Below are 56531 nucleotides of genomic sequence, written 5' to 3' on the forward strand. Positions count from 1 at the left end.
CGCGTCATCGGGCGCGGCGGCCGCACGGCCAAGGCTCTTCGCACCGTGATCTCGGCGCTCGCCGACGGACGGCGCGTGCGCGTCGACGTGGCGGACGACTGATGGCCGACCGGTCCGGCTCCGCGAAGAACCAGCTGCGCGTCGGGCGCATCCTCAAGGCCCACGGCCTCAAGGGCGCCCTCAAGCTCGAGCTGTACACCGACGACCCCGACGGACGATTCGTCCCGGGAGCCTCGTTCGCCCTCCAGGTGCCCGAGCAGTCGAAGTGGCACGGCCGCTCCGTCACGGTCCGCGAGTTCCGCTGGATGAACTCCGCCCCCGTCGTGTTCTTCGAGGGCGTCGACGACCGCGACGAGGCGGAGAGCCTCGTCCGCGCCATCCTCTGGATCGACCAGGACGACGACGCCGAGCAGCCCGAGCCGGACGCGTGGTACGACCACCAGCTCGTGGGCCTCGACGTCGTCCGCGACGGCGCCTCGGTCGGGCGCGTGGCGCGCGTCGACCACCTCCCCGCACAGGATCTCCTCATCGTGAAGTCCGGCGAGCGCGAGGTGATGGTCCCGTTCGTCTCGGCCATCGTCCCCGAGGTCGACATCGCCGCGGGGCGCATCGCGATCACGCCGCCCGCAGGGCTCTTCGAGGACCTCGCCGACGACGACGCCTCGACGGAGAGCGCGCCCGCGTCGGAGTGACCTGAGGCGCGCCGCGCGCGGCGCCTCACAATCGGCCTGCGCCGCCCGTGCGGCGAACGTCACGACGGGGAAACGGCGCGGGAAAGGGAGCGGAACCTCCCTCCCGCATCATCGGTGCATGCCCTCACGCACCGTCTGCTCCTACTGCGGCGTGGGCTGCGGCATCGTCGTCGAGACGCGACCCGACGCGTCGGGCCGCGCGGCGGTCGCGACCGTGTCGGGCGACCGTGCGCACCCGACGAACCGCGGCCGTCTCTGCACGAAGGGCGCCACGCACGCCGAGCTGATGGCGGCGCCCGGGCGCATGACGACGGCCCTGCTGCGGCCCTCGCGCGGCGCCGACGCGGTGCCCGTGCCACGGGACACCGCGATCGAGGAGGCGGGACGACGCCTGCGCGCGATCATCGACGAGCACGGGCCCGACGCGGTCGCGGTCTACGTCTCGGGCCAGATGTCGATGGAGGCGCAGTACCTCTCCAACAAGCTCGTCAAGGGGTGGATCCGCGGGATCCACATCGAGTCGAACTCGCGGCTGTGCATGGCCTCCGCCGGGACCGGCTACAAGCAGTCCCTCGGCGCGGACGGGCCTCCCGGCTCGTACGAGGACATCGACCGCGCCGACCTCTTCCTCGTGATCGGATCGAACACGGCCGACTGCCATCCGATCCTCTTCCTCCGGATGGCCGACCGCCTGAAGGCGGGCGCGCGCCTCATCGTCGTCGACCCGCGCCGCACGGCCACCGCCGACCGGGCCGACCTGTTCCTCCAGATCGCGCCGGGGACCGACTTGGCCCTGCTCAACGGCCTGCTGCACCTGCTCGTCGCGGAGGGCGCGATCGACGAGCGGTTCATCGCCGAGCACACCGAGGGGTGGGAGGCGATGGCGCCCCTCCTGGCCGACTACCCGCCCGACGCGGTGGCGCGCATCACGGGCCTCGCCGAGGAGGACATCCGCATGGCCGCCCGCTGGATCGCGGAGGCGGGCGAGTGGATGACGCTCTGGACGATGGGGCTCAACCAGTCGACGCACGGCACGTGGAGCACGAACGCCATCTGCAACCTCCACCTCGCTACGGGCGCGATCTGCCGTCCCGGCAGCGGCCCGTTCTCCCTCACGGGCCAGCCGAACGCCATGGGCGGGCGCGAGATGGGCTACATGGGGCCGGGTCTCCCCGGACAGCGTGCGGTCTTCAGCGCAGAGGACCGCGCGTTCGCGGAGGGGATCTGGGGGCTCGAGGCGGGCGCGATCCGCGCGGAGTCGGGCACGGGCACGATCGACATGTACCGCGACATGGCGGATGGCCGGATCAAGGCCGCGTGGATCATCTGCACGAATCCGGTCGCATCCGTCGCGAACCGCGACACGGTCATCCGCGCACTCGAGACCGCCGAGCTCGTGATCGTGCAGGACGTGTTCGCGCAGACCGCGACCGCCGCGTACGCCGACATCCTCCTGCCGGCGACGCTGTGGGTCGAGTCGGAGGGCGTGACGGTGAACTCCGACCGGACGCTGACGCTCGTCCAGGCGGTCGCGGACGCGCCGGGCGATGCCCGGCCCGACTGGCAGACGATCTGCGACGTCGCACGCGCGATGGGGTACGAGCGGGGGTTCGCGTTCGCGTCGGCGGAAGAGGTCTTCGACGAGATCCGGCGGTTCTGGAACCCGCAGACGGGGTGGGATGTGCGCGGCATCGACTACGCGCGGCTCCGCGGCGGGCCCGTGCAGTGGCCGTGCCCTCCCGAGGACGCCGCCGACCGCCATCCGATCCGCTACCTGAACGACGGCGTGAGCCAGCGCCCGCACACGGCGTCCGACGGCACCACGCCGCGCCTGGCGTTCCCGACGCCGTCGCGGCGCGCGCAGTTCCTGCCGCGGCCGCATGTCGCGCCCGCCGAGATGCCCGACGACGCGTTCCCCTTCGTGCTCAACACCGGACGCCTCCAGCACCAGTGGCACACGATGACGAAGACCGGGCGGATCGCGAAGCTGAACCGGCTGAATCCGGGCCCGTTCGTGGAGATCCACCCCGCGGATGCCGAGGACCTCGGGATCGGCGACGGCGACGAGCTCGAGGTCGCGTCGCGGCGCGGGCGCTTCGTCGCGCCCGCGGTCGTCACCGACCGCGTGCGCCCCGGCGGCCTGTTCGCGCCGTTCCACTGGAACGACGAGCACGGCGAGGACCGCACCGTGAACGCCGTGACGAGCGACGCGGTCGACGCCGACTCCCGCCAGCCCGAGTTCAAGATCGCCGCGGTCTCGGTGCGCCGGATCGCGCCGGCCGCGTCCGCCGCTCCCGCGGCGCCGGAGGCGACCGCGGCGCCGGAGGCGACCGCGGCGCCGGGCCTGCCGGCCTTCGCGGTCGCGGCGCCCGAGCCAGCGCCCGCCGAGCAGGTCTACCTCGCCGGCTTCCTCTCGGGGCTGGCCTCGACCCCGCCGCCGGCCGGGCTCGTGCCGGTGCTGCCCGCGACGGCTCCGCTCTCCGACGACGTGCGCGCATGGTTCGACGGGGTGCTCGCGGGCGTCTACTCGCGCGTCCCGGCGGCGCGCGCCGAGCCGACGGGACCCGAGGTGACCGTGCTGTGGGCGTCGCAGACGGGCAACGCCGAGGAGTTCGCGCACGCGTGCGTCGCGGCCGTCGCCGAGCGCGGCATGCGCGGGCGGCTCGTCGGGATGGACGCGTTCCGCGCCGCGGACCTGGCCGATGTCGAGCGCCTCCTCGTCGTGACTTCGACCTTCGGCACCGGGGGGCCGCCGGACAACGGCTCCGCCTTCTGGGATGAGCTGCGCGGAGAGGACGCGCCCCGGCTGGACGGCCTGCCGTACGCCGTGCTCGCGATGGGCGACTCGACCTACGACGACTTCTGCGGGCACGGGCGCAGCATCGACCAGCGCCTGCGCGAGCTGGGCGCGGTCGCGCTCGTCGAGCGCGTGGACTGCGAGCCGTTCGACGATCTCCCCGCGGCGCAGTGGCTCGAGCGGGCGCTCTCCGCGATCGCGGGAGCCGAGGCGCCGCCGGCGGCGGCACCCGCTGCGCCCGCACCCGCTCCCGCGGCGCCGTTCACGCGACGCAACCCGCTCGGCGCGCCCCTCGCGCTCAACGTCCTGCTGAGCGGAGACGGCTCGCAGAAGGAGGTCCGGCGCATCGGGTTCGACCTCGCCGAGGCGGGCGTCTCGTACGAGGCCGGCGACGCGCTCGGCGTGGTGTGCGACAACGCCCCCGAGGTCGTCGCCGACTGGCTCGACGCCGCCGGACTCGACCCGGCGGCCGTGGTGCACGTCGACGGGCAGGACCAGCTCTTCGAGCACGTGCTCCGCACGCGGTTCGACATCACCCGGATCGGGCCGGACCTCCTCGCCTTCGTGTCCGAGCGCAATCGCGACACGACGCTCGCCGCGCTCCTGCGCCGCGACAGCCGGCACCGCCTCGAGCAGCACCTGTGGGGCATGCACGCGGCCGACCTGCTGCGGGAGTTTCCTGTGACGGCCGCTCCCGAGGAGTGGGTCGAGGTGCTCGGGCGGCTCGCGCCGCGGCAGTACTCGATCTCGTCGAGCCCGAAGGAGGGGCACGGCCGCGTCGAGCTGACGGTGTCGGTGGTTCGCTTCCGCACGGACGACGACCGCGCGCGCGGCGGCGTGTGCTCGACCTTCCTCGCCGACCGGGCGCATGAGGGCGCCGTGCCGATCTACCTGCAGCGCTCGGCCCACTTCCGGCCCCCGGCCGACCCCGCCGCTCCCATGATCATGATCGGCCCTGGCACGGGCATCGCGCCCTTCCGGGGCTTCCTCCACGACCGACGCGCCGACGGGCACACGGGGCGCAACTGGCTGTTCTTCGGCGAGCAGCACGAGGCGACGGACTTCTACTACCGCGACGAGCTCGTCGGCATGCACGAGGACGGCTTCCTCACCCGGCTCGACACCGCGTTCTCGCGCGATCAGCGTCAGAAGATCTACGTGCAGGACCGCATGCGCGAGCACGGCGCCGAGCTGTGGCGCTGGCTCCAGGAGGGCGCGAGCGTCTTCGTCTGCGGCGACGCCGAGCGGATGGCCAAGGACGTCGACCACGCGCTGCTGGAGATCGCGCGGGTGCACGGCGGCCTGGGCGAGGACGACGCCCTGCAGTTCAAGAAGGAGCTGACGGCGGACCGCCGGTACGTGCGCGACGTCTACTGAGCGCGGATACGACGATGGCCCGGTCTCGAGACCGGGCCATCGTCGTGTCCGCGCGGAGCTCAGATGCGGTGACGCGCGAGCGACGCGCGCGGCACGGCGTACACGAGCGCCGTGATCGCGAGCAGCGCGGCATAGAGGGCGATGAAGCCCCAGAAGGCGAGCGTGTAGCCGCCCGTCGCGGCCTGCGAGGCGTTGAGCACCTGAGGGATGACGAAGCCGCCGTAGGCGCCGATCGCCGAGATGAGCCCGAGCGCCGCCGAGGCCTTGCGCTGGGTGCCGACCGAGTGCGCCTCTCCGGCCGTGGCCGCGCCGCGCGCGGCGAAGATGCTCGGGATCATCCGGTACGTCGCGCCGTTGCCGATGCCCGTCGCGAGGAACAGCACGAGGAAGCACGCGAGGAAGATCCAGAAGCTCCCGAGGGGGAGGGTGAGGATGAGCGCGAGCGTGGCGGCGATCATGAGCGCGAACGCGGCGATGGTCATCCGCGCGCCGCCGATGCGGTCGGCGAGCCGGCCGCCGTACGGGCGGGCGACCGATCCGACGAGCGCTCCGAGGAAGGCGAGCGTGAGCGACGCCGAGCCGACCTGGAAGGTCGAGAACGCGGGGAACTGATCGGCGATGAGCTTGGGGAACACGCTCGCGAAGCCGATGAACGAGCCGAACGTGCCGATGTAGAGGAGGGCCATGAGCCACAGGTGCGGCTCGCGGAGCGCGGCGGCCGCGCCCGCGACGTCGGCCTTCGCCGTCGAGAGGTTGTCCATGAAGCGCCATGCGCCCCACATCGCGACGAGGATGAGCGGAACCCACATCCATCCGGCGAGCTGGATGTTCAGCGTGCCGGCCGCGCCGAGCGTCACGACGATCGGGACGAGCAGCTGCGCGACCGACGTGCCGATGTTTCCGCCCGCGGCGTTCAGGCCGAGCGCCCAGCCCTTCTCCCGCTGGGGGAAGAAGTAGGTGATGTTCGCCATCGAGCTCGCGAAATTGCCGCCGCCGACGCCCGCGAGCGCGGCGACGAGGAGCAGCACGCCGAACGGGGTGTCCGGGTTCTGGACGACGATCCCGAGCAGGATCGTCGGGACGAGCAGGAGCCCCGCCGACACGATCGTCCAGTTGCGGCCGCCGAAGCGCGCGACCGCGAAGGTGTACGGGAAGCGCAGCGTCGCGCCGACGAGGCTCGGCAGGGAGATGAGCCAGAACTGCTCGCCGCTCGCGAGCGCGAACCCGGCGCTCGGCAGCATCACGACGACGATGCTCCAGAGCTGCCAGACGATGAAGCCGAGGAACTCGGCGAAGATCGACCATCCGAGGTTGCGCCGCGCGATGCGCCGGCCGGTGCTCTGCCAGAACGCCGGATCCTCGGCGTCCCAGCCGTCGACCCAGCGGCCGGGGCGGACGACGAGAGACGAGGCGGATGAGGGGAGGGTGGTGCTCTCGGGGGTGGTGCTCGTTGGCGTGGCCATGGCGTCTCCTGATGAGAGGTCCGACAGCGGAAAGGGATGCGCCTCCGACGCTAGGGGGCGCATGTTTCCGCGTGCGGGGGAGGCGGTGACGGACGCATCACCGTCCCGTCACGCGCCGCGCCCGGCCGCGATGACCGTCGTGTGACATGCCGGAAACACGGCTCCGGCGCTCCTAGACTGGGGGGATGCGCATCGACATCGTCACGATCTTCCCGGCGTTCTTCGATGTGCTCGACGTCTCCCTCATCGGCAAGGCGCGCGATCGCGGGCTGCTCGACCTGCGCGTCCACGATCTGCGCGATGCGACGCACGACCGGCACCGCACGGTCGACGACACGCCGTACGGCGGCGGGGCCGGCATGGTCATGAAGCCCGAGCCGTGGGGCGAGATGCTCGACGACGTGCTCGGCGACGACGCGGTGCTCATCGTCCCGTCGCCCGCGGGGGAGCGGTTCACGCAGGCCGTCGCGCGCGAGCTCGCCGACGAGCGCCAGCTCGTCTTCGCGTGCGGGCGCTACGAGGGGATCGACCAGCGGGTCATCGACCACTACGCCGAGCGCGGTCGCGTGCGGCTCGTGAGCCTCGGCGACTACGTCCTCAACGGGGGCGAGGTCGCCGCGATGGCGATGATCGAGGCCGTCGCGCGGCTCGTGCCGGGGGTCGTCGGCAACCCGGAGAGCCTCGTGGAGGAGTCGCACGAGATCGGCCTGCTCGAGTACCCGATCTACACGAAGCCCGCCGTCTGGCGCGGCCTCGAGGTGCCGCCCGTGCTGCTGAGCGGGAACCACGGTGCGGTCGACGCCTGGCGCAGGGAGCAGAGCATCGAGCGGACGCGCCGCGTCCGCCCCGACCTCCTGCCGGACGAGCTCCGCGCGGGCGAGTAGCGCCGCGAGGCGGCCCTACCGAGCCGCGCCGTCGCGCCACTGCGCGGCGAGAGCCGCGACGAGGCGCACGGCAGCCTCCGCCTCGTCGGCGGATCCGCCGCGCCGTCCTGCCGCGAGGCCCGCGAGGAAGGCGCTCACGGGCGCGGCCGGCCGCGCGACGTCGTGGGCCACATCGCGCGCGAGGTCGAGGACGAGCGCGATCGAGACCTCCTCGCGCGGCAGGTCGAGCCGCTCGCACACGGCGTCGACCCAGGTGTCGAGTGCCTCCGGAGGGAGGGTCCGGTCAGTGGTCTCGGTCATGGTGCCGCCCTTCGCCGCGTGCCCGCTCCAGATCCTGCCAGGTGTCGACGTCGGCGACCACTCCCTCATTCGCGCGGACGACCGAGATCGAGAGCTCGGCGATGAGCTCGCGGAACGACGCACCGGCGACGGGGATGCGCTTGGCGCGCTCGCGCAGCGCGCGCGTGCGGTAGCGGCCCACGAGCCACTGCGGACGCCCGCTCTCGTCGGCGAGGCACACGCCGTCGCCCGGGGGCAGGAGCGCCGCCGCGTCGTCGAGCACTCGGACCGCCTCCTCGACGCGAGGGAGGTCGGTGGCGAGCACGAGCACGCTCTCGGCGTCGACATGCGGCAGCGCGGCGGCCACCGCGGCGACGGGGCCGCCGTACTCCGGCTCCTCGCGCACCCAGAGGACGCCCTCGACTCCCGGACGCGGAGGGCCCACGACGACGACCGGGGCGCAGCCCGCGGCGGCGTCGAGCGCGCGGGCGAGGAGGGAGCGCCCATCGACCTCGAGCAGGGGCTTGTCGACGCCGCCGAGCCGGGACGCCCGCCCGCCCGCGAGGAGGATGGCCGCGGTCATGCCGCGGGCAGGAGCGCGAGCGCGTCGCGGTACCGCTCCGCCACGATGGCCGCGACGCGGCGGTCCGCGCCGAGCGGCGCGGTCACGACGTCGGCGCCGGCCTGGCGCACGAGGTTCGCGAAGAAGCCGGGCGCGAGGACGTAGCTCGCCGCGATGACGCGCGCTGCACCGGCCGCGCGGGCGGCCTCGACGGCGTCGGGGATGCGCGGATCGGCCCCCGCCGCGTACCCGATCGTCACGGGGACGGGCAGCACGCGACGCAGGCGCGCGGCGACCCCCTCGACATCGGCGACCGAAGCCGGGTTGGTCGATCCCGCCGCCGCGAGCACGACGTGATCGCCGTCGCGTCGGCCGGCCTCTGGCGCGTCGGCCTCGTCGAGTCGGGCCTCGAGGACGAGCGCGAGCAGGTCGTGGGGCCCGAGCGCCGGGGCCTTGACCACGTGCGGGAACGGCGCCACGGCGCGCGCGATGTCGACCTCGGTGTGGAACCCGGTCGAGAGGAGGAGCGGGACGACGACGGCGGGCCCGTCGGCTGCCACCCGGGCGACGACGTCGCCGACCTCGGGCTCCTCGACGTCGACGAACGCCTGCTCGACGCGCACATCCGGCAGGAGCGTGCGCACCTCGTCGACGAGCGCCCGCACGGCCTCGCGGCCCTCCTCGAAGCGGGTGCCGTGCGAGCACGCGATGAGCGTCGTCATTCCTGGTCCTCCACGTTGAGACGATAGCCGCGCTTGACCACCGTCTTGATGACATCCGGCACCCCGAGCGCCTCGCGCAGGCGCGCCACGGCCATCTCGACCGCATGCGAGTTCTGGCTCGAGCGCGGGAGGGCGTGCTGCAGCTCGGCGCGCGTGACAACCGCGCCGCGCGCGCGGAACAGCATGTCGAGCACGTCGATGCCCGTGCGCGAGAGCGGCACGAAGCGCCCCTCGATCACGGCGCCGCCGCTGCGCAGCTCGAAGCGGCCGGCGCTCGTCTGCGCGTGCGGGGCACCGCCCGCGCCGAAGTAGGCGACGACCGTGCGCACGAGGGAGCCGAGCCGACCCCGCTCGGCGACGACGGGGTGGAGCCGCGCGTCCTGCAGGGGGCCGGCCGTGATCGGTCCCACGGCGGCGAGGAGGAGCCGGCCCTGGGCTGCGCGGTCGCGGATGTCCTCGAGCGCGTGCGCCGCGGAGGCCGCGGCGACCCACTCGGCCGCGCCCGGCGCGGACGTGAAGAGCACGGCGTCGACCTCGCCGTCGCCGGCCTGGATGACCGACCGCAGCACGACCTGGGGGTCGGGCGGCGGGCCCCATCGGTACACGGTGAGGCTCACGACGTCGGCGCCGTGGCTCTCGAACAGCTCGTCGAGGCCGTCGGCGCCCGATCCATGGTGCTGCACGGCGATCCTGCGCCCCTCGACGCCCTGCGTCACGAGGTACTCGCCGAGCTCCGCGGACGTCTCGGACTCCGCGACCCAATCCGCGGTGAAGCCCGCCTGCTGGACCGCGCCGCGCGCCTTCGGGCCGCGCGCGACGATCTGCGCGCGTGAGAGGGCGGCCGCGAGCTCGTCGGCGAGATCCGCCTCGAAGGCGGCCTCCATCCAGCCGCGGAAGCCGACTCCGGTCGTGGCGACGACGATGTCGGGCGGGTTGGCGATGAGCGCGCGCGTCGCGTCGACGAGCGCCTCGTCGTCGATGTGGGAGACGATCGTCACCGCGGGCGCCTGGCGCACCTGCGCTCCGTGGCGCTCGAGCGCGGCGGCGAGCTCGCCCGCGCGACGGTCGACGGCGATGACGACGGTGCAGCCGTCGAGGGCTGCGGAGAGGGGAGGACGTGCGGTCACGTGGTGGTGTCACCTGCCAGCTCGGGTTCGGGGAGGAGGAGGGATGCGCGCGCGACGTCTCCGATGACGATCACGGCCGGGTTGCGGACCCCCGCGGCGCGTGCATCGGCGACCGCGGCGGCAAGGGTCGTGCGTGTCGTGCGCTGCTGCGGGGTGTGCCCGCTCTCGACGATCGCCACCGGGCGGTCCTCCGGCACGCCGTGCGCGAGCGCCGCCGCGACGATGCGCGGGAGCGCCGCGACGCCCATGAGGAAGACCGTCGTGACAGCGGCATCGGAGAGCGCGGCGAGCGTCGTGTCGGCGATCTCGCCCTGGCCGTTCACGATGTGCACGGACGCGGCGGTTCCGCGGTGCGTGACCGGGATGCCCGCCGCCTGCGGCACGGAGACGGCGCTCGTCGGCCCGGGGACCACCTCGACCGGCACGCCGGCCGCGAGGCAGGCGGCGAGCTCCTCGCCGCCGCGGCCGAAGACGAACGGGTCGCCGCCCTTCAGCCGGACCACGCGGCGCCCGGCCTGCGCATGCGCCACGAGGAGCCGGTTGATCTCGTCCTGCGGCACGGGATGGTGGCCGGGGCGCTTCCCCACATCGATGACGAGCACGTCGGGGTCGAGCTCGGGCAGCAGCGCATCCGCCGGGCCGAGCCGGTCGGCGACGACGACGTCGGCCTCGGCGAGGAGCCGCCGCGCCCGCACGGTCATGAGGTCGACGGGGCCCGGGCCCCCTCCGACGAGGTCGACGCGGCCGGCCGCGCCGCCGCGGCGTCGGCGCAGCGGGAGGCGTCCCGAGACGAGGAGCCGCTCGATCGCGTCGCGGAGGCGCGCCGCGCGACCCGGGTCGACCCCGGCGTCGGACATCACGCCGACGACCACGTCGCCCGAGCGCGTGTCGGCGGCGATCCGCGCGGTGCCGTGCGCGCCATCCGATGCGTTGACGCACAGGACGCGCTGCGCCTCGCAGAGCGCGGCCACGCGCAGGTCGACCTGCAGGTCGCCCGTCGCCGTGTGCACGAGCCACGCTCCGTCGAGGTCCTCGCGGCGGAACCGCCGCGGCGCCCAGGGCACGCCGTGAGCCTCCACGAGGTCGCGGACCGCGGGCGAGAGGTCGGGGGCGACGACACGCGGCAGGGCGCCATCGTCGAGGAAGCGCTGGAGCCGCCGCGCCGTGACCGCGCCGCCGCCGACGAGGAGCACGTCGCGACCGGACAGCGAGACGCCGAGCATCGTGGTCATCGGCTCACTCCCATCGGATGTAGACGTCGTCGCCCTGCTGCGACACGGGCCAGACCCGCAGCGAGCGGGGATCCTTGCCCTGCGTGTCGAGGCACGCCCCCGTCCGGAGGTCGAACACCTGCTTGTACATCGGGGACGCGACGGTGGGGGTGTCCTGCCCCGACTCGACGTCCTGTCCGGTCTCGACGAAACGCCTTGTGCCGACGATACCGCGAGACATGACGTGCGCGTCGCTGTACGGGTCCAGGTTCGACACGGCGTGGATGGCGCCGCCGGGCAGGAGGAACAGGGCGATCTGCGTGTCGCCGATGAGCGCGGCGCGGCCGCGCTCGACCTCGAGGTCGGAGACGGCGCACACGCGCACCCAGGAGCGGGCGACGGGGGCCGTCGCGGGATCGGTCTGCGTGAGCGTCATCGACGCACCTCCAGGGTCGTGCCGGCGATGAGGACGCCGCCGGCGGCGCGCTCCTCGGGGCTGGCGGGGCGGATCTGACCGCGCTCCGGCACGAACGCGATCGAGGGATCGGGGGTGTCGGGGGCGTTCACGAAGGACTGGAAGCGCTTGAGCTTCTCGGGGTCGCGGAGCGTGGCCGCCCACTCGTCCTCGTAGTTGTCGATGTGCGCCGCCATCGCCGCGTCGAGGTCGGCGCAGATGCCGAGGCTGTCCTCGAAGATGACCTCCCTGAGGCCCTCGATGCCGCCCTCGAGCTCCTCGAACCACGGCGCCGTGCGCTGCAGCCGGTCGGCCGTGCGGATGTAGTACATGAAGAAGCGGTCGATGGCCGTGAGCAGCTCGGCGTCGCTGAGGCCCTCGGCGAGGAGCTGCGCGTGGCGCGGGGTGAAGCCGCCGTTGCCGCCCACGTACATGTTCCATCCCGTCTCGGTCGCGATCACGCCGACGTCCTTGCCGCGGGCCTCTGCGCACTCGCGCGCGCATCCCGAGACGCCGAGCTTGAGCTTGTGCGGGGCGCGTAGGCCGCGGTAGCGCAGCTCGAGCTGCACCGCCATGCCGACCGAGTCGAGGACGCCGTACCGGCACCAGGTCGATCCGACGCACGACTTCACCGTGCGCAGCGACTTGCCGTAGGCGTGGCCCGACTCGAACCCGGCGTCGATCAGCCGTGCCCAGATGGCGGGCAGCTGCTCGAGCCGCGCGCCGAACATGTCCACGCGCTGCCCGCCCGTGATCTTCGTGTACAGGCCGAAGTCGCGCGCGATCTCTCCGACCGCGATGAGGCCCTCCGGCGTGACCTCGCCGCCGGGCATCCGCGGGACGACCGAGTACGTGCCGTCCTTCTGCATGTTGGCCATGACGTGGTCGTTCGTGTCCTGCAGCGTCGCGTTCTCGCCGTCGAGCACGTGGCGGCCGACGAGGACGGACAGGATGCTCGCGAGAGCGGGCTTGCAGATGTCGCAGCCGCGCCCCCGCCCGAAGCGCTCGATGACGGCGGAGAACGTGTCGAGACCCGAGACGCGGACGGCGTCGAAGAGCTGCCGCCGGGACATGTCGAAGTGCTCGCAGAGCGCGTTCGAGACGGTCTGCCCCATCTTCGCGAGCTCCTGGCCGACGATCTTCTTCACCGTGGTGAGACACGAGCCGCACGTGGCCCCCGCCTTCGTGCACGCCTTCACCTCGCCAGCGTCGGTGCAGCCGTCGTCGTGCACGGCCGAGCGGATGCGCCCCGCCGTGACGCTCGAGCACGAGCAGATGATCGCCTCGTCCGGGAGGTCGCCGCCGGGAGCCTCGACACCGCCCTCGGGCATGAGGTAGGCGACGGGGTCGGCGCCCAGCGCGCTGCCCAGAAGCGGGCGCAGCGAGCCGTATGCCGACGCGTCGCCGACGAGGATGCCGCCGAGCAGGGTCTTGGCGTCGTCCGACAGCACGAGCTTCTTGTACACGCCGGCCACCGGGTCGGCGTAGCTGACGTCGAGAGCGCCCGGCGTGCGCGCGAACGCGTCGCCGAAGCTCGCGACGTCGACCCCCGAGAGCTTGAGCTTGGTGGAGTCGTCGAAGCCGGGGAAGGTGGCGTCGCCGCCCAGCAGCCGCGTCGCCGCGACCTCGGCCATGGCGTACCCGGGTGCGACGAGGCCGATGCACTGGCCGTCGAAGCTCGCGACCTCGCCGATCGCGAGGATCGACGGGTCGGCCGTGCGGCAGCGGTCGTCGATGACGACCCCGCCGCGCGGGTCCGCGGGGAGCCCGGCGGCACGGGCGAGCTCGTCGCGCGGGCGGACGCCCACGGTGAACACGACGATGTCGGCGCCGACGTAGGAGCCGTCCTGGAACTCGAGCCCCGCGACGCTGCCCGAGCGGTCGGGGTCGAGGCGGGTCGTGCGGGCCTGGGTCAGCACCTCGATCCCGCGCGCCTCGATGAGGCGCCGCAGCGCGTTGCCGCCGGCGAGATCGAGCTGGGCCGACATGAGGCGGTCGGACGACTGCACGACCGTGCAGGCGACGTCGAGACCCTGGAGCGCTCCTGCCGCCTCGAGCCCGAGGAGCCCGCCGCCGATCACCTTGCCGACGAGCGGCCTGCCCAGCTGCGCCGACCGCGCGGCGACGAAGTCGCGCATGCGCTGCACGTCGTCGATCGTCCGGTAGACGAAGCAGCCGGGGAGGTCGGAGCCGTCGACGGCGACCTTCGCGGCGTAGGAGCCCGTCGCGAGGACGAGCGTGTCATAGGGGATGTCGCGGCGCGCGGCGGTCGTGACGGTGCGCTCAGCGCGGTTGATGCGGATGACCGGCTCTCCGGGGAGGAGCTCGACCCGATCGTCATCGAAGACGCCGGGGTCGAGCGTCAGGTCGTCGGGGGTGGCGCCCGAGAAGAACGACGTGAGGCCGACCCGGTCGTAGGGCAGCCGGCGCTCCTCGCCGAGCACGGTCACGTGCCAGGGGTCCGTCGTGCGGCTGAGGAGGCTCTCGACGAAGCGATGCGCCACCATCCCGGCGCCGACGACGACGATGCGAGAGGGGAGGGGGTCCACGGCGGTCATGGCGGCTCCTGCGTTCGAGGGTCACTTCGAGGTCGTGACACGAACGTAGGAGCGCGGTGTTTCCCGTCTGCGCGGCCGGGGGTTTCCCCGAGCGAACGTTTCGCTCACAACCGCCTGAGCGGCGGATGTGAGGACGGCGTCAGAGGTGCGAGCGGTCCGTCAGGACGATCGGGCCGTCCTCCGTGATCGCGATGGTGTGCTCGCTGTGCGCGCCGCGCGAGCCGTCCGCGCTGCGCAGCGTCCAGCCATCCGGGTCGGTGACGAGCTCGTCGGTGCTCTGCAGGAACCACGGCTCGATCGCGATGACGAGACCCGGCTTGAGCGGGAAGCCGCGCCCGGGGCGGCCGTCGTTCGGGATGTGCGGGTCGCCGTGCATGATGCGGCCCACGCCGTGGCCGCCGAAGTCGGTGTTGATCGAGAGGCCGTCGGCACGCGCGATCTGCGAGATGGCCGCGGAGATGTCGCCCACGCGATTGCCCACCGTCGCGGCGGCGATCGCCGCGTCGAGCGCGCGCTCGGTCGTGTCGATGAGGGCGAGGTCCTCGTCGCGCGGGGTGCCGACGACGAACGAGACAGCGGAGTCGGCGACCCAGCCGTCGATCGAGACCGCGAAGTCGAGCGTGACGAGGTCGCCGTCGCGCAGCGCGTAGTCGTGCGGGAGCCCGTGGAGGACCGCGTCGTTGATCGACGTGCAGATGACCTTGCCGAACGGGCTCGCGCCGAACGACGGGTGGTAGTCGATGTAGCACGACTCGGCCCCTGCCCGGCGGATGAGCTCGTGCGCGCGACGGTCGATCGCGAGGAGGTTCGTGCCGACCTTCGTCTCCTCGCGAAGGGTCGCGAGGGTCTCCGCGACGAACCGGCCAGCCGGCCGCATCTGCTCGATCTCGGCCGGGGTGCGCAGTTCGATCATGGGGGTGTCCTCTCGCTCGAACCTCCATTCTCCCCGATGCGCGGCGAGGGGCGGCACCCGCGGATCGTGGCGCGGGTCCTGGTGTGAGACAATGGGATGTCGTGCTGTGACGACCGCGCCCGTCGGCGCGGGCCGTTTCGCGCTCTGCCGCAGGGGAGCCGAGGGTCCACGGGATCCCACATGCACGTGCGATACCCCATTTTCGAAGGCGGTCGACCTGAGGCGGCCGCAGGAAGAGAACCGTCATGCACATTCTCGACGCCGTCGATGCGGCTTCGCTCCGCTCCGACGTCCCCGCGTTCGGCCCCGGTGACACCGTCAAGGTGCACGTGAACATCGTCGAGGGCAGCCGCTCGCGCATCCAGGTGTTCCAGGGCGTCGTCATCCGCCGTCAGGGCTCGGGCGTGCGCGAGACCTTCACGGTCCGCAAGATCAGCTTCCAGGTCGGCGTGGAGCGCACGTTCCCCGTGCACTCGCCGGTCATCGACCACATCGAGGTCGTCACGCGCGGTGACGTGCGTCGCGCGAAGCTGTACTACCTGCGCGAGCTGCGCGGCAAGAAGGCGAAGATCAAGGAGAAGCGCGAGAACGCCTGATTTCACGCGATCCGAGCAGACACCCCGTGCCCCGCGGCACGGGGTGTCTGCGTTCATGTGAGATTCTGGAGGAACGCCCCCGTCACCTCGGCGGCGCGGACGCGAAGGACCCCATGACGAGCGACACCACGACCGCCGAGCAGCCGGAGCAGCGCGGACGGGGCATCCTCATGTTCCTGCGCGACATCGCCGTCATCGTGGTGGTCGCGCTGGTGGTGTCGTTCCTCATCAAGACGTTCATCGTCCGGTCGTTCTTCATCCCGTCGGCGTCGATGGAGGACACCCTCCAGATCGACGACCGCATCCTCGTGGACGAGCTCACGCCGCTGTGGACGGGCTACGAGCGCGGGGACATCGTCGTGTTCGAGGATCCGGGCGGCTGGCTCGATCCGCAGCCGAAGGCGCCCGAGCAGTCGCCGTTCATGGAGGCCGTCGACGGGCTCCTGACCCTCGTGGGGCTGTCGGCCGGCGATTCGGACGACCACCTCGTGAAGCGCATCATCGGGCTGCCGGGCGATCACGTCGAGTGCTGCAACGCTCTGGGGCAGATCACCGTCAACGGGGTGCCGGTCGACGAGCTCGGCTACCTCAAGCTGCCCGAGGGCGACACCCAGGCCTCGAACGACCCGTTCGACGTCGTCGTGCCGGAGGGTGCCCTGTGGGTGCTCGGCGACAACCGCGACAACTCGCGCGATGCGCGCTTCCACACGGACCAGCCCGGCGGCGGATTCGTGCCGATCGACAACGTCGTGGGCCGGGTGTTCCTCCTCACCTGGCCGCTCGACCGTTTCGGGACGGTCGACGGGCACCACGAGGTGTTCCGGGGCATCCCCGACCGCGAGGACGAGGCCGAGGAGGAGAAGGCGAGCGCCGCGGGATGACCGTCGTCGCGCCGACCATCGCGCACGAGCGGGCGCTCCTCGCGGAGGCGCCGCTCGTCTTCGCGCTCGACGAGGTCGGGCGCGGCGCCCTCGCCGGGCCCGTGACCATCGGGGCATCCGTCGTGGACGCGGAGGCCGTCGCCTGCACGGTTCCCGAGGGGCTGCGCGACTCGAAGCTCGTCCCCGCCGGACGCCGCGCGGACGTCGCCGACCGCGCGGCCGCGTGGGTCAGGGCCAGCGCGCTCGGCTGGGCGACGGCCGCGGAGGTCGACGAGATCGGGATCATCCGCGCCCTGGGCCTCGCGGCCGTCCGCGCGCTCGCGTCGCTCGAGGAGCAGGGCTACGCGCCCGCGGCCGGGGTCGTGCTCCTCGACGGCAACCACGACTACATCTCGCCCGTGCGCGGCGCGGGGCTCGACATCCGCACGGTGGTCAAGGGCGACCGCGACTGCGCGTCGCTCGCTGCGGCATCGGTCATCGCGAAGGTCGCGCGTGACGGCCTCATGACCGGACTCCATGACGAGCTCCCGGTCTACGAATGGGCCAGCAACAAGGGGTACGCGAGCGCGACGCACCGTGCCGCGATCCGCGAGCACGGCCTGAGTGCGCACCACCGCCGGTCGTGGGCTATCACCGACGCGCCCGCGCTGTTCTGAGCCGTCTTCGAGCGGCGCGACGCGGCATCCCGGACGCCTAGGATGGGAGGACCATGGATGACGATGTCTTCGAGGATTACGACCGCGAGCTCGAGCTGGCTCTGTTCCGCGAGTACCGCGACGTGGTCTCGCAGTTCCAGTTCGTGATCGAGACCGAGCGCCGCTTCTACCTCGCGAACGAGGTCGACGTCGTCCGTCACGACACCGAGACCGACTTCTACTTCGAGATCACGATGAAGGACGTCTGGGTCTGGGACATCTACCGCTCGGACCGCTTCGTGAAGTCGGTGCGCGTGCTCACGTTCAAGGACGTGAACATCGAGGAGCTGTCGCGCCGCGACTTCGAACTGCCCGACGAGCTCTCGCTCGACGGCAAGTAGCACCCCCGCGCGGCGACGCCGTGTGCACAGGCGCGTCCCGCGGCGCGCCGTCTCCCCACCCGGCCGTCCGCCGCCGCATCCGGTCGTCCGTCCAGGCAGTCTGCCGTCATGGCACGGAAGGACGACCTCGGTCGAGCGGGCGAGGAGCGCGCGGCGCAGTACCTCTCATCGATCGGGTACGAGATCCTCGACCGCAACTGGCGGTGCGCTGACGGGGAGATCGACATCGTCGCGTGCCGCGGCACACGGCTCGCGGTCGTCGAGGTCAAGACGCGCACGGGCACGGCCTTCGGCCATCCGCTCGAGGCCGTCGACCGGCGCAAGCTGCGTCGGCTGTGGCGGCTCGCGGCGGCGTGGACACGCGCGCACCCCGGAGCGCTGCTCGGCCGATCCCTCCGGATCGACGCGGTCGCGATCGTGGGCGCCGATCCCGGGACGGGCGCCCTCGAGCATCTCGAGGACCTCCGATGACGGTCGCGCGGACGTGGGCGGTCGCGCTCACCGGGCTCACGGGCGAGCTCGTCGAGGTGGAGGCCGACGTCACGTCGCATCAGCCGGAGATCCGGATCATCGGCCTCGCCGACCGCGCGCTCGGCGAGGCCGCGCGCCGGGTCACGAGCGCGTGCGAGAACAGCGGGCTCATGCTCCCGTACCGGCGCCTCACCGTGAACCTGTCGCCGGCGGGGCTCCCGAAGCACGGGACCGCGTTCGATCTCGCGATCGCGGTGACCGCGCTGGCGACCGACGACCGCCTGCGCCGGTCCTCGGCGGCCGAGGTCGTGCATCTCGGCGAGCTGGGGCTGGACGGGCGCCTGCGGCCCGTGCCGGGCATCCTGCCGGCCGTGCGCGCCGCGGTCGCCGCTGGCCGCACCCGGGTCGTGCTCCCCTGGGCGAACCGGGAGGAGGCCGAGCTCGTCGCGGGCGCCGAGGTGCGCGGGGCGATCTCGCTCGCTCAGGTCGCGGCGTGGCACGGCTCCGAGGTGGAGGTGCCGGACCTCCCGCCGATCCCCGGCCCGCCGGCGCCCGAGGCCGACGAGGACGACGTCGACCTCGCTGACGTCGTGGGGCAGCGCGACGCCGTCGAGGCGCTCGTCGTGGCCGCGGCGGGCGGTCACCACGTGCTCATGTCGGGCCCGCCGGGAGCGGGCAAGACCATGCTCGCCCGCCGTCTGCCCGGCATCCTCCCGCCGCTCGACGACGAGGCAGCCCTCGAGGCCGCATCGCTGCGGTCGCTCGCGGGGGAGCGGGTCGTGCGCCTCGACCGGCGGCCGCCGTTCGAGGCGCCCCACCACTCGGCGTCGACCGCCGCGCTCGTCGGCGGCGGGTCGCGCACCGTGCGGCCGGGTGCGATCGCGCGCGCGAGCCGCGGGGTGCTGTTCATCGACGAGGCGACCGAGGCGTCGTCGTCGACGCTCGACGCGCTGCGCCAGCCGCTCGAGCAGGGGCGCATCGACATCCACCGCGCGGGGTTCTCCGCGCGCTTCCCGGCGCGCTTCCAGCTCGTCCTCGCGATGAATCCCTGTCCGTGCGGGGAGTACGGCGTGCGCGGCGGGTCGTGCACGTGCTCTCCGCACATCATCCGCCGGTACGCGCAGCGCCTCTCGGGTCCGCTGCTCGACCGCATCGACATCGATCTGCGCGTCGAAAGGATCGCGAGCATCGCGCAGACGCGCGCGGGAGACGCCATGTCATCGGAGGAGGGGCGGCAGCGTGTGCTCGCGGCGCGGGATCGGGCGCGGGAGCGGCTGTCGGGAACGCCCTGGCGCATCAACGCCGAGGTCCCCGGGACGTGGCTGCGGCGCGGTCCGCGAGCGCCCGACGCCGCGGCGCTGCGGGGGCTCGACGCCGCGCTCCAGCGCGGGCTCATCACCCTGAGGGGCTACGACCGCGTGCTGCGGGTCGCCTGGACGGTCGCCGATCTGGCCGGCAGGGACCGGCCGGACGCGGCGGATGTGGGCAGGGCGCTGTTCCTGAAGAAGGGAGTCGTGGCATGACGCTGCTCGACGACGATCGCGTGCGCCGAGCGGGTGCGGCGCACAGCCGGGAGGAGCCGGCCCGTCTGGCGCGCGCGGTGTGGACCGCCATCGTCGAGCCGGGCGATGGGACCGCGGGCGCGCTCGTCGCGGCGCACGGTCCGGATGAGGCTCTGCGGATGGTCGAGGCGGGGCTGCACGACGGATCGCTCGCGGAGCTCGGGCTGGGCGCGCAGGCGCTCGCGGCCGCTCGGTCGCGGTGGCAGCCGCGGCTCGACCCCGCGCACGTCGCGCAGGCCCTCGCGCAGGGCGCTCGCGCGGGGCTGGTGCTCGTGACCCCGGAGGACGCGGGGTGGCCCGAGCAGCTGACCGACCTCGGCACGCACGCGCCGCTCGCCCTGTGGACGAGAGGCGACGTGACGGGCCTCTCGCGCATCGCACGCTCGGTCGCGATCGTGGGCGCACGCGCGGCGACGCCATACGGGGAGCACGTCGCGGCCGAGCTCGCGGGCGAGCTCGCGTCCCGCGGCATCGGCGTGATCTCGGGTGCCGCGTACGGCATCGACGGCGCTGCCCATCGCGCGACGCTCGGCGTCGGCGGGCTGACGGTCGCGGTCGTCGCCGGCGGCGCCGACCGCGTGTATCCCGCCGGGCACGCTCGCCTGTTCGCCGACATCGCGCGCGTCGGCGCGATCGTGAGCGAGACGGCGCCGGGCGCGACGCCGACCAAGTGGCGGTTCCTTCAGCGGAATCGGTGCATCGCCGCGCTGAGCGCCGCGACCGTCGTCGTCGAGGCCGGCGCGCGCAGCGGCACGCTGAACACGGCAGGGCACGCCGCGGCGCTCGGGCGACCGCTCGGAGCCGTCCCCGGACCCGTGACGAGTGCGACCTCGGCCGGCTGTCATCGCCTGCTGCGCGAGTTCGACGCGCAGTGCATCACGTCGGCCGCCGACGTCCTCGAGCTGATCGGCGAGGGAGCCGACGACGCGACCGCTCTGGGCGGTCCATCCGCGGAGGAGGTCCGCGTCCGCGATGCGCTCGCCTCCCGCTCCCCACGCGATGTCGATGAGATCGCACGGCGCAGCGGGATGGCCGTGGAGGCCGTTCAGGCCGCGCTCGGCCTGCTCGAGCTGGCCGGCGCGGTGCGACGCACGGACGGCGGCTGGGTGCTCGCCTGATAGCCGAGGGTTCCTGCGCTCACGACCCTCCGGCGATCGCCGCAGCCAGCCAGCGGCCGAGCTCTCCGAGACTCGGGCCGTCTCCGTCGCCCCGCGTGCGGTGGGCGCCGTCGAGAAGGGCGGCATCCGGGTGCGGGCCGCCGTTGACGATCGCGACCAGCTCGAGATAGCGGCCCTCGGTCGTGCGGTACTCCTCGTCCTCAAGGGCCTCGAGGGTGAGGCTGTCGACCGTGCGATAGCGCTCGGCGAGCCGTGCGCGGAGGTCGTCGTCGGCCGCGACGCCGAACGTCCCGGCGAGCTCGTCGACCAGCTGTGCGGCGAGGGAGGCCACGTGGGGATCGTCCGCCGCGAGACCCGCCTGGTGAGCGGCCGTGAGCCGGCGCATCAGGTCGGCGCCTGCCGAGTGGATGAAGTCCTGCACGGGAGGCGTGGACATCTCCGGACCGGGCAACTGCGCGTACGTCGCGTGCAGGTAGGAGCGGATCGCCGCGCGGAACCGATCGTCCTGCAGAAGCTCCGCGAGGCTCATCCAGGCGTCGAGCTGCTCGGGGGCCGGGTCGGGCGGCAGCACCGGCCGCACGTCGCGGATGCGCTCGGACGCCTCCTGCGGAAGGCCGGCGGCGACCTCGTCGAGGAAGTCGTCGATGAGCCGCTGACGGTCGGCATCGGGCATTGTCACGAGCCTGCGCAGGAGGTTCGCGCGCTCCGCCGTGCCCTCCTGTCGCACGAGCGCGCGGAGGACGGCGCGCTTCGCGTCCAGATCCGCGGCCCGCGTCTCGATCATGTGGAGATGCTCGGCGAGCACATCCCGCAGCGAGCTCGTTCCGGCGAGCACGCGGCGCACCTGCGGCAGACCGGTCTCGAGGTCGCGCAGCGTGCGGACGAGCTCGAGCCGGGCGATCGCGTCCACGTCGTAGAGGCGATGGCCTCCGTCGGTGGCGTCGGTCGCGTCGACGAGTCCCTCGTCGTCGTAGTAGCGGATGGCGCTGACGCTGAGTCCGGTGCGATGCGCGACCTCGCCGATGGAGGAGAGAGCGTTCTCGGAACTGTTCATGTCCTCACCCTGAGGCCTCAAGCGGCTTGAGATGCAAGCCCGATCTCCCGACAGCGGCTCCTCGCTCTCAGTGCGCGTGCCCGCCGTGCATCTCGCCGTGCGGCACCGCGTGCGTCCCGGGCTCGGTGAGCGACAGGGCAGGCGTCGTGACGGCGGCCACGAGCGTCGCGGCCACGAGCATGCCGAGGACGGCGCGCGCGGTGCCGCCGGGCGCGGCGCGGGCCCTGCGGCGCACGGCGCGCGCGGCGGCCGCCGCCACGACGAGCAGCAGCGCGATCGCGACGGCCATCGGAGCGGGACCCATCCCGCCCGCGACGCCGATCGCCGTCGTCAGGAGGGCGAGGGCGAGCGAGCCGCCGAGTGCCGCGCGCGACGCGACGATGCGCCCGGCACGCAGGGCGGCTGCGCCCCAGCCCAGCTCGGCGACTCCGGCGGCGCACAGGAGAGCCAGCAGCCACCAGGGGGACCCCGCGGCGACGGCGAGATGGGCCAGGCCCGCCCCGCACGCGGCGAGGGCGGGCCAGGTGCCGGTGAACGTCACGCGATCGACTCCCGCCCCACGGACCGCTCGGCGCCGAGCCCCACCGCGAGGAGCACGAGAGCGCTCGCGAGGTGCAGGACGTGGTCTGCGGTGTTGAGCGCGAGGATGTTCAGCGCGGTGCCGGCGAGGAAGAAGCCCGCGATCCCGAGGAGGAGGTACGCGGCGCCGACGGTCGCGTTCACGGCCCTCGCCGCACGGACCCCCGCCATCCCGGCCGCGACGAGCGCGGCGCCGATCGCGAGGTGCGCGATGTTGTGGAGCGGATTCACCTGGAAGATCCCGAGCAGCAGCCCGCCCTCCGTGGCGAGGAATCCGACGCCGCCCGTCACGGCGAAGCCGAGCAGCCCGACAAGGACGTACACGGCTCCGAAGACGGTGGCGACGATCCGATTGACTGAGGTGCGCATGAGTTTGCTCCGTTCTGGCACGGTCCATCCGTGTCGATCTTTCTTCGGAGCCGCCGCCGATCCGGATGGGCGGCGTGCGAACCGGCGCGGCGCGCCCGGTCCCCGCGCGGGCCGGGGCACCATCGGAGGATGCAGCTGCTCCGCGCGATCGACGCGTTCGGCGCGCATCTCGAGACGGTGCGGCGCCTCTCGCCCGCGACCGTCCGCGCCTACCGAGCCGACCTCGCCGATCTCGCCGATGCGGTCGGCGATCGCGAGCTCGCGGACGTCGACCTCGACGCGCTGCGCGACTGGCTGTGGCGCGCGACGCAGCGCGGCGACGCGCGCTCGACCGTCGCCCGGCGCACGTCGTCGGCGCGCGCGCTCTTCCGCTGGGCTCGCGAGGAGGGCCTCATCGAGGTGGACCCGAGCCTGCGCCTGGTCACGCCGAAGCGCGGCCGGACCCTGCCGCACGTCGCCGCGGCACCTGCCCTCGACGACCTCCTGCGCCGGATGGCCGCGGCTGCGGCCGACGGCGACCCGCTCGCGCTGCGCGACCACGCGCTCATCGAGCTCCTCTACGGCGCGGGCGTGCGGGTCTCGGAGCTGTGCGGCCTCGATGTCGACGACGTCGATCTCGATCGCGCCACGGCGCGCGTCGTCGGCAAGGGCGCCAAGGAGCGTGTCGTGCCGTTCGGAGCGCCGGCCGCGCGCGCGATCGGCGCGTACCTCACGCGCGGGCGCCCGGCGCTGGCCGCGCGCGGAGATGGAGCAGGCGCCGCGCTCTTCCTCGGCGCACGCGGTCGGCGCGTGGGGCCGCGCACGGTCTACGAGCTCGTCGCCCGCACCGTCGCGCCCGCGATGGGCGTCGAGACGGTGGGGCCGCACGCCCTGCGGCATTCCGCCGCGACGCACCTGCTGGATGGCGGCGCCGACCTCCGCGCGGTGCAGGAGATCCTCGGTCATGCGAGTCTCGGCACGACCCAGATCTACACGCACGTCTCGTCCGAGCGCCTCGCGGCGGCCTACCGCCTCGCGCATCCGCGCGCCTGACGCGCGATCGCCCGGAGGCGAGCCGCGCTCAGCAGCAGGGGAGGAGCACCGCCCGGGGAACCCCGCCGAGCAGGAGGAGCGGGTTGATGTACTCGCCGTGGAGGCGCACCCCGAAGTGCACAGCGCCCGGCGCGGCGTGGCCGCCCGACGCGAGCGCGCCGATCTCCTGCCCGCGGGAGACCGCGTCGCCCACGGCGAGCTCGGTCGTCGCGGGCTCGAGCGTCGTGACGAGCCCGTCGCCGTGGTCGATCGTCAGGAGCGGCCTGTCGACCACGACCCCCGCGAATGCGATCACTCCCGACGCCGGGGCGCGCAGGGGCGCGGCATCGGCCGCGAGGTCGATGCCGCGGTGCCCCGGACCGTAGCGATGCGGCGGCGCCTCGAAGGGGCGGACGATCCGGACGTCCTGGCTCACGGGCCACACCCACTGCTCGGCGGTCTCGATGCGGACCTCGGCGTCGGCCGGTGCCGCGGACGGCGCATGCGCCGCCGCGGGAGCCGCGCCGGCGCACACGAGAGCGACCAGGAGGACGAGGACGGAGCGGGCTGTGCGCTGCATGTCCTCAGCCTCGGGGCGCGCGGCTGCCCGCTCCGCTCGGATGCGCGGCGGGGGACGCGGGAGCCGCGTGTCGCGCGCCTGTGCACGCGCCGTGGGGGAGACGAGCGCCTGGTATGCTGGGGGACGCATCCCGTCTCGGGATGACTACGCGTGCCCTCAGCGACCTCGTCTCCGGACGATCGTCGTGGCGCCACTCCCCTCGGTCCCTTCTCGAAGGGCGGGAGTGCGTCGGGCACCAGGCTCGCCGATCGTCCGATCGGCGGAATCAACCGCATGGCGCGCGAGCGCCCAGATCAAGGAGCACGACCATGGCCGTCGTCACCATCCGCCAGCTGCTCGACAGCGGCGTCCACTTCGGACACCAGACCCGTCGCTGGAACCCGAAGGTCAAGCGCTTCATCCTCACGGAGCGCAGCGGCATCCACATCATCGACCTCCAGCAGTCGCTCGGCTACATCGACAAGGCCTACGACTTCGTCAAGGAGACCGTCGCGCGCGGCGGCACCATCCTCTTCGTCGGCACGAAGAAGCAGGCGCAGGAGGTGCTCGCCGAGCAGGCGACCCGCGTGGGCCAGCCCTACGTCAACGAGCGCTGGCTCGGCGGTCTGCTCACCAACTTCTCGACCGTGTCGAAGCGCCTCGCGCGCATGAAGGAGCTCGAGGAGCTCGACTTCGACGACCCGGCCGGCACGGGCTTCACCAAGAAGGAGCTCCTCCTCAAGCGCCGCGAGCTCGACAAGCTCCACAAGTCGCTCGGCGGCATCCGCAACCTCAGCAAGACGCCGTCGGCCCTGTGGGTCGTCGACGCCAAGCGCGAGCACCTCGCGATCGACGAGGCGAAGAAGCTCGGGATCCCCGTCATCGGCATCCTCGACACGAACGTCGACCCCGACGACCTGCAGTACCCGATCCCGGGCAACGACGACGCCATCCGCTCGGTCTCGCTGCTGACGCGCATCATCGCCGACGCCGCCGCCGAGGGTCTCCAGCAGAAGCACAACCCCGAGGGCGAGGCCGAGCCTCTCGCCGAGTGGGAGCGCGAGCTCCTCGAGCAGGGTTCGACCGAGGCGCCCGCCGAGGTCGCGGAGGCTCCCGCCGCCGAGGTCGCGCCGGCCGAGGCTCCCGCAGCGGAGTAATGCTCGACGAGGCGGGCCCCACCGGGCCCGCCTCGCTCAGGTCACCGTTCCACCACGAACAAGGAGAGCCAGCACCCATGGCCAACTTCAGCATCGCCGACATCAAGGCTCTGCGCGAGCAGCTCGGCACCGGCATGGTCGACACCAAGAAGGCGCTCGAGGAGGCTGACGGCGACGTCGAGAAGGCCGTCGAGATCCTCCGCCTCAAGGGCGCCAAGGGCAACGCGAAGCGCGCCGACCGCGCGACGAGCGAGGGCCTCGTGGTCGCCCGCGAGCAGGGCGGCAAGGCGACGCTCGTCGAGCTCGCGTGCGAGACCGACTTCGTCGCGAAGAACGACCGCTTCATCGCGCTCGCCGACAAGGTCGCCGACGCCGCCGCCGCGGCCGCCGCCGACTCGGTCGAGGAGGCCCTCGCGGCCACCGCGGGCGACCAGACGGTCGAGCAGCTCATCTCCGATGAGGCCGCGATCATCGGCGAGAAGGTCGAGCTCCGCCGCGTCCGCACCCTCGAGGGCGACGCGTTCCAGGTCTACCTGCACCGCACGAGCAAGGACCTGCCCCCGCAGGTCGGCGTCATCGTCGCGTACACGGGCGACGACGCGGAGACGGCGCGCAGCATCGCGCAGCACATCTCCTTCGCGAACCCGTCCTACCTCTCGCGCGACGAGGTCCCCGCGGCCGACGTCGAGAAGGAGCGCGAGATCGTCACCGAGATCTCCCGCAACGAGGGCAAGCCCGAGGCCGCCCTCCCGAAGATCGTCGAGGGACGCGTGAACGCGTTCTTCAAGCAGGTCTCGCTGCTCGACCAGGACTACGCGAAGGACAACAAGCTGTCCGTCGCGAAGGTCGCGCACGACGCCGGCATCACGATCACGGGCTTCGCGCGCTTCAAGGTGGGCGCGTAACGACGTGACGGAAGGGGGCTCGGATCCGCGGATCCGAGCCCCCTTTCTCTGCGCGCGGAGGTCGACACGCGACATCCGCGTGCCTGCACAGGGAGCTGCCGCCTGCGACCGGTAGCGTGTATCGGCGACGAGAGGATCCACAGTGAGCGAAGTGACCAAGCGGCGGGTGCTGCTGAAGCTGTCCGGCGAGGCGTTCGGGGGAGGGCAGCTCGGGGTCAACCCGGATGTCGTCAGCCAGATCGCGCGCGAGATCGCGGAGGCGTCACAGGACGTCGAGGTCGCGGTCGTCGTCGGCGGAGGCAACTTCTTCCGCGGCGCTGAGCTCTCCAAGAGCGGCATGGACCGGGCGCGCGCCGACTACATGGGCATGCTCGGGACGGTCATGAACGCCCTCGCCCTGCAGGACTTCCTCGAGCAGGCGGGCGCCGCCACGCGCGTGCAGTCCGCGATCGAGATGCGCCAGGTCGCCGAGCCGTACATCCCGCTGCGCGCGGAGCGCCACCTCGAGAAGGGCCGCGTCGTCATCTTCGGCGCGGGCGCCGGCCTGCCGTACTTCTCGACCGACACGGTCGCCGCGCAGCGGGCGCTCGAGATCCGCGCGACCGAGGTGCTCGTCGCGAAGAACGGCGTCGACGGCGTCTACACGGCCGATCCGCGCACGGACGCGACGGCGACGCGACTCGACCACGTCACCTACTCGGACGCTCTCATGCGCGGCCTCAAGGTCGTCGACGCGACGGCCTTCAGCCTCTGCATGGACAACGGGATGAACATGCGCGTGTTCGGCATGGAGCCCGCCGGCAACGTCACCGCCGCCCTGCGCGGCGAGCCCATCGGCACGCTCGTCACGGCGTGACCTCGCCGGGCGCCGGCACGGCGCCCACTAGACTTTTCCCAGCACCACCGACGAATGGAGTCACCGTGATCGCGGACGTTCTTGCCGATGCCACTGCCCGGATGGATCGGGCCGTCGAGGCGGCGAAGGAGGACTTCGCGACCGTGCGGACCGGCCGCGCGAACCCGCAGCTCTTCCAGCGCATCCTCGTCGACTACTACGGCACGCCCACACCGCTCCAGCAGCTCGCGTCGCTCGCGAACCCCGAGGCGCGCACGCTCATCGTCACGCCCTACGACAAGTCGGCCCTCAAGGCGATCGAGGACGCGATCCGCGAGATGCCGAACCTCGGCGCCAACCCGACGAACGACGGCAACATCGTACGCATCACGATGCCGGAGCTCACGCAGGAGCGCCGCAAGGAGTTCGTCAAGATCGTGCGCACGAAGGGCGAGGACGCCAAGGTCCGCCTGCGCGGCATCCGCCGTCAGGTGAAGGACGACCTCGACGCGCTCCGCGACGAGATCGGCGAGGACGACATCGTGCGCGGCGAGAAGGAGCTCGACGCCATCACCAAGGCGCACGTGGACAAGATCGACGAGGCGCTGAAGCACAAAGAGGCAGAGCTCCTCGAGGTCTGACCTGGCGATGACGGACGTCCCCGGATCGGAGCCCCCGAGCGAGCCGCGCGGCGAGCAGGGCACGTTCCACGAGCGCGTGCACGCGGCGCGCGGCGAGTTCGAGCATCAGGTCGCGCATGCGCGCGAGCAGTTCGAGGAGAAGAACGAGCGCATCAAGCAGCGCACGGGGCGCGACCTCATCGCGGCGATCCTCGTCGGCGTCGCAGCGGGCGCGGCGGTCGTCGTCTCGCTGCTCGTCGTGAAGTGGCTCTTCGCCGTCGTCGCGCTGCTCGTGTCGGTGCTCGGCGTGCACGAGCTGTGGCGCGCGCTGCGCGACGGCGGCCGGCGCATCGACCTCGCTCCGCAGCTCGCGGCGGTCGTCCTCATCCTCGCCGCCGGCTACTTCGCCGACCTCTGGCTGCACTGGGTCGCCCTCTTCGCCGCCATGGCGCTCATCGTCGTGTGGCGCCTCCTCGCGCAGATGACGGCGCAGGACGGCCGCACGCCGCAGGACGTGCTGGCCGACGTGCTCGTCGGGGCATTCGTGCCGCTGTACGTCCCGTTCCTCGCGAGCCTCGCGCTCGTGCTCCTCCGCGAGGACCGCGGCGAGTGGTGGATCCTCGCGTTCCTCATCGTCGCGGTGGTCGCCGACACCGCGGCGTACGCATCCGGACTCGCGTTCGGCCGCCATCCGATGGCCCCGCGCATCAGCCCGAAGAAGACCTGGGAGGGATTCGCGGGCGCTGCCCTGGGTGCGCTCGTGGCGGGCGCGCTCCTCGCGCAGTTCATGCTGGGGATCCCGTGGTGGGCCGGTCTCGTCTTCGGCGCGGTCATCCTCTGCACGGCGACCGCGGGTGATCTCGGCGAGTCGATGATCAAGCGCGATCTGGGCATCAAGGACATGTCGTCCGCGCTCCCCGGCCACGGCGGAGTGCTCGACCGGCTCGACAGCATCCTGCCGTCGGCGGTGGCGACGCTCGCCCTGCACTTCCTCCTCTCACCTCTGGCGGTATCGTGACGGACTCCTCGACCACCCTGCCGTTCCCCCTCGCGACGGGCCGCGAGAAGGGGTACCAGCGCGACGCGGTGGATGCCTTCCTCGCTCGCGCCCGTGCCGCCTTCGAGCAGCAGGGGGACGACGAACTCGATGCCGAGCAGGTGCGCTCGGCGGCCTTCCCGCTCGTGCGCGGCGGATACCGGATCTCCGCGGTCGATGCGGCCCTCGCCCGAGTCGAGGACGCGTTCGCCGCTCGGGAGCGCGAGCGCGCCGTCAAGGCGGAGGGCGCCGATGCCTGGGTCGAGCGCACCCGCCGCGAGGCGCAGGTGGTGCTGGACCGACTCCAGCGGCCCGAGGGGGAGCGCTTCGCGCGCGTCGGCCTCCTGCGGTACGGATACGCCCGCTCCGAGGTCGACCTCGTGGCCGATCGCATCGTCGCCTACCTCACACAGGGCGCCCCGCTCACGGTCGAGCAGATCCGCCAGACGGCGTTCCGGATGACGCGCGACGGCTACCGCGAGGAGCAGGTCGACGCGGTCCTGGACGCGGTCATCGAGATCATGCTCGCCGTGCGCTGACCACCCGGAGGCCGGGTATGTCACAGTCGCATAACACACGCTAGACTCGAGGAACTGTGACTTCCGGACCCGAGCAGACCCGAGCCCTCACGCGCCGCGAGGCGCGCGCCATCGCGACCCAGCACGCGGCGCTCCTGCAGACGTCGACGCACGAGCGCACGCCCCGCCGTCGCGTGATGTCGGTGCTCGCGGGGCTCGCGGCCTTCGGCCTCCTGGGCGGCACGATCGTCACGACCGGCGCCTCGATGGCGCAGGCCGAGCAGGCGACCGAGGGGACGTCGTCGTTCGCCACGGCAGCCGACGAGGCGCAGGTCTACATCGCCGCGGCGGACCTCGCGCACGCGGGCAGCCTCGACTTCGGCGCCTACGAGGTGTACGTCAAGCCGACCCCCACGCCGACGCCCACCCCCGAGGTCGCGGAGGTCCCCGAGGGCGGCCAGCAGGCCCCTCAGCAGGAGAGCTGGGCCGCGCCGTTCGTCGCACCCGACCCCGGCACCGCGCAGGCGATCGCCTACGAGATGGTGACCGGCCGTGGCTGGAACGACAGCGAGTTCGCCTGCCTCGTCGCGCTCTGGAACCGCGAGTCGGGGTGGAACGTGAGCGCGTACAACCCGTCCAGCGGCGCCTACGGCATCCCGCAGTCGCTCCCGGGCAGCAAGATGGCGAGCCACGGCGCCGACTGGCAGACGAATCCCGCGACGCAGATCGCGTGGGGGCTGGACTACATCGGCGGCCGCTACGGCACGCCCTGCGGCGCGTGGGGGCACTCCGAGTCGGTCGGCTGGTACTGAGCCGTGCCGCGGTCGAACCGCCGCCGGCGCGACAGCGGCGGCGACGCCTCGCTCGACCGCCTCATCGCCGGCTGGCGTCGCACGGAGTTCCGGCGCGGACACGAGTGGTCGGTGCAGCCGGTCGGTCCCGGCCGCTCGGAGAAGACGTACGCCTGCCCCGGCTGCGCGAACCTCATCGAGATCGGCGCCGCGCACGTCGTGGTGTGGCGCGAGGACGGCGTCCTCGGCCCCCAGGCGGATCTCGCGGCGCGCCGTCACTGGCACACCCACTGCTGGAAGCTGTTCTGAGGAGGACCGGATGGAGATCCGCGGAGCCGCCCTGCTGCCCGCGCGCCGCGAGGACATCGAGCTGCGCACGTCCGACGGGCTGACGCTCGTCGGGGAGCTCGCGACGCCGCTCGAGCGAGAGCCGGTCGCGACCCTCGTCACGCTCCACCCGCTGCCCACGGCGGGCGGGTTCATGGACTCGCACATCATCCGGAAGGCCGCAGCGCGCCTCCCCGCGCTCGCGGACCTCGCTGTCCTGCGCTTCAACACACGAGGGACGACGTCCCCGCGCGGTACGAGCGAGGGGGCCTTCGGAGACGGCGTCGCGGAGGCGGCCGACCTCGCGGCCGCCATGGACCTCGTCGCAGAGCGCGGTCTTCCCCGCCCCTGGCTTCTCGGATGGTCCTTCGGGACCGAGGTCGCGCTCAAGCACGGCCGTCCGCATCCGATCGAGGGCGCCATCCTGCTCTCCCCGCCGCTGCACCGGGCCGGGGACGACGACCTGCGCGCCTGGCAGGGCGACCCCCGGCCGCTCGTCGCGCTCATCCCCGAGTTCGACGACTACCTCCGCCCCGCGGAGGCCGCCGAGCGCTTCGCGCTCATCCCGCACCTCCGGCTCGTGCCCGTCGAGGGCGGCAAGCACCTGTGGGTGGGCGAGAAGCAGACCGCGCGCGTGCTGAACGAGATCGTCGAGGTCGTGAATCCCGCCGCGGCCCCCCTGCCGACGGAGTGGCCCGACGCCTGATCAGCGCGCGTTCATGCGCGGGATGAGCACCTGCCGGTAGATGATCAGCACGCTCGCGGCCACCGGGATCGCGATGAGCGCGCCGAGGAGGCCCAGCAGCGCGCCGCCCGCGAGCGCCGCGATCACGACGACGCCGCCGGGGACGGAGACCGCCCGGCTCATGATGCGGGGTGACAGGACGTACGCCTCGATCTGCATGTACACGAGGTAGTAGACGGCGGCGATGATCGCCGTCGTGGGGGAGCCGAGTCCGGGGATGAGACAGGTGAGAGCGATGATCGTCGAGCCCGAGATCGTGCCGACGAGCGGGATCATCGAGCCCAGGAACGCGACGACCGCGAGGACGGTCGGGTAGGGCGCGTCGATGATCGTGAGGAAGATCGCGCTGAGCACGCCGTTGATCGCGGCGAGCGTGATCTGGCCCATGACGTAGTAGCCGACCGAGTCGGTGATCTGCTCGGCGATGTTCGTGAAGCCCTCGCGCTTCGACGCGGGCACCATGCGGTAGAGGGCCGACTTGAGCGACGGGGTCGACGCCGTGAGGTAGATCGTCAGGATGAGCACGATGAACGCGCCGAAGAGACCCTGGACGACATTGAGCGTGACGCCCACGACGCCTTCGCTGATCGTGTCGATGTTGCTCGTGAGCCAGTCGTTCACGAAGTCGAGGACGGTGTCGATCTCGAGCGTCGGGAAGGTCGCGAGCGACCACTCGCGCAGATCGTCGAGGAAGGTCCCGCGGTTGACGATGAGCGTGATCTGACCCACCAGCTGCCCGATCTGATCCACGAGCACCGGCAGGATGATCAGGACGATCCCGGTGAAGAGCCCGAGGACGGCGAGGATCGCGATCGTGACGGCCAGCCAGCGCGGCAGGCGGCGGCGCTCGAGCCACGAGACCACGGGGTCGAGGCCGAGCGAGATGAACAGCGCCGTCCCCACGTAGAGGATGATCGTCGAGAGCGACTGCAGGCCCTCGATGAGCAGCAGCCCCAGGCCGACGCCGAGCGTCGCGACGAGCGCGAGCCGGAACGGGTTGTGGATCTTCATACGCGCCCTTCTCCCGGCCGACGGCTGCGCGCCGCGGGCCTCTCGCCAGGATAGGGGTGCGTCGGCGCCGCGCCCGAGAGCGACCTGCTCGTGGGCGCCTTTCAGTTCGATTCGCTAACCTGAGCAGTCGGATGTCGAGACCCGCCGCCCTCGCGCGGGTCGGCGAGGAGTCATTTCGTGCGTTTCGTGTGGGCGGTTCTGGCCTTCGTGCTCGCGGCGGCGTCGTTCGGCGCCGGACTGGCGCAGCGCACCGTGTTCCTGGGCCCCGAGTCCGCCGAGCAGACCGTCTCGGTCGACGAGGAGCTGCCGTACCTCGTGATCGACGGCGACGCGTTCGCGCTCCGCCCCGGCGCGCAGACCCTCACGGTCCGGGGAGAGGGCCCCCTCTACACGGCCTACGGCCGCACCGCCGATCTCGAGGCGTGGCTCTCGGACCAGCGCTACAACCGCGTGAGCGCCGGCGACGGCGACGAGCTCGTGACGAGCGTCGTCGAGCCGGAGGTCGAGCCCACCGACGGCACGGAGGGGCGGAACCCGCAGGGATCCGACCTCTGGATCGAGGAGCAGACCGCCGAGGACGAGATCGTCCGGACGGATCAGCTCCCCGAGGGGATGAGCATGCTCGTCGCGGTCGACGGCAGCCAGCCGGCGCCGTCGGACGTGTCGATCGTGTGGCCGCTCGACCAGAAGACCCCCTGGTTCGGGCCGCTCATGGTCCTCGGCGGCATCTTCCTGGTGACGGGCCTCGTGCTGTACATCCTGGCGCTGCGCCACACCCGACGCCGGCGCGGCCCCATCCGCAAGGGCCCGGCCCTCCCTCCTGCCGACGGAGACGACGACGGCGCATCGAAGGGCGTCATCTCGACGTCGCGCCGCGGTCGGCGGGCGCTCGTCGCCGTGCCCGCACTCGGCCTCTCCGTCGGCCTGCTCGCAGGGTGCACGGCAGACTCGTGGCCCGAGCTCGGCGGCGCCCCGACGCCGACCCCGACCCCGACGGCGACCGCCACGCTCGCGCCCGATCAGCAGCCGTCCTCCCTCACCGAGGCCCAGGCCGACCGCATTGTCGGCGAGATCTCGGAGACCGTCGCCGCGGCCGACGAGAGCCTCGACATCGACCTCGCCTCGCACCGCCTCTCGGGCCTCGCGCTCGAGACGCGCGAGGTCAACTACCGGCTCCGCGCCGAGATCGAGGACTACCCGCAGGCGGTCTCGATCCCGACCGGCCCCGCGAGCATCGTCCTGCCGCAGGCCGTCGAGGGATGGCCGCGGACGGCGCTGCTCATCGTCGCCGACGAGGACGACACGACGGTCGCCCCCACGATCCTCTCGATGACGCAGGACGACCCGTGGTCGCGCTACCGGGTCACCTACCTCGCCAACCTCGAGGCGGCGGCCGAGACGCCGCAGCTCGCGCCCGCGTGGCTGGGTGCCGCGCTCGTCGCCCCCGACTCGCCGTTCCTCGCGCTGGCGCCCGATCAGGTGGCGGCGGCCTACGCCGACATCATCGGCCGCGGCGAGGAGAGCGAGTACGCCGATCTCTTCGACATCTCGAACGACGGCTTCCTGACCGCCGTGGCCGAGAAGCGCCAGGCGACGATCGACAGCTTCAACGAGACCGGCGCCGAGACGGGCACGATCGAGTACGCGCAGGGGGCGAACCCGACGCCTCCGATCGCGCTGGCCACGCTCGACAGCGGCGCGATCGTCGCGGTCGGCGTCGACGAGACCGAGACCGTCCGCCCGACGAACGAGGACGCCGTCATCCGCTTCGAGGATGACGCGGCCCTCTCCCTCCTCACGGGGGAGACCGAGTCGCCCACGGGCGTCGAGACGCGCTACACCGATCAGCTCTTCTTCTTCGTGCCCGCGCAGGGGTCGGACGAGCGGATCCGCCTGCTCGGCTACACGTCCGCCATCCAGTCGGCCGAGCTCCTGCCCGAGCCCGAGGACGCCGAGGCCTCGGAGGGCGACGCCGACGCCCCGGAAGGCGAATAGGCTCGAAGTCTCCCCATCCCCGTCTCGGAAGGTGATCCATGAGTGACGTCGCCCCCGGCGCCGTGCTGCGCGGCGCTGTCGACCTGTCGACGCTGAAGAACCGCCCGGCCGCGCCCGCGTCGCCCCCGGCGGGCGGAGCGCCCGGCGCGCCGGCGCCGGCGCTCGTCTTCGATGTCACCGACGCGACCTTCGGCGAGGTCCTCGAGCTCTCCCAGCGCGTGCCGGTCGTCGTCGACCTGTGGGCCGAGTGGTGCGGCCCCTGCAAGCAGCTGAGCCCCGTTCTCGAGAAGGTCGTCGTCGAGCACGGCGGCCGGCTCGTCCTCGCGAAGGTCGACGTCGACGCGAACCCGCAGCTCTCGCAGGCGTTCCGCGCGCAGTCGATCCCGATGGTCGTCGCCCTGGTCGCCGGACAGCCCGTCCCGCTGTTCACCGGCGCCGTCCCGGAGGAGCAGGTGCGCCAGGTGTTCGCGCAGCTGCTGCAGCTCGCGGCGCAGAACGGGGTCACCGGGACGGTCCCCGTGCCGTCCGACGGCGATGCGCCGGCGGACGAGGCGGCCGCGCCCGCCCTGCCGCCGCTCCACCAGGAGGCGTTCGACGCGATCGAGGCGGGCGACTACACCCGCGCCGCCGACGCCTACGAGCGCGCGCTCAAGGAGAACCCGCGCGACGCGGAGGCCTCGGCCGGCCTCGCGCAGGTGCGGCTGCTGCACCGGATCCAGGGCGTCGACCTCCACGCGGCGCGCGCAGCCGCCGCCGCGGCGCCGGAGGACGTCGATGCCCAGCTCCTCGTGGCGGACCTCGACGTCGCGGGCGGGCACGTCGACGACGCCTTCGACCGGCTGCTGGACCTCTTCGCAGCGCTCCCGTCCGATCGGCGCGCCCCCGTGCAGGAGCGCCTCGTGGAGCTCTTCGGCGTCATCGGAGCCACCGACGCGCGGGTCGTCCGCGCGCGCGGGCGCCTGAGCTCGCTGCTGTTCTGACCGCGCGGTCGCTGTGAGCTCGTACCTCGACCACGCCGCGACCACGCCGCTGCGTCCCGAGGCGCGCGAGGCGTGGATCCAGGCGAGTGCGCTCGTGGGCAACGCGTCATCCGTGCACGGCGCGGGGCAGCGCGCGCGACGCGCGCTCGAGGACGCTCGCGAGCGCATCGCGCGCGCACTCGGATGCGAGCCGATCGAGGTCGTCCTGACCTCGGGCGGGACCGAGTCCGTCAACCTCGCCCTCAAGGGCCTCTGGTGGGCGCGCGCGGAGGGGCGCGACGTGATCGTGCTGCCAGACGGAGAGCACCACGCCGTGCTCGACACGGTGGACTGGCTTCGACGCGTCGAGGGCGCCGAGGTCGCGCCGGTCCCGATCGACGACCGTGCGCGCATCGATCCCGCGGCCTTCGCGCGCGTCGCCGCCGATCCGCGCGTCGCGCTCGCGACCGCGCTCGTCGCGAACAACGAGACGGGAACCGTGCAGGATGCGCCCGCCCTGAGCGCGGGCGCGGCGGAGGCGGGCGTGCCCCTTCACCTCGACGCGGTCGCCGCGCTCGGGCACCTCCCGGTCGACTTCCGCGCGTGGCGCGGTTCCGTCGACGGCGCGCGCGGACTGGTCGCGCTGAGCGTCTCCGGCCACAAGGTGGGAGCGCCGGTCGGCACAGGCGCGCTCGTCGTCTCGCGCGCGGCTGCGCCGCACGCTCTGCTCCACGGCGGCGGGCAGCAGCGCGCGCTGCGCTCGGGGACCCAGGACGTCGCGGGCGCCGCGGCCCTCGCGGTCGCCGTGGAGCTCGCGGAGCGCGAGCGCGAGACCGAGACCATCCGGATGGAGAGGCTGCGCGCCCGCGTCGTCGGCCGCCTGCGGACCGAGCTCCCGGAGGCGGTGGTGCTGGGAGATGAGGAGCACCAACTTCCCTCCACCCTCCATCTCCTGCTCCCCGGCGCGGCCGGGGAGTCGATGCTCTTCCTGCTCGACCAGGCGGGGATCGCCGTCTCGACCGGGTCGGCGTGCCAGGCGGGCGTCAGCGAGCCCTCGCACGTGGTGCTCGCGACGGGCCGCACCGAGCAGGAGGCGCGGCAGGTCCTGCGCATCTCGTTCGGGCGCACCTCCGTCGAGGCCGACGCGGAGGCGATCGCGACGGCGCTGCCCGCGGCGTACCGCCGCCTCGTCGCACGCTCTGGCCCCTCCTCAGGCGGGCGCTCGTAGACTGGAGGGCATGCGCGTCCTGGCGGCCATGAGCGGCGGAGTCGACTCCGCGGTCGCCGCTGCGCGCGCCGTCGAGGCCGGCCACGACGTCGTCGGCGTGCACCTCGCGCTCTCGCGTGCCGGGGGCACCCTGCGCACCGGCAGCCGGGGCTGCTGCACCATCGAGGACGCGATGGACGCGCGGCGCGTCGCCGACCGCCTCGGCATCCCGTTCTACGTGTGGGACTTCTCCGAGCGGTTCCGCGACGACGTCATCGACGACTTCCTGAGCGAGTACCGCGCGGGGCGCACCCCGAACCCGTGCATGCGCTGCAACGAGCGCATCAAGTTCGCCGCTCTCCTCGATCGCGCGCTCGAGCTGGGCTTCGACGCGGTCTGCACGGGCCACTACGCGATCCTGCGCGATGGGCCGCGCGGCCTCGAGCTGCACCGATCGAGCGAGGAGGCGAAGGACCAGTCCTACGTCCTCGGGGTGCTCACGGCCGAGCAGCTCGCGCACACGTACTTCCCGCTCGGCGACACGCCATCGAAGGCGCTCGTGCGCGCCGAGGCCGAGGCTCGCGGCTTCTCCGTCGCGTCCAAGCCCGACAGCTACGACATCTGCTTCATCCCCGACGGAGACACCCGCGGCTACCTGGCCGAGCGCATGGGCGCGGCTCCCGGCGACATCGTCGACCGCACGGGCTCGGTCGTCGGCAGCCATGAGGGGGCGCACGCGTTCACCGTGGGGCAGCGCAGGGGGCTGCGGCTCGGCGTGCCGGCACCCGACGGAAAGCCGCGCTTCGTCCTCGAGGTCCGCCCGGTGTCCAACGAGGTCGTCGTCGGCCCGAAGGAGGCGCTCGCGACCGCCGAGATCGCGGGCGCGCGCTACACGTGGGCCGGTGCGGCGCCCGAGACGCCCGGCGAGCCGTTCGCGTGCGACGTGCAGATCCGCGCGCACGCCGACCCGGTCCCCGCCATCGCCGTCGTGCGCGGGGGAGAGCTCGTCGTCACGCCGGAAGCGCCCCTCGACGGCGTCGCGCCCGGTCAGACCGCCGTCATCTACGACGGCACGCGCGTCGTCGGCCAGTGCACGATCGACCGGACCGTGAGCGCCGTGCCCGTCGAAGCGTGACACGCCGCGGATGTCCGACCCGGTTCCTAGACTGAGAGCGTGACCGACGGCGACTTCGAGCTCCCCGACCTGACCCTCGACGAGGCGCGCGCCGAGGCGGCGACCCTCACCGAGCAGATCCTCCGCGCACGCGACGCGTACTACGGCGAGGACGCGGCCCTCGTCGACGACGCGACCTACGACGGATGGCTGCAGCGGCTCGAGGCGATCGAGCGGCGCCATCCGGAGCTGCAGGGACAGGACTCGCCCACCCAGACCGTCGGCGCGGCCGACGCCACGATGCTCGCGCCCGTCCAGCACGCCGAACGCATGCTGAGCCTCGACAACGTCTTCTCCCTCGAGGAGCTCGCGGAGTGGTGCGCGAAGACCCAGGCGTCGGCGGGGCGCGCCGTGCGCTGGCTGACCGAGCTCAAGATCGACGGGCTGGCGATCGCGCTGCGCTATGAGCACGGCGTCCTCACCTCGGCGGCCACGCGCGGCGACGGACGCGTCGGCGAGGATGTCCGCGTCAACGCGCTGCAGGTCGCCGGGATCCCCGAGCGGCTCTCGGGGACGGGCCATCCGCCGCTCGTGGAGGTGCGCGGCGAGGTGTTCATCCCGGTCGCGGCGTTCGAGGAGCTGAACGCGCTGCAGGCCCGCCTGCGCGAGCGCGTCGTCTCCGAGGCGGCGGCGCGCCCCGGATTCGACGAGGAGAAGGCTCGCCGCAGCGCCGACCGGCGCTTCCCGGCGTTCGCCAACCCGCGCAACGCCGCCAGCGGCGGCCTCCGGCAGCAGCTCGACAAGAAGGATGGGCTCGAGCTCGAAGCGGGCATCGCGCGGATCGAGTCGCTGCGGCTGTATGTGCACGGGATCGGCGCGTGGCCCGATCCGCCGGTCGCGTCGCAGAGCGAGGTCTACGGCCTGCTCGCCGAGTGGGGTCTGCCGACGAGCCCCTATCTGCGCACGTCGGACGACGTGGACGGCGTCCTGGATTTCGTCGCGCACTACGGAGAGCACCGGCACTCGGTCGAGCACGAGCTCGACGGCATCGTCATCAAGGTCGACGAGCTCGCCCTGCACGACGAGCTCGGCGCGACGAGCCGCGCGCCGCGGTGGGCGATCGCCTACAAGTACCCTCCCGAGCAGGTGAACACCGAGCTCCTCGACATCGTGGTCTCGGTGGGGCGCACAGGGCGCGCGACACCGTACGCCGTCATGAAGCCCGTTCTCGTGGCGGGCAGCGTCGTGCGCCAGGCGACGCTGCACAACCAGGACGTCGTGAAGGCCAAGGGCGTGCTGATCGGCGACACCGTCGTGCTGCGCAAGGCGGGAGACGTCATCCCCGAGGTGCTCGGCCCGGTGGCCGAGCTGCGCGACGGCTCGGAGCGGGCGTTCGTCATGCCCGAGACGTGCCCCGAGTGCGGCACGCCGCTGCGCCCCATGAAGGAGGGCGACATCGACCTCCGGTGCCCCAACGCGAAGGACTGCCCCGCCCAGGTGCGCGGCCGCGTCGAGCACATCGGCTCGCGTGGCGCGCTCGACATCGAGGCGCTCGGCGAGGTCACGGCGGCCGCGCTCACCCAGCCGTCCGTTCCCGCAGAGCCGCCGCTGCGCACCGAGGCCGGTCTGTTCGAGCTCACCATGGAGCAGCTCGTGCCGATCGAGGTGATCGTGCGCGACGCCGAGACCGGCGAGAAGCGCGTCGATGAGGCGACCGGCGAGTTCGTGCGCCGCGCCCCGTTCCAGCGGCGGGAGCTGACCTACCCGCCGGGCTGGGAGGATGCGACGCCGTCCGAGCGGCGAGCGGCGGGCGTCCGCAAGGACCACGTCGTGCTCCACCCGTCCGCTCAGGCCGAGAAGCTCCTCGAGGAGCTCGAGAAGGCCAAGACGAAGGAGCTGTGGCGCCTGCTCGTCGCGCTCAACATCCGTCACGTCGGCCCCGTCGCCGCGCGCGCCCTCGCCGGCTGGTTCGGCTCGCTCGATGCGATCCGCGCGGCATCGCGCGACGAGCTCGCCGCCGTCGACGGCGTCGGCGGGATCATCGCCGACTCGCTCCTGGACTGGTTCGACGTGGACTGGCATCGCGAGATCGTCGACCGGTGGACGGCGGCGGGCGTGCGCTTCCACACGCCCGGCCATCCGGGGCCCGGGGCGGCCGAGGCGGAGGGCGGTGTGCTCTCGGGTCTCACGGTCGTCGCGACCGGCAGCCTCGAGGGGTACACGCGCGAGGGCGCCCAGGAGGCGATCATGCGAGCCGGGGGGAAGGCCGCGTCGAGCGTGAGCAAGAAGACCGACTTCGTCGCGGCCGGGCCGGGGGCGGGGTCGAAGCTCGCGAAGGCGGAGGCGCTCGGCGTGCGCATCATCGACGCCGCGCAGTTCCACCTCCTCGTGACGGAGGGGCCCGCCGCGCTGGGGGAGTGAGGCCGGTCAGCCGCCCGACGTGAGCGCGAGGAGTCGCTCCCGCACCTCGCGGCGCAGCACTTTGCCGATCATCGAGGTCGGCAGCTCGTCGACGACGAAGACCCGACGGGGGACCTTGTACGGCGTGAGGATCCCGCGCGCGAACGCCCGGACATCCTCTTCGTCGACCTCGGCTCCCTCGTCGAGGACGATCGCGGCGACGACCTCCTCCCCGCTGTGCGCGCTCGGCAGCCCCACCACGGCGGCGTCGGCAACGGACGGATGCTGGCGGAGCGCGATCTCGACCTCGGTCGGCGACACGTTGAAGCCGCCCGTGATGATGAGCTCCTTGATGCGGTCGACGATCGAGATGAAGCCGTCCTCGTCCATCGTGACGACGTCGCCCGTGCGGAACCAGTCCTCGTGGAAGACCGCGGCGGTGGCCTCCGGCCGGCCGTAGTACCCGCCGAAGACCTGCGGACCCCGTACGAGCAGCTCGCCGGGGGCGCCCGGCGCTGCATCGCGCGACGGGTCGTCCGGGTCGGCGATCCGCACCTCGGTGCCCGGGAGCGGCAGGCCGATCGCGCCGGCCTTCCGGTTCTCCGAGACGGGATTGACGATGAGCACGGGCGAGCACTCGGAGAGGCCGTAGCCCTCGACGAGGTAGCCGCCCGTCTCCTCCTCCCACGGCACGACGAGCTGCTCGTCGAGCGCCATCGCGCCCGAGACGCCGATGCGCGTCCCGGCGAGCGACACGCCCTTCTCTCGCGCGCGCTTGAGCAGGCGCTCCGCGATCGGCGGGACGAGGGGCAGCACGGTCGCGGGGTGGCGTCGCGTCACGGCGAGCACCATGTCGGGATCGAACTTCGGGAAGAGCACGAGGCGCGCGGCCTGCGACATGGCGAAGGTGAGACACAGGGTCAGGCCGTAGGCGTGGAACATCGGGAGCACGGCGTACACGACCGTGCCCTCGCCGCGCGCGACGCCCGGCGTCCACGCGCGCGCCTGCGCGGCGTTGGCGAGCAGATTGCGGTGCGTGAGCGCCGCGCCCTTGGGATCGCCGGTCGTGCCGCTCGTGTACTGGATGATCGCGAGGTCGTCGGTCGCGGGCCGCGGGTGAGACGCCGGCAGCGGGTCGTGCCTGACGACGTCCTCCCACGCGTCGGCGCCCCGCACGGACGTCGTGAGCTGGGCACGCGTCTCGCGCAGCTTCGGCACGGGCAGCCGCAGCGCCAGCTGCATGAGACGCGGCATGCCGCGCGTGATGTCGACCGAGATCAGCGTCTTCACGGCGAGGTCGGCGGGGAACGCGCGCACGGTGTCGACGAGGGTGCTCCACACGATGGCGTGCTTCGCGCCGTGATCCTCGAACTGCTTGCGCAGCTCGCGGGGCGTGTAGAGCGGGTTGTGCTCGACGACGACGGCCCCGATCCGGAGCACGGCGTAGAAGGCGACGATGTGCTGCGGGCAGTTCGGCAGGATGATCGCGACGGGGTCGCCCTTGCGGACGCCTCGGGCGAGGAGGCCGGCGGCGGCCCGGTCGATCTGGGCGCGGAGGTCGGCGTAGTCCACGACCCGCCCGAAGAACTGCAGCGCGGGGGCGCCGGGGAAGTCCCGTGCCGAGGCGTCGACGAGATCGAGGAGCGATCCGCTGATCGGAGGCAGATCGTGGGGCACGCCCTCCGCGTAGGAGGAAACCCAGGGACGGGGCGGGTCGAACGGCTGCGTCACGCCTCCAGCCTAGGGGCGCGCAGCCGGAGCGCAGACCGCCACCGCCTAGACTTGTCGGGTGTCTGAAATCACCCCTGATCTCGTGCGCCATCTCGGTGTGCTCGCCCGGATCCAGCTCGACGACGAGGAGGTGACCCGCCTCACCGGAGAGCTCGACGCGATCGTCGACAACATCGCGAAGGTCGGCGAGGTCGCGACCTCCGACGTCCCGGCGACGAGCCATCCCATCCCGATGCAGAACGTCTTCCGCGCCGACGAGGTCGGCCGCATGCTCACGACCGAGCAGGCGCTGCAGAACGCGCCGGACGCCGACGGCGCCCGGTTCCGCGTGACGGCCATCCTGGGCGAGGAGCAGCAGTGAGCGACATCATCCGACTGACCGCCGCCGACCTCGCCGAGAAGCTCTCCGAGGGCGAGATCTCGAGCGTCGAGGCCACGCAGGCGCACCTCGACCGCATCGCCGAGGTGGACGGCGACGTGCACGCCTTCCTCCACGTGAGCGATCACGCGCTCGAGGCCGCCGAGGCCGTCGACCGCCGTCGCGCGGCGGGCGAGGAGCTCGGACCCGTCGCGGGCGTCCCGCTCGCGATCAAGGACGTGCTCGTGACGACCGACATGCCGTCGACGTCCGGCTCGCGCATCCTCGAGGGGTACATGTCGCCGTTCGACGCGACGGTCGTCGCCCGGGCGCGCGCGGCGGGCCTCGTGCCGCTCGGCAAGACGAACATGGACGAGTTCGCGATGGGCTCGTCGACCGAGCACTCGGCCTACGGGCCCACGCGCAACCCGTGGGACCTCGACCGCATCCCCGGCGGATCGGGCGGCGGGTCCGCCGCCGCCGTCGCGGCCTTCGAGGCACCGCTCGCGCTCGGCTCGGACACGGGCGGATCGATCCGCCAGCCCGCGCACGTCACCGGCACGGTCGGCGTGAAGCCGACCTACGGCGGCGTGAGCCGCTACGGCGCGATCGCCCTCGCATCGTCGCTCGACCAGATCGGCCCGGTCACCCGGACGGTGCTCGACTCCGCGCTCCTGCACGACGTCGTGGGCGGGCACGACCCGCACGACGCGACGTCGCTCGCGGACGCGTGGCCCTCGTTCGCCGCCGCGGCCCGCGAGGGCGCGCGCGGCGACGTGCTGAAGGGCCTGCGCGTCGGCGTCGTGAAGGAGCTTCCCGACAGCGGCTTCCAGCCGGGCGTCGCGGAGTCGTTCCGGGCGGCGCTCGAGACGCTCGAGGCGCAGGGCGCGGAGATCGTCGAGGTCAGCGCCCCGCACTTCGAGTACGCGGTCGCCGCGTACTACCTCATCCTCCCCGCCGAGGCCTCGAGCAACCTCGCGAAGTTCGACTCCGTGCGCTTCGGCATGCGCGTCGACGTGCCCGGAGGGACGGTCGAGGACGTCATGTCGGCCACGCGCGACGCGGGCTTCGGTCCCGAGGTCAAGCGCCGCATCATCCTCGGCACCTACGCGCTGTCCGCCGGGTACTACGACGCCTACTACGGCAGCGCGCAGAAGGTCCGCACGCTCATCCAGCAGGACTTCGCGCGCGCGTTCGCGGACGTCGACGTCATCGCGACGCCGACCGCGCCGACGACCGCGTTCCGCATCGGCGAGAAGATCGACGACCCGCTCTCGATGTACCTCAACGACCTCACGACGATCCCCGCCAACCTCGCGGGCGTGCCCGGCATCTCGATCCCGTCCGGTCTCGCGTCGGACGACGGGCTGCCCACGGGCATCCAGTTCCTCGCGCCGGCGCGCGAGGACGTCCGCCTCTACCGCGTCGGCGCCGCCCTCGAGGCGCTGCTCGTCGACGCGTGGGGCGGCCCGCTGCTGGACCGCGCGCCGCGACTGGGCGGATCGCTGCTCGAAGGAGGGGCCCGCTGATGGCCAAGGACAAGCTGATGGACTTCGACAAGGCCCTCGAGCTCTTCGAGCCCGTGATCGGCCTCGAGGTCCACGTCGAGCTCAACACGAAGACGAAGATGTTCTCCGAGGCGGGTAACCCCGCCCACTCGGCGTTCCACGACGCCGAGCCGAACACGCTCGTCGCGCCCGTCGACCTGGGTCTTCCCGGCTCCATGCCGACGGTCAACGCGGAGGCCATCCGCTCGTCGATCAGCCTCGGGCTCGCGCTGGGCTGCTCGATCGCGCCGTCGAGCCGGTTCGCGCGCAAGAACTACTTCTATCCCGACCTCGGGAAGAACTACCAGATCAGCCAGTACGACGAGCCCATCGCCTACGAGGGCGAGATCGAGGTGGAGCTCGAGGGCGGCGACGTCTTCCGCATCCCGATCGAGCGCGCGCACATGGAGGAGGATGCCGGCAAGCTCACGCACGTGGGCGGCTCGACCGGCCGCATCCAGGGAGCGGAGTACTCGCTCGTCGACTACAACCGGGCGGGCGTGCCGCTCGTCGAGATCGTCACGAAGCCGATCTTCGGGGCGGAGCATCGCGCACCCGAGCTCGCGAAGGCGTACCTCGCGACGATCCGCGAGATCGCGCGCGGCCTGGGCATCTCCGAGGCGCGCATGGAGCGCGGGAACATCCGGTGCGACGCGAACGTCTCGCTCCGCCCGCGCGGCGCCGAGCGGCTCGGCACCCGCACCGAGACGAAGAACGTGAACTCGATGCGCTCGGTCGAGCGCGCCGTGCGCTACGAGATCCGGCGTCAGGCCGCGATCCTCGCCGAGGGCGGCACGATCATCCAGGAGACCCGGCACTGGCACGAGGACACCGGCACGACCTCGCCGGGCCGTCCGAAGTCGGACGCCGACGACTACCGGTACTTCCCGGAACCCGACCTCCTGCCGGTCGAGCCGACCGAGGCCCTCATCGAGGAGCTGCGCGCTGCGCTGCCGGAGCCGCCCGCGGCACGCCGTCGTCGTCTCAAGACGGAGTGGGGCTTCACCGACCTCGAGTTCCAGGACGTCGCGAACGGCGGGCTGCTCGCGGAGGTCGAGGCCACGGTCGCCGCCGGCGCCTCGCCCGCGGCCGCTCGCAAGTGGTGGACGGGCGAGATCACCCGCATCGCGAACGCGGAGGGCCGCGAGCCCGCCGAGCTCGTGGCCCCAACCGACGTCGCCGCCCTCCAGGGGCTCGTCGAGGCGGGCACGCTCACCGACAAGCTCGCGCGCCAGGTGCTCGAGGGCGTCATCGCGGGCGAGGGGACCCCGCAGGAGGTCGTCGACGCCCGCGGACTCGCGGTCGTGTCGGACGACGGCGCCCTCGTGGCCGCGATCGACGACGCCCTCGCCGCGCAGCCGGATGTGCTCGCGAAGATCAAGGACGGCAAGGTCCAGGCAGCGGGCGCCATCATCGGCGCCGTCATGAAGGCCATGAAGGGCCAGGCCGACGCCGCGCGCGTGCGCGAGCTCGTCCTCGAGCGCGCGCAGCAGTAGCGCCACACGGGAGTCCGCGCCTCGGCGCGGGCTCCCGTCCGTGCGTCAACGCGCGTGCGGACCCCGGCTCATCCGGGCCTCGCGCCGAGCGGGGAGGCCCTGCCGCGGCGCTCGGCGCGCGCACCGTCGCCGGGCGCCGGCCTGCTGTCTCGACGGCGCGAGCGCGCGACGGGGCCTGTGCGCCGGGGTGTCGCCGTGTGCACGTCGTGCGCCGTCCGGCGCGTCGCGTCCACAGCGGCGCCTCGGCGCGGATGCGGCGTCGACGAGACCAGAGCCTGATGTCATGTCCGAGCTCGTCTCTCCGCCGATCCTGCCCTCGCCGATTCTGCCCTCGCCGATTCCGCTGCTCCTGCCGCGCGACTCGGATGTCCGTCTCGACCGCGCGCAGCAGCGGGGCAGGCTCGTGCGCCTCTTCCGCGGGGTGTACGCCGAGGCCGCGGCGTATCGCGGACTGAGACCGTGGGAGCGCTACCTCGCGCGCGTGCACGCCTTCGCCCTCCTCCATCCCGAGGCCGTCCTCTGTCTCGAATCCGCGGCGGCTCTGCAGGGCGCACCCGTCTTCGGCCACCCCGACGAGGTGCACGTGCTGACGGCGAACGGCACCTCCCGCGCGACCGCGGGAGTCCGAGCGCACCGGAGCGCCCGGCCGCGAGAGCTCGTCAGCGCCGCGGGCGTCACGGCGGTCGGCCCGGCCGACACCGCGCTCGATGTCGCTCGCCTCCGGCACCCTGTCATCGGAACGGCGATGCTCGACGCGCTCCTGCGACGCGCGGACGCACCGGATGGCGCCGAGCTGCTCCGACGGAACGCGCGGTGGAGGGGTGCCCGCGGCCGCGCGAAGGCGGAGGAGGCCATCCGATTCGCGGACGGACTCGCCGAGACCCCGCTGGAGAGCGCGAACCGGTGCGTCGTGGCGTGGTCCGGTTTCGAGGTCCCCGAGCTCCAGGTCGTCGTGCCGACGCGCGGTGGCGAGTTCCGCGTCGACATGCGGTGGCGCGCGGAGCGCATCACCGGCGAGGCGGACGGCGCTCTCAAGTACGACGGCTCGCGGGGCGCTCCCGCGGAGGCCATCCTCGCCGAGAAGCGGCGAGAGCGCTTCCTTCGCGAGTGCGGCGAGGTCGTGCGGTGGGGATGGTCGGAGGTGCGGGCGCCCGCGGAGCTGATCGCCGCGCTCCGCACCGTGGGGCTGCCGCAGCGTCGCGCACCCCGCGACGCTCTGCTCATGACGCTTCCCGCTGCGCTCGGCGCGCGCCCGTGAGACCGCGAACCAGCGCCGAGACTGCGCCCGGGCGCCCAGGGGCGCGACGGCGGCGCGCCTCCGGGCGCGGGCGCGCACTCTCGTCGCCGGGCCGCACTCTCGGCGCCGGGCCGGCGTGTCGGCGCCGAGGCCGGATTCCGGCGCGGGGGCTCCGGCGCGGGGTCCCGGGGCGGATGCCACGGGCGCGTAGCGTGGAGGCATGCGCGTGCTCGGCATCGACCCCGGACTCACCCGCTGCGGAGTGGGCGTCGTCGACGTGCAGCGCGATCGCACCGCCGCGCTCGTGCACGTGGGCGTCGTCCGGTCGCCCGTCGACGCGACCGTGGCCGAGCGGCTCGCGATCATCGCGCGCGGCATCCGCGAGGTGCTGGCCGCGCACACGCCCGACGTCGTGGCCGTGGAGCGCGTGTTCGCGCAGCAGAACCGCTCGACCGTGATGGGAACGGCCCAGGCGGCCGGCGTCGCGCTGCTCCTCGCCGCGGAGGCGGGGCTGCCGACAGCGACCCACACGCCCAGCGAGGTCAAGGCGGCGATCACGGGCTACGGCTCGGCCGACAAGCTCCAGGTGCAGACGATGGTCGCGCGGGTCCTGCGGCTCGACGAGCTGCCACGCCCGGCCGACGCCGCCGACGCGCTCGCGCTCGCGCTCTGCCACGCATGGCGGGGCGGCCCCGCTCCGACCGCGGCGACGGCGGACGCGCTCACCCCCGCCCAGCGGGCCTGGGCGGCCGCGGAGCGGCGCACGCGCGGCGCGGTCGCGCGGTGAGCGTGTCGTCTCGAACATAGGTACGACGCACCGTAGGGTGGAGGGATGATCTCGTCTCTGCGCGGAACCGTGCTGCACACCGGCGCCGACAGCGTCGTCGTCGAGGTCGGGGGCGTCGGCCTGTCCGTGGCGGTCCCCGTCGACGTCGCCCGCACCGCGCGGACGGGGGAGCAGATCCTCCTGCACACGCACCTCATCGTCCGCGAGGATCAGCTCGCGCTGTTCGGGTTCGCCGAGCGCGACGAGCTCGAGGTGTTCGCGATCCTCCTCGGCGTGACGGGCGTGGGCCCGAAGTCGGCGCTCGGCGTGCTGTCGGGCCTCACGATCGACCAGATCGCCGAGGCCGTCGCGAACGAGGACGACAAGCCGTTCCGGAAGGTGTCCGGCATCGGGCCGAAGACCGCCAAGCTCATCGCCCTGCAGCTCCAGGGCAAGCTCGCCGCCCCCGCGCCGTCGGCGGGGCGCGTCGGCGGCGCCCCGCACGACGTCGTCTCGCAGGTCACGCAGGCGGTGACGGGGCTCGGATGGCCCGAGCGCGTCGCCTCCGATGCGGTGGCCGCGGCCGCGGAGACCGCGTCCGACGCGGATCGCGCCTCGGTCCAGGCGCTGCTGCGCCTCACGCTCGCGGCGCTGGGCCCCGCGCAGCCGGGAGGCGCACGTGGCTGAGCGCGACATCGCATCGCCCGAGCCCGCAGACGACACCGAGCTCGCGATCGAGGGGGCGCTGCGTCCCGCGAGCCTCGAGGAGTTCGTCGGCCAGCACAAGGTGCGCGGCCAGCTCCAGCTCCTCCTCGACGCCGCGCGCATCCAGGACCGCCCCGCCGACCACATCCTCCTGGCCGGACCGCCCGGCCTCGGCAAGACGACGCTCGCCATGATCGTCGCGCACGAGAGCGGCCGCCCGCTGCGGATGTCGAGCGGCCCGGCCATCCAGCACGCGGGCGACCTCGCGGCGCTCCTGTCGAGCCTCGTGCCGGGGGAGGTGCTGTTCATCGACGAGATCCACCGGATGGCACGCACGGCCGAGGAGATGCTCTACCTCGCGATGGAGGACTTCCGGATCGACATCATGGTCGGCAAGGGAGCCGGCGCGACGAGCATCCCGCTCGACCTGGCGCCGTTCACCCTCGTGGGCGCGACGACGCGGTCGGGAATGCTGCCGAACCCGCTGCGCGACCGGTTCGGCTTCACGGCGCACCTCGAGTACTACGAGCCGGAGGAGCTCGAGCAGGTCATCGCGCGCTCGGCGCGGGTGATCGGGATGGACCTCGCCGGTCCGCAGCGCGAGGAGATCGCTCGCCGATCACGCGGGACGCCCCGCATCGCGAACCGGCTGCTGCGACGCGTGCGCGACTTCGCGCTCGTGCGTGCAGGCGGCAGGGCGGCGACCCTCGAGGACGTCCGCGCGGCGCTCGAGCTGTACGACGTCGACCGCATCGGGCTCGATCGCCTCGACCGGGCGGTGCTCGACGCGCTCGTGCGGCGGTTCCGCGGCGGCCCCGTCGGGCTCGGCACGCTCGCGGTGTCGGTCGGGGAGGAGGCCGACACGGTCGAGAGCGTGGTCGAGCCGTACCTCGTCCGCATCGGCTTCATGGGGCGCACGCCCCGGGGCCGGATCGCGACCCCCGAGGCCTACGCGCACCTCGGCGTCGCCCACGCCGCGCACGGGCAGACGCCGCTGAAACTCGATGACCTATAATCGCTGAAGACTTCGCGTCGGGCTCTCCGGCGTCGTCACCCTCCCGAGCCGATGACGGCTCACGCACGTCTGAAAGGCGCTTCCTCCATGGATATCCTCCTCCTCGTCGTCCTGGCCGCGCTGCTGGTGTTCATGTTCATCAGCTCGCGCCGCCGCACCAAGAAGATGAAGGAGGAGCAGGAGCGCCGCCAGCTGCAGATGGTGCCCGGCGCGCGCATCATGACGCGCAGCGGCCTGTTCGGCACGATCGTCGCCTTCGACCCCGAGGACCTCACGAAGCCCGCCGAGGTCGAGATCGCCCCCGGCGTCGTGATCGAGGTGCACGCCCAGGCGATCGACCTCGCTCCCGAGACGGCCGTCGCGGAGACGGCCGACGAGGACGCTCCGGCGGACGAGGAGCCGGCCGACGCCGAGCAGGAGCTGCTCAACCTCAGCGGCGCCGACGTCGAGAAGCCCACGACCGACGACCGCACGCCGGACGCCGACGGCACGGGCTCGACCGAGCTCCCGGGCGACGACAAGCCCAAGAACTGACATCTCCCTGACCGGCCGGCCCGCGGAGAGCGGGGCGGCCGGCCGACCGGAAAGCTGACGTCCCGTGGCGACATCCTCACCCGTGCGCAGAGCGCTGCGCACTCTCACCGCCCTCCTCGTGCTGACCGCGGTGCTCTTCGGCATCAACGCGCTCGGCGTGCACGTGTTCCAGAAGAGCTCGTGGGTCCCCGAGCTCGCGCTCGACCTCCAGGGCGGCACGCAGATCGTCCTCGAGGCGCAGACCGACGGCGCGACCCCGACCGACGAGCAGATGCGCCAGGCGGTGACGATCATCCGCCAGCGCGTGGACGCATCCGGCGTCTCCGAGGCCGAGGTGACGACGCAGGGCGCGAGCAACATCGTCGTGCAGATCCCCGGCGTCGCCGACGACGCGACGCGCGAGCGCGTCCAGGCGAGCGCGCAGATGCAGCTGCGCAAGGTGCTGTACGCCAACCAGGCCTCCAACACGTTCGTGGGCGAGGACGGCGAGACGACGCCCTACCCGACGCCCGACCCGTCGCTTCCCGCGACGCCCACGGCTGAGCCGACCGCGGGCAACGACCCCGCGTGGATCACGCCGAGGCTCCAGGCGGAGTACCTCGCCTACGACTGCGCCCAGCCGAGCGACCCGGCCGCGGCGTCGCCCGATCAGCCGCTCATCGCGTGCGACGAGTCGGGCACGGCCAAGTACCTCCTCGGCCCGCTCGAGATGGACGGCTCGTCGATCACCGACGCGCAGGCGGTCGTGCAGCAGCAGAACGGCCAGTGGGCCGTGCAGCTGCGCTTCGATGCGGAGGGCACCGAGACCTTCGGCGAGGTCAGCCAGGCGCTGTACGGCCAGACCCAGCCGTACAACATGTTCGCGTTCGTGCTGGACGGGAAGGTCATCTCGGCGCCGACCATGGACGCCGTGATCACCGACGGGCGCCCGAGCATCTCGGGCCAGGGCATCACGCAGGAGACGGCGCAGACCCTCGCCGACCAGCTGAAGTTCGGCGCCCTGCCGATCAGCTTCGAGGTCGTCTCGTCCGACACGATCTCCGCGACGCTCGGCTCGCAGCAGCTGCAGATCGGCCTCATCGCCGGCCTCATCGGACTCGGGCTCGTCGCGCTGTACGTCGTCGCGATCAGCTACCGGGCGCTCGGCTTCGTGATCATCGCGTCGCTCGCCGTGATGGCGGTGCTCACCTACATCCTCCTCTGCATCCTCTCGTGGCGCCTCGGCTACCGCCTCTCGCTCGCGGGCGTCGCGGGCCTCATCGTGACGATCGGCTTCACCGCCGACTCGTTCATCGTCTACTTCGAGCGCATCCGAGACGAGCTGCGCGACGGGAAGACGATCACCGGGGCGGTCGAGGACGGCTGGGCGCGCGCGAAGCGCACGATCTACATCTCGAAGTCGATCAACATCCTCGCCGCCGTGGTGCTGTACATCCTCGCCGACGCGACCGTGAAGGGCTTCGCGTTCACCCTGGGGCTCACGACCGTCCTCGACGTGCTGATCTTCGTGATCTTCACGCACCCGGTCATGCAGCTGCTCGCTCGCACGCGCTTCTTCGGCGGCGGCCATCCGCTGTCCGGCCTCGACCCCGAGGCGCTCGGCGCCGTGTACCGCGGGCGCGCCCAGTTCCGCGAGCCCGTCGCCGTCGCGCCGCGCGCGCAGCGCGCGCGAGGGGAAGCGGAGCGACGCCAGACCATCGCGGAACGGAAGGAAGCCGAGCGCCTCGCAGCCGAGCGCGTCGGCAAGGAGGAGAACGTCTGATGCGCTCGATGGCACAGTGGGGCAACGACCTCTACACGGGCAAGGCGTCGGTTCCGTTCGTCGGCCGCCGCAGGACCTGGTTCATCCTCGCGATCGCGCTCATCGCGCTCTCGGTGCTCGCGCCGTTCGTGCGCGGCGTCGAGCTGTCGATCGAGTTCACCGGCGGGTCGCAGTACACCGTGTCGGCGCCGTCGAGCACCGACCAGTCGATCGCGACCGAGGCGGTCCACTCGGTCGTCCCGGACGCCGAGGCGAAGGTGACGGTCGTCGGCGGCGCCGACATCCGCGTGCAGACCTCGCAGATGTCGCAGGACGAGACGCGCGAGGTCTCCGCCGCCCTCGCCGAGGGGTACGGCGTCGATCAGGCCGAGGTGACCGACTCGTTCATCGGCCCGACCTGGGGCGCCGACGTGACCCGCCAGTCGCTGTGGGGTCTCGGCGTCTTCCTCCTGCTGACGTTCGTCATCCTGGCGATCTACTTCCGCACGTGGAAGATGTCCGTCGCGGCGATCATCGGCCTCGTCGACGTGCTCGTCATCACGATCGGGATCTACTCGCTCGCGGGCTTCGCGATCTCGCCCGCCGCCGTGATCGGCTTCCTGACGATCCTCGGCTACTCGCTGTACGACACGACCGTCGTGTTCGACAAGATCCGCGAGAACACCGCGGAGGATGGCGAGATCTCCGGCCGCACGTTCGGCGAGTCGGTGAACCTCGGCGTCAACCAGACCCTCATCCGCTCGATCAACACGTCGATCGTCGCCGCCCTGCCGGTGGCCGCGATCCTCTTCATCGGCGTGTTCTGGCTGGGCGCGGAGACCCTCTCCGACATCTCGCTGTCGATCTTCGTGGGCATCATCGTGGCCACGTACTCGACGCTGTTCGTGTCGGCCCCGCTGTACTCGCTCATGCGCGAGAAGGAGCCCGCCATCGCGCAGCGCGACGCGCGCGTGCTCGAGGCCCGGGCTTGACCGCGACCCCCGCACCGGCGCGCGTCCGGCCGGGCGTAGGATGATGTCCACGCCCGGCGGGCGCGGGAGGAGAGCGATGGCGGACAGCATCTCGAGCCCGACGAGCCTGCGCCGGCTCGTGCCGCGGATCTTCTCGAGGGCACCCCGCTACGCCGACCTCTCCAAGCTCCTCACCTCGGTGCGCGCGAATCACCCGCGCGGCGACATCGCGATCATCGAGCGCGCGTACCAGGTCGCGGCGGAGAAGCACCGGGGCCAGAAGCGCCAGAGCGGCGAGCCGTACATCACGCACCCGCTCGCGGTCGCCGAGATCCTCGCGGATCTCGGGCTCGGCCCGAAGGCGATCGCCGCGGCCCTGCTGCACGACACCGTCGAGGACACGGGGTACCCGCTCGAGGACCTCCGCGCCGAGTTCGGCGACGAGGTGGCGCTCCTCGTCGACGGCGTCACGAAGCTCGACAAGGTCAAGTACGGCGAGAGCGCCCAGGCTGAGACCGTCCGCAAGATGATCGTCGCGATGTCCAAGGACATCCGGGTGCTCGTCATCAAGCTCGCCGACCGCCTGCACAACGCGCGCACGTGGGGCTTCGTGCCCCCCGAGAAGGCGAAGAAGAAGGCGACGGAGACCCTCGAGATCTACGCGCCGCTCGCGCACCGACTGGGCATCCAGGCGATCAAGTCCGAGCTCGAGGACCTCTCCTTCGCCGTGCTGTACCCCAAGATCTACAACGAGATCGACAGCCTCGTGAAGCAGCGCACCCCGCAGCGCGAGCAGTACGTGCAGCGCGTCATCGACGACGTGAGCATCGACCTGCACGAGCTCCGGATCCGCGGGACCGTCGTCGGCCGTCCGAAGCAGCTCTACTCGGTGTACCAGAAGATGGTCGTGCGCGGACGCGAGTTCGACGACATCTACGACCTCATCGGCATCCGGGTGATCGTGAGCAGCGTGCGCGACTGCTACGCGGTGCTCGGCGCGATCCACGCGCGCTGGACGCCGCTTCCCGGGCGCTTCAAGGACTACATCGCGACCCCGAAGTTCAATCTCTACCGTTCGCTGCACACGACCGTGATCGGCCCGGGCGGGCGCACGGTCGAGATCCAGATCCGCACGCAGGAGATGCACCAGCAGGCGGAGTACGGCGTCGCCGCGCACTGGAAGTACAAGGAGCGGATGGCCTCGGGCCAGGTCGACGAGCGGCTGTCCGACACCGACATGGCCTGGGTCGCGCGCCTGAGCGACTGGCAGGCGGAGACGAAGGATCCGGGCGAGTTCCTCGACTCGCTGCGCTTCGAGATCGGCGCGAAGGAGGTCTACGTCTTCACGCCGAAGGGACGCGTGATCGGCCTGCCCGCGGGCGCGACCCCCGTCGACTTCGCCTACGCCGTGCACACCGAGATCGGCCATCGCACGATGGGCGCCAAGGTCAACGGACGTCTCGTGCCGCTGGACTCCCAGCTGAACTCGGGCGACATCGTCGAGGTCTTCACCTCGAAGAACCCCGACGCGGGCCCGAGCCAGGACTGGCTCGCGTTCGTCAAGAGCTCGCGCGCGCGCAACAAGATCCGCGGCTGGTTCACGAAGGAGCGCCGCGACGAGGCCATCGAGCAGGGCAAGGAGGCCATCGCGCGCGCGATGCGCCGCCACAACATGCCGCTGCAGAACCTCAAGGACTCGCTCGCGGAGGTCGCGCACCAGCTGCGCCTCGAGGACGTCTCCGCGCTCTACGCCGCGGTCGGCGAGGGGCACACCTCGACGCAGTCGGTGCTCGAGAAGGTCACCGCGCTGCACCAGACGGTCGAGCCCGCCACGGGTCCGCTCGACCTGCCGGCGACCGCGTCGCAGCGGAAGGTGCACGGCGGGGACTCCGGGGTCCTCGTGCGCGGAGCCGACGACATCCTCGTGAAGCTCGCGAAGTGCTGCACGCCCGTGCCCGGGGACGAGATCGTCGGCTTCATCACGCGCGGGCAGGGCGTCTCGGTGCACCGCGCGGACTGCACGAACGTCCGTGCGCTCAAGGACAACCCCGAGCGGATGATCGACGTCGAGTGGGCGCCGACGACCAAGAGCGTCTTCCTCGTGCAGATCCAGGTCGAGGCCCTCGACCGCGCAGGCCTCCTGTCCGACATCACGCGCGTGCTCAGCGAGCATCACGTGAACATCCTGTCGGCGAACGTGTCCACGACGCGCGAGCGCCTCGCGATCTCGCGGTACGTGTTCGAGATGGGCGACACGGTGCATCTCGATCGCGTGCTGAACGCCGTGCGCCGCATCGACGGCGTCTACGACGTCTACCGCGTGACGTCCTCCTGATCGGCCGCGCCCCGGCCGTCCGGTCCGAGCTCGCGGAGGAGGGCGACGGCCGCGACCGCGTGGGTGCGCCGAGGATGCGCACGGAACCACGCGAGCGCCGCGCGCCGCGTGGACTCGTCGGCGGCGAGGCGCGCCACGGCATCGGCTGATCCGCGGTCCCGCGGATCGGGACGCGCGGCGTCCCGCGCCAGGTCGGCGAGGGTGCGTGCCGGCGTGGCGACCGCGGTGTCGCCGAGGAGCGCGACGTCGGCGGGGGAGAGCTCCTGGTCGTGGAAGCGGAGACGCCGATCGACGACGCGGGTGATGCGCCAGGGGACCGCGCGCTGCACGTCGAGCGGATCCGGCGGCTCGCCAGTCGCCCCGTGGATCCAGGCCGCCGCCATCCCGACGAACGCGCAGCTCGGCGACAGAAGCGGCGCGAGCGCCGCGGCCCGGACGAGCGGCGGGGTGGGCGCGTCCGCGGGCAGGAAGCCCTCCCCGAACGGGACGAGCTCGCCGTCGAGGCACGCCGCGCGCAGCTCCGCGACGCTGAAGCGCCGCCCGGGGAAGAGGACGGCGGGGCTCATGCAGGCCAGTGTCCCGCGCGCGTCGGGGGTCGCGTGGATGCCTGTGGACGACGAAGCGGCCCCGCGTCCGGTGGACGAGGGCCGCTTGCGGCGCGCGGTCAGCCGCCGATCGCGCGCAGCCAGGCCTGTCGGGCCTCGAGAGCCTCCTTGGCGTCGGCGATCGCCTTGCGGTCGCCCTTCGCCTCGGCGGCGGCGAGCTCCTCCTGTAGCTTCTCGATCGCCTCGCGGAGCTGGCTGCCGAGGTCGTTGGCGCGGGCCTTCGTCTCGGGGTTGTTGCGCTTCCAGTCGAGGTCCTCGCGCTGCTTGAGCTCCTGCTCGATCTTGCGGAGCTGGTCGTCGAGCCCGCGCTCGACGTCGCGCGGGAAGATGCGGCCCACCTCGTCCCAGCGGCGCTGGATGCCCGTCAGGATGCGGCGCGCCTCGGTCAGGTCCTTCGTGTCCGGGACGACCTTCGCCTCCTCGAGCAGGGCCTTGCGCGCCTCGATGCGGGGAGCCGACTCGGCCTGCTCGGCGGCGTCGCGCTCGGCGCGCGCCTGGTACAGGGCGTCGCCGGCCGCCTTGAAGCGCGCCCAGAGCGCGTCGTCGGCCTTGCGGCCTGCGCGGCCCGAGCGCTTCCACTCGTCGAGGAGCGTGCGGTAGGCGGGGATGCCCTCCTCGCCGCGCGGCGCGAGCGCCTCGGCCCGCTCGATGAGGCGGTTCTTCGCGTCCCGCGCGGCCTTGTGCACCTCGTCGAGCTCGGCGAAGAACGCGCGACGCTGACGCTCGACCGTCGAGCGGGCATCGCGGAATCGCTTCCACAGCGCCTGCGCCTGCGCCTTGGGCAGGCGCGGCCCGTTCTGCTGGTGGTTCTGCCAGGCCGCGAAGAGGTCGGACAGCTCGGCCGTCGCCTGCTTCCACTGGACCGTCTTGGGATCGCGCGCCGCGAGGGCCTCGGCCTTCTCGACGATCGCGGTGCGCTCGACGATCGCGGCCTCGACGGCGGCGCGGGCGGCCGCGGCCTCCTCGGCCGTCGCCTCGGCGAGCGCCTCGACGAGCGTCGTCAGCCGCTTCTCGAGGCCGGCGAGGTCGCCCACGGCCGTCGCGCCGACGACGTCCTTCTGAAGGCGGGTGGCCTGACCGCGCAGGTCGCTCGCGGAGGCGCCGCCGCGCGTGTGGCGCTGCTCGAGGGTCGCGACCTTGAACTCGAGGTCGGCGAACTTGCGCACGAAGTAGTCGAGCGCCTCCTGGGGCGTGCCGTCGGGGAACTCGCCGACGACGCGCCACTGGTCGCCCTCGCGGACGGACACGACGCCGTTCTCGGTCACGCGGCCCCAGGTCTCCTCGACGACGACAGCGCCGGGCTCGGTCGGCTCGGCGGGCGCCGCGGGAGCCGGAGGACCCGGACGCGGCGACGGAACGGGGGCGGGCGTCTCGTCGGCGGGAGCCGCCGGGCCCGCGGCGTCATCGCCGTCGGGGGCGGGGACCTCGCCGGCCTCGACGACGGCGCTGTCGGCGATGGCCTTCTCCGTGAGCGCGTCCGCGTCGGCGGTCGTCGCTTCGACGTCGGCCGCGACGGCCGCCTCCTCGGGCGTGGAGTCGGTCTGGGGGGTGTGCTCGGGAATCGACACAGGAATCTCCTTGCGCGGGCATCCGCG

54 protein-coding genes (1 of these 54 running past the window's edge) are annotated in these 56531 nt (G+C 72.8%); 37 read left to right on the forward strand and 17 right to left on the reverse strand.

Translation table 11 applies throughout. From position 1 onward, the window contains the following. From PKE79_RS00580 to PKE79_RS00590, 3 genes are all read left to right on the forward strand, one after another. Positions 1-102, forward strand: the 3' end of a protein-coding gene (locus PKE79_RS00580) for an RNA-binding protein (protein ID WP_271171719.1). It extends 129 nt beyond the left edge of the window; 102 of the gene's 231 nt are visible here — the last part of the coding sequence; its start codon lies off the left edge, out of view; its stop codon occupies positions 100-102. Further along, positions 102-692: a ribosome maturation factor RimM gene (gene rimM / locus PKE79_RS00585; protein ID WP_271171720.1), complete on the forward strand. Its 591-nt coding sequence runs from the start codon at positions 102-104 to the stop codon at positions 690-692. The genes PKE79_RS00580 and rimM overlap by 1 nt, the downstream gene beginning before the upstream one ends. A gap of 118 nt (positions 693-810) precedes the next feature. Next, complete coding sequence (locus PKE79_RS00590; protein WP_271171721.1) at positions 811-4866, forward strand: bifunctional nitrate reductase/sulfite reductase flavoprotein subunit alpha; 4056 nt, start codon at positions 811-813, stop codon at positions 4864-4866. A 59-nt stretch (positions 4867-4925) separates the two neighbouring features. Here the strand turns inward: PKE79_RS00590 and PKE79_RS00595 are convergent, their stop codons facing one another. Then, the gene (locus PKE79_RS00595; protein ID WP_271171722.1) at positions 4926-6329 is read right to left on the reverse strand and encodes an MFS transporter; all 1404 of its coding nucleotides are present in this window, start codon (positions 6327-6329) and stop codon (positions 4926-4928) included. Positions 6330-6514: 185 nt separating this feature from the next. On the opposite strand from PKE79_RS00595, the gene trmD reads away from it, so the two are divergent. After that, positions 6515-7213, forward strand: a complete 699-nt coding sequence (gene trmD, locus PKE79_RS00600; RefSeq protein ID WP_271171723.1) for a tRNA (guanosine(37)-N1)-methyltransferase TrmD — start codon at positions 6515-6517, stop codon at positions 7211-7213. Between the two features lie 15 nt (positions 7214-7228). Here trmD and PKE79_RS00605 read toward each other — a convergent pair whose 3' ends face one another. From PKE79_RS00605 to map, 8 genes are all read right to left on the reverse strand, one after another. After that, positions 7229-7513 carry a DUF6457 domain-containing protein gene (locus tag PKE79_RS00605; protein WP_271171724.1) on the reverse strand — a complete coding sequence of 95 codons (285 nt, stop codon included), beginning with the start codon at positions 7511-7513 and terminating at the stop codon, positions 7229-7231. After that, complete coding sequence (gene mobA, locus PKE79_RS00610) at positions 7497-8075, reverse strand: molybdenum cofactor guanylyltransferase (protein WP_271171725.1); 579 nt, start codon at positions 8073-8075, stop codon at positions 7497-7499. Before mobA ends, PKE79_RS00605 begins: the two co-directional genes overlap by 17 nt. Then, positions 8072-8776: a sirohydrochlorin chelatase gene (locus PKE79_RS00615; protein WP_271171726.1), complete on the reverse strand. Its 705-nt coding sequence runs from the start codon at positions 8774-8776 to the stop codon at positions 8072-8074. The genes mobA and PKE79_RS00615 overlap by 4 nt, the downstream gene beginning before the upstream one ends. Continuing rightward, complete coding sequence (locus PKE79_RS00620; protein ID WP_271171727.1) at positions 8773-9903, reverse strand: uroporphyrinogen-III synthase; 1131 nt, start codon at positions 9901-9903, stop codon at positions 8773-8775. Before PKE79_RS00620 ends, PKE79_RS00615 begins: the two co-directional genes overlap by 4 nt. Next, entirely contained in the window at positions 9900-11135 is a 1236-nt protein-coding gene (gene cobA, locus PKE79_RS00625; RefSeq protein ID WP_271171728.1) for a uroporphyrinogen-III C-methyltransferase, read from the reverse strand. Before cobA ends, PKE79_RS00620 begins: the two co-directional genes overlap by 4 nt. A 4-nt stretch (positions 11136-11139) precedes the next feature. Beyond that, positions 11140-11550, reverse strand: coding sequence for a nitrite reductase small subunit NirD (nirD, locus tag PKE79_RS00630; RefSeq protein ID WP_271171729.1), 411 nt, complete (start codon positions 11548-11550; stop codon positions 11140-11142). Then, positions 11547-14126 (reverse strand): nitrite reductase large subunit NirB, encoded by a 2580-nt coding sequence (nirB, locus tag PKE79_RS00635; RefSeq protein ID WP_271171730.1) that lies wholly within the window; start codon positions 14124-14126, stop codon positions 11547-11549. The genes nirD and nirB overlap by 4 nt, the downstream gene beginning before the upstream one ends. Before the next feature lie 139 nt (positions 14127-14265). After that, the gene (map, locus tag PKE79_RS00640) at positions 14266-15039 is read right to left on the reverse strand and encodes a type I methionyl aminopeptidase (RefSeq protein WP_271171731.1); all 774 of its coding nucleotides are present in this window, start codon (positions 15037-15039) and stop codon (positions 14266-14268) included. A 245-nt stretch (positions 15040-15284) separates the two neighbouring features. On the opposite strand from map, the gene rplS reads away from it, so the two are divergent. From rplS to dprA, 7 genes are all read left to right on the forward strand, one after another. Beyond that, positions 15285-15635: a 50S ribosomal protein L19 gene (gene rplS, locus PKE79_RS00645; protein WP_271171732.1), complete on the forward strand. Its 351-nt coding sequence runs from the start codon at positions 15285-15287 to the stop codon at positions 15633-15635. Between the two features lie 113 nt (positions 15636-15748). Beyond that, entirely contained in the window at positions 15749-16516 is a 768-nt protein-coding gene (gene lepB, locus PKE79_RS00650; protein WP_271171733.1) for a signal peptidase I, read from the forward strand. Further along, positions 16513-17172, forward strand: coding sequence for a ribonuclease HII (rnhB, locus tag PKE79_RS00655; protein ID WP_271171734.1), 660 nt, complete (start codon positions 16513-16515; stop codon positions 17170-17172). The genes lepB and rnhB overlap by 4 nt, the downstream gene beginning before the upstream one ends. A gap of 53 nt (positions 17173-17225) precedes the next feature. Next, positions 17226-17552 (forward strand): DUF2469 family protein, encoded by a 327-nt coding sequence (locus tag PKE79_RS00660; protein WP_271171735.1) that lies wholly within the window; start codon positions 17226-17228, stop codon positions 17550-17552. Between the two features lie 108 nt (positions 17553-17660). Continuing rightward, positions 17661-18023, forward strand: coding sequence for a YraN family protein (locus PKE79_RS00665; protein WP_271171736.1), 363 nt, complete (start codon positions 17661-17663; stop codon positions 18021-18023). Then, positions 18020-19546 (forward strand): YifB family Mg chelatase-like AAA ATPase, encoded by a 1527-nt coding sequence (locus tag PKE79_RS00670; protein WP_271171737.1) that lies wholly within the window; start codon positions 18020-18022, stop codon positions 19544-19546. Before PKE79_RS00665 ends, PKE79_RS00670 begins: the two co-directional genes overlap by 4 nt. After that, complete coding sequence (gene dprA / locus PKE79_RS00675) at positions 19543-20703, forward strand: DNA-processing protein DprA (protein ID WP_271171738.1); 1161 nt, start codon at positions 19543-19545, stop codon at positions 20701-20703. Before PKE79_RS00670 ends, dprA begins: the two co-directional genes overlap by 4 nt. Positions 20704-20722: 19 nt before the next feature. Here the strand turns inward: dprA and PKE79_RS00680 are convergent, their stop codons facing one another. The 3 genes from PKE79_RS00680 to PKE79_RS00690 form a co-directional block, all read right to left on the reverse strand. Next, positions 20723-21757, reverse strand: a complete 1035-nt coding sequence (locus PKE79_RS00680; protein WP_271171739.1) for a helix-turn-helix domain-containing protein — start codon at positions 21755-21757, stop codon at positions 20723-20725. A gap of 67 nt (positions 21758-21824) precedes the next feature. Further along, positions 21825-22298: a hypothetical protein gene (locus PKE79_RS00685; protein WP_271171740.1), complete on the reverse strand. Its 474-nt coding sequence runs from the start codon at positions 22296-22298 to the stop codon at positions 21825-21827. Continuing rightward, a complete protein-coding gene (locus PKE79_RS00690; protein WP_271171741.1) occupies positions 22295-22705 on the reverse strand; it encodes a DUF4383 domain-containing protein in 411 nt (136 codons plus the stop codon). Before PKE79_RS00690 ends, PKE79_RS00685 begins: the two co-directional genes overlap by 4 nt. 129 nt (positions 22706-22834) lie before the next feature. Here PKE79_RS00690 and PKE79_RS00695 point away from each other — a divergent pair, with 129 nt between their 5' ends. Continuing rightward, a complete protein-coding gene (locus PKE79_RS00695; protein WP_271171742.1) occupies positions 22835-23737 on the forward strand; it encodes a tyrosine recombinase XerC in 903 nt (300 codons plus the stop codon). Between the two features lie 28 nt (positions 23738-23765). On the opposite strand, the gene PKE79_RS00700 is transcribed toward PKE79_RS00695, so the two are convergent. Beyond that, the gene (locus PKE79_RS00700; RefSeq protein ID WP_271171743.1) at positions 23766-24296 is read right to left on the reverse strand and encodes a murein hydrolase activator EnvC family protein; all 531 of its coding nucleotides are present in this window, start codon (positions 24294-24296) and stop codon (positions 23766-23768) included. Positions 24297-24604: 308 nt separating this feature from the next. On the opposite strand from PKE79_RS00700, the gene rpsB reads away from it, so the two are divergent. From rpsB to PKE79_RS00745, 9 genes are all read left to right on the forward strand, one after another. Next, the gene (gene rpsB / locus PKE79_RS00705) at positions 24605-25432 is read left to right on the forward strand and encodes a 30S ribosomal protein S2 (RefSeq protein ID WP_271171744.1); all 828 of its coding nucleotides are present in this window, start codon (positions 24605-24607) and stop codon (positions 25430-25432) included. Between the two features lie 77 nt (positions 25433-25509). Then, positions 25510-26337, forward strand: a complete 828-nt coding sequence (gene tsf, locus PKE79_RS00710) for a translation elongation factor Ts (protein WP_271171745.1) — start codon at positions 25510-25512, stop codon at positions 26335-26337. Between the two features lie 142 nt (positions 26338-26479). Further along, entirely contained in the window at positions 26480-27193 is a 714-nt protein-coding gene (gene pyrH, locus PKE79_RS00715) for a UMP kinase (RefSeq protein WP_271171746.1), read from the forward strand. 65 nt (positions 27194-27258) lie between these two features. After that, on the forward strand, positions 27259-27813 hold the full coding sequence (gene frr / locus PKE79_RS00720) for a ribosome recycling factor (protein WP_271171747.1): 555 nt from the start codon (positions 27259-27261) through the stop codon (positions 27811-27813). Between the two features lie 7 nt (positions 27814-27820). Beyond that, complete coding sequence (locus tag PKE79_RS00725) at positions 27821-28810, forward strand: phosphatidate cytidylyltransferase (RefSeq protein WP_271171748.1); 990 nt, start codon at positions 27821-27823, stop codon at positions 28808-28810. Then, entirely contained in the window at positions 28807-29367 is a 561-nt protein-coding gene (locus tag PKE79_RS00730) for a DivIVA domain-containing protein (protein ID WP_271171749.1), read from the forward strand. Before PKE79_RS00725 ends, PKE79_RS00730 begins: the two co-directional genes overlap by 4 nt. A 56-nt stretch (positions 29368-29423) precedes the next feature. After that, complete coding sequence (locus PKE79_RS00735) at positions 29424-30158, forward strand: aggregation-promoting factor C-terminal-like domain-containing protein (protein ID WP_271171750.1); 735 nt, start codon at positions 29424-29426, stop codon at positions 30156-30158. A gap of 3 nt (positions 30159-30161) precedes the next feature. Further along, complete coding sequence (locus PKE79_RS00740; protein WP_271171751.1) at positions 30162-30446, forward strand: Rv1322 family protein; 285 nt, start codon at positions 30162-30164, stop codon at positions 30444-30446. Between the two features lie 10 nt (positions 30447-30456). Continuing rightward, positions 30457-31170 (forward strand): alpha/beta hydrolase, encoded by a 714-nt coding sequence (locus tag PKE79_RS00745; protein ID WP_271171752.1) that lies wholly within the window; start codon positions 30457-30459, stop codon positions 31168-31170. Here the strand turns inward: PKE79_RS00745 and PKE79_RS00750 are convergent, their stop codons facing one another. Continuing rightward, complete coding sequence (locus PKE79_RS00750) at positions 31171-32220, reverse strand: AI-2E family transporter (protein WP_271171753.1); 1050 nt, start codon at positions 32218-32220, stop codon at positions 31171-31173. A gap of 177 nt (positions 32221-32397) precedes the next feature. Here PKE79_RS00750 and PKE79_RS00755 point away from each other — a divergent pair, with 177 nt between their 5' ends. The 5 genes from PKE79_RS00755 to ligA are packed head-to-tail and all read left to right on the forward strand — an operon-like array spanning position 32398 to position 39916. Then, positions 32398-34215 carry a DUF8094 domain-containing protein gene (locus PKE79_RS00755; protein WP_271171754.1) on the forward strand — a complete coding sequence of 606 codons (1818 nt, stop codon included), beginning with the start codon at positions 32398-32400 and terminating at the stop codon, positions 34213-34215. Positions 34216-34253: 38 nt separating this feature from the next. Beyond that, a complete protein-coding gene (locus PKE79_RS00760; RefSeq protein ID WP_271171755.1) occupies positions 34254-35195 on the forward strand; it encodes a tetratricopeptide repeat protein in 942 nt (313 codons plus the stop codon). 13 nt (positions 35196-35208) lie between these two features. Continuing rightward, entirely contained in the window at positions 35209-36402 is a 1194-nt protein-coding gene (locus PKE79_RS00765) for a cysteine desulfurase family protein (protein WP_271171756.1), read from the forward strand. A gap of 10 nt (positions 36403-36412) precedes the next feature. Further along, positions 36413-37516, forward strand: coding sequence for a tRNA 2-thiouridine(34) synthase MnmA (gene mnmA / locus PKE79_RS00770; RefSeq protein WP_271171757.1), 1104 nt, complete (start codon positions 36413-36415; stop codon positions 37514-37516). A gap of 39 nt (positions 37517-37555) precedes the next feature. After that, a complete protein-coding gene (gene ligA, locus PKE79_RS00775) occupies positions 37556-39916 on the forward strand; it encodes an NAD-dependent DNA ligase LigA (RefSeq protein WP_271171758.1) in 2361 nt (786 codons plus the stop codon). A 6-nt stretch (positions 39917-39922) separates the two neighbouring features. Here ligA and PKE79_RS00780 read toward each other — a convergent pair whose 3' ends face one another. Further along, positions 39923-41626, reverse strand: coding sequence for a long-chain-fatty-acid--CoA ligase (locus tag PKE79_RS00780; RefSeq protein WP_271171759.1), 1704 nt, complete (start codon positions 41624-41626; stop codon positions 39923-39925). A gap of 58 nt (positions 41627-41684) precedes the next feature. Here PKE79_RS00780 and gatC point away from each other — a divergent pair, with 58 nt between their 5' ends. The 11 genes from gatC (at position 41685) to PKE79_RS00835 (ending at position 54331) form a co-directional block, all read left to right on the forward strand. After that, positions 41685-41987, forward strand: a complete 303-nt coding sequence (gatC, locus tag PKE79_RS00785; protein ID WP_271171760.1) for an Asp-tRNA(Asn)/Glu-tRNA(Gln) amidotransferase subunit GatC — start codon at positions 41685-41687, stop codon at positions 41985-41987. After that, positions 41984-43513 carry an Asp-tRNA(Asn)/Glu-tRNA(Gln) amidotransferase subunit GatA gene (gene gatA / locus PKE79_RS00790; protein WP_271171761.1) on the forward strand — a complete coding sequence of 510 codons (1530 nt, stop codon included), beginning with the start codon at positions 41984-41986 and terminating at the stop codon, positions 43511-43513. Before gatC ends, gatA begins: the two co-directional genes overlap by 4 nt. Next, on the forward strand, positions 43513-45027 hold the full coding sequence (gatB, locus tag PKE79_RS00795; RefSeq protein WP_271171762.1) for an Asp-tRNA(Asn)/Glu-tRNA(Gln) amidotransferase subunit GatB: 1515 nt from the start codon (positions 43513-43515) through the stop codon (positions 45025-45027). Before gatA ends, gatB begins: the two co-directional genes overlap by 1 nt. A gap of 283 nt (positions 45028-45310) precedes the next feature. Further along, complete coding sequence (locus tag PKE79_RS00800) at positions 45311-46285, forward strand: type IV toxin-antitoxin system AbiEi family antitoxin (RefSeq protein WP_271171763.1); 975 nt, start codon at positions 45311-45313, stop codon at positions 46283-46285. A gap of 199 nt (positions 46286-46484) precedes the next feature. Beyond that, positions 46485-47051: a crossover junction endodeoxyribonuclease RuvC gene (gene ruvC / locus PKE79_RS00805; protein WP_271171764.1), complete on the forward strand. Its 567-nt coding sequence runs from the start codon at positions 46485-46487 to the stop codon at positions 47049-47051. A 45-nt stretch (positions 47052-47096) separates the two neighbouring features. Next, the gene (gene ruvA, locus PKE79_RS00810) at positions 47097-47717 is read left to right on the forward strand and encodes a Holliday junction branch migration protein RuvA (protein WP_271171765.1); all 621 of its coding nucleotides are present in this window, start codon (positions 47097-47099) and stop codon (positions 47715-47717) included. Next, a complete protein-coding gene (gene ruvB / locus PKE79_RS00815; protein WP_271171766.1) occupies positions 47710-48750 on the forward strand; it encodes a Holliday junction branch migration DNA helicase RuvB in 1041 nt (346 codons plus the stop codon). Before ruvA ends, ruvB begins: the two co-directional genes overlap by 8 nt. 87 nt (positions 48751-48837) lie before the next feature. Continuing rightward, positions 48838-49284, forward strand: a complete 447-nt coding sequence (locus PKE79_RS00820; RefSeq protein WP_271171767.1) for a preprotein translocase subunit YajC — start codon at positions 48838-48840, stop codon at positions 49282-49284. A gap of 64 nt (positions 49285-49348) precedes the next feature. Beyond that, positions 49349-51046, forward strand: coding sequence for a protein translocase subunit SecD (secD, locus tag PKE79_RS00825; protein ID WP_271171768.1), 1698 nt, complete (start codon positions 49349-49351; stop codon positions 51044-51046). After that, on the forward strand, positions 51046-52017 hold the full coding sequence (gene secF / locus PKE79_RS00830) for a protein translocase subunit SecF (RefSeq protein ID WP_271171769.1): 972 nt from the start codon (positions 51046-51048) through the stop codon (positions 52015-52017). Before secD ends, secF begins: the two co-directional genes overlap by 1 nt. 43 nt (positions 52018-52060) lie before the next feature. Next, positions 52061-54331 carry a RelA/SpoT family protein gene (locus tag PKE79_RS00835; protein WP_374727728.1) on the forward strand — a complete coding sequence of 757 codons (2271 nt, stop codon included), beginning with the start codon at positions 52061-52063 and terminating at the stop codon, positions 54329-54331. Here PKE79_RS00835 and PKE79_RS00840 read toward each other — a convergent pair. Together PKE79_RS00840 and PKE79_RS00845 are read right to left on the reverse strand one after the other, a co-directional pair. Further along, positions 54310-54897: an SAM-dependent methyltransferase gene (locus PKE79_RS00840; protein WP_271171771.1), complete on the reverse strand. Its 588-nt coding sequence runs from the start codon at positions 54895-54897 to the stop codon at positions 54310-54312. The genes PKE79_RS00835 and PKE79_RS00840 overlap by 22 nt on opposite strands. A 98-nt stretch (positions 54898-54995) precedes the next feature. Next, on the reverse strand, positions 54996-56504 hold the full coding sequence (locus PKE79_RS00845) for a DUF349 domain-containing protein (RefSeq protein ID WP_271171772.1): 1509 nt from the start codon (positions 56502-56504) through the stop codon (positions 54996-54998). Positions 56505-56531: the final 27 nt, after the last annotated feature.

This window comes from Microbacterium barkeri (assembly GCF_027921765.1).
Lineage (GTDB): Bacteria > Actinomycetota > Actinomycetes > Actinomycetales > Microbacteriaceae > Microbacterium > Microbacterium barkeri.

Bases quoted from the DNA above. Each gene is read 5' to 3' on its own strand.
- PKE79_RS00660 (WP_271171735.1), top strand. From the start codon at position 17,226: ATGGATGACGATGTCTTCGAGGATTACGACCGCGAGCTCGAGCTGGCT.
- PKE79_RS00835 (WP_374727728.1), top strand. From the start codon at position 52,061: ATGTCCACGCCCGGCGGGCGCGGGAGGAGAGCGATGGCGGACAGCATC.
- PKE79_RS00605 (WP_271171724.1), bottom strand. From the start codon at position 7,513: ATGACCGAGACCACTGACCGGACCCTCCCTCCGGAGGCACTCGACACC.
- secF (WP_271171769.1), top strand. From the start codon at position 51,046: ATGCGCTCGATGGCACAGTGGGGCAACGACCTCTACACGGGCAAGGCG.
- mnmA (WP_271171757.1), top strand. From the start codon at position 36,413: ATGCGCGTCCTGGCGGCCATGAGCGGCGGAGTCGACTCCGCGGTCGCC.
- ruvA (WP_271171765.1), top strand. From the start codon at position 47,097: ATGATCTCGTCTCTGCGCGGAACCGTGCTGCACACCGGCGCCGACAGC.
- ruvC (WP_271171764.1), top strand. From the start codon at position 46,485: ATGCGCGTGCTCGGCATCGACCCCGGACTCACCCGCTGCGGAGTGGGC.
- PKE79_RS00700 (WP_271171743.1), bottom strand. From the start codon at position 24,296: ATGCAGCGCACAGCCCGCTCCGTCCTCGTCCTCCTGGTCGCTCTCGTG.
- PKE79_RS00750 (WP_271171753.1), bottom strand. From the start codon at position 32,220: ATGAAGATCCACAACCCGTTCCGGCTCGCGCTCGTCGCGACGCTCGGC.
- PKE79_RS00840 (WP_271171771.1), bottom strand. From the start codon at position 54,897: ATGAGCCCCGCCGTCCTCTTCCCCGGGCGGCGCTTCAGCGTCGCGGAG.
- lepB (WP_271171733.1), top strand. From the start codon at position 15,749: ATGACGAGCGACACCACGACCGCCGAGCAGCCGGAGCAGCGCGGACGG.
- PKE79_RS00680 (WP_271171739.1), bottom strand. From the start codon at position 21,757: ATGAACAGTTCCGAGAACGCTCTCTCCTCCATCGGCGAGGTCGCGCAT.
- rnhB (WP_271171734.1), top strand. From the start codon at position 16,513: ATGACCGTCGTCGCGCCGACCATCGCGCACGAGCGGGCGCTCCTCGCG.
- rplS (WP_271171732.1), top strand. From the start codon at position 15,285: ATGCACATTCTCGACGCCGTCGATGCGGCTTCGCTCCGCTCCGACGTC.
- dprA (WP_271171738.1), top strand. From the start codon at position 19,543: ATGACGCTGCTCGACGACGATCGCGTGCGCCGAGCGGGTGCGGCGCAC.
- PKE79_RS00615 (WP_271171726.1), bottom strand. From the start codon at position 8,776: ATGACGACGCTCATCGCGTGCTCGCACGGCACCCGCTTCGAGGAGGGC.
- PKE79_RS00820 (WP_271171767.1), top strand. From the start codon at position 48,838: ATGGATATCCTCCTCCTCGTCGTCCTGGCCGCGCTGCTGGTGTTCATG.
- PKE79_RS00800 (WP_271171763.1), top strand. From the start codon at position 45,311: ATGTCCGAGCTCGTCTCTCCGCCGATCCTGCCCTCGCCGATTCTGCCC.
- PKE79_RS00665 (WP_271171736.1), top strand. From the start codon at position 17,661: ATGGCACGGAAGGACGACCTCGGTCGAGCGGGCGAGGAGCGCGCGGCG.
- cobA (WP_271171728.1), bottom strand. From the start codon at position 11,135: ATGACCACGATGCTCGGCGTCTCGCTGTCCGGTCGCGACGTGCTCCTC.
- tsf (WP_271171745.1), top strand. From the start codon at position 25,510: ATGGCCAACTTCAGCATCGCCGACATCAAGGCTCTGCGCGAGCAGCTC.
- PKE79_RS00595 (WP_271171722.1), bottom strand. From the start codon at position 6,329: ATGGCCACGCCAACGAGCACCACCCCCGAGAGCACCACCCTCCCCTCA.
- PKE79_RS00590 (WP_271171721.1), top strand. From the start codon at position 811: ATGCCCTCACGCACCGTCTGCTCCTACTGCGGCGTGGGCTGCGGCATC.
- PKE79_RS00670 (WP_271171737.1), top strand. From the start codon at position 18,020: ATGACGGTCGCGCGGACGTGGGCGGTCGCGCTCACCGGGCTCACGGGC.
- mobA (WP_271171725.1), bottom strand. From the start codon at position 8,075: ATGACCGCGGCCATCCTCCTCGCGGGCGGGCGGGCGTCCCGGCTCGGC.
- trmD (WP_271171723.1), top strand. From the start codon at position 6,515: ATGCGCATCGACATCGTCACGATCTTCCCGGCGTTCTTCGATGTGCTC.
- PKE79_RS00690 (WP_271171741.1), bottom strand. From the start codon at position 22,705: ATGCGCACCTCAGTCAATCGGATCGTCGCCACCGTCTTCGGAGCCGTG.
- PKE79_RS00745 (WP_271171752.1), top strand. From the start codon at position 30,457: ATGGAGATCCGCGGAGCCGCCCTGCTGCCCGCGCGCCGCGAGGACATC.
- nirD (WP_271171729.1), bottom strand. From the start codon at position 11,550: ATGACGCTCACGCAGACCGATCCCGCGACGGCCCCCGTCGCCCGCTCC.
- map (WP_271171731.1), bottom strand. From the start codon at position 15,039: ATGATCGAACTGCGCACCCCGGCCGAGATCGAGCAGATGCGGCCGGCT.
- rpsB (WP_271171744.1), top strand. From the start codon at position 24,605: ATGGCCGTCGTCACCATCCGCCAGCTGCTCGACAGCGGCGTCCACTTC.
- gatB (WP_271171762.1), top strand. From the start codon at position 43,513: ATGGCCAAGGACAAGCTGATGGACTTCGACAAGGCCCTCGAGCTCTTC.
- PKE79_RS00725 (WP_271171748.1), top strand. From the start codon at position 27,821: ATGACGGACGTCCCCGGATCGGAGCCCCCGAGCGAGCCGCGCGGCGAG.
- PKE79_RS00695 (WP_271171742.1), top strand. From the start codon at position 22,835: ATGCAGCTGCTCCGCGCGATCGACGCGTTCGGCGCGCATCTCGAGACG.
- rimM (WP_271171720.1), top strand. From the start codon at position 102: ATGGCCGACCGGTCCGGCTCCGCGAAGAACCAGCTGCGCGTCGGGCGC.
- PKE79_RS00760 (WP_271171755.1), top strand. From the start codon at position 34,254: ATGAGTGACGTCGCCCCCGGCGCCGTGCTGCGCGGCGCTGTCGACCTG.
- nirB (WP_271171730.1), bottom strand. From the start codon at position 14,126: ATGACCGCCGTGGACCCCCTCCCCTCTCGCATCGTCGTCGTCGGCGCC.